The sequence below is a fragment of the Streptomyces sp. NPDC050743 genome (assembly GCF_044456925.1).
In the GTDB taxonomy this organism is placed as follows: Bacteria; Actinomycetota; Actinomycetes; order Streptomycetales; family Streptomycetaceae; genus Streptomyces.
This window is the reverse complement of sequence record NZ_JBITGJ010000058.1, coordinates 1-57,671: the sequence shown is the minus strand read 5'-3', so window position 1 is coordinate 57,671 and position 57,671 is coordinate 1. Positions and strand designations below refer to the sequence as shown.

Annotated in this window: 50 protein-coding genes and 5 pseudogenes; 37 read left to right on the top strand and 18 right to left on the bottom strand. The window is 68.9% G+C overall.

Going from position 1 to position 57,671, the window contains the following annotated elements:
• Positions 1-504 precede the first annotated feature (504 nt).
• Genes ACIBJF_RS36540 through ACIBJF_RS36510 form a run of 7 tightly spaced genes read left to right on the top strand, consistent with a single transcriptional unit; the run spans position 505 to position 9,317 of the window.
• Positions 505-1,437 (top strand): conjugal transfer protein, encoded by a 933-nt coding sequence (locus ACIBJF_RS36540; RefSeq protein WP_399180393.1) that lies wholly within the window; start codon positions 505-507, stop codon positions 1,435-1,437.
• A complete protein-coding gene (locus ACIBJF_RS36535; RefSeq protein ID WP_399180391.1) occupies positions 1,434-1,775 on the top strand; it encodes a hypothetical protein in 342 nt (113 codons plus the stop codon). The genes ACIBJF_RS36540 and ACIBJF_RS36535 overlap by 4 nt, the downstream gene beginning before the upstream one ends.
• The gene (locus ACIBJF_RS36530) at positions 1,772-2,356 is read left to right on the top strand and encodes a hypothetical protein (protein ID WP_399180389.1); all 585 of its coding nucleotides are present in this window, start codon (positions 1,772-1,774) and stop codon (positions 2,354-2,356) included. Before ACIBJF_RS36535 ends, ACIBJF_RS36530 begins: the two co-directional genes overlap by 4 nt.
• Positions 2,353-5,040 (top strand): ATP-binding protein, encoded by a 2,688-nt coding sequence (locus ACIBJF_RS36525; RefSeq protein WP_399180387.1) that lies wholly within the window; start codon positions 2,353-2,355, stop codon positions 5,038-5,040. The genes ACIBJF_RS36530 and ACIBJF_RS36525 overlap by 4 nt, the downstream gene beginning before the upstream one ends.
• Positions 5,037-5,393: a hypothetical protein gene (locus ACIBJF_RS36520; protein WP_399180385.1), complete on the top strand. Its 357-nt coding sequence runs from the start codon at positions 5,037-5,039 to the stop codon at positions 5,391-5,393. Before ACIBJF_RS36525 ends, ACIBJF_RS36520 begins: the two co-directional genes overlap by 4 nt.
• 1 nt (position 5,394) lies before the next feature.
• Positions 5,395-8,166 carry a hypothetical protein gene (locus ACIBJF_RS36515; protein ID WP_399180384.1) on the top strand — a complete coding sequence of 924 codons (2,772 nt, stop codon included), beginning with the start codon at positions 5,395-5,397 and terminating at the stop codon, positions 8,164-8,166.
• Positions 8,163-9,317: a C40 family peptidase gene (locus ACIBJF_RS36510; protein WP_399180382.1), complete on the top strand. Its 1,155-nt coding sequence runs from the start codon at positions 8,163-8,165 to the stop codon at positions 9,315-9,317. Before ACIBJF_RS36515 ends, ACIBJF_RS36510 begins: the two co-directional genes overlap by 4 nt.
• Positions 9,318-9,424: 107 nt before the next feature.
• Here the strand turns inward: ACIBJF_RS36510 and ACIBJF_RS36505 are convergent, their stop codons facing one another.
• The 3 genes from ACIBJF_RS36505 to ACIBJF_RS36495 all read right to left on the bottom strand — a co-directional run bounded on the left by ACIBJF_RS36505 (position 9,425) and on the right by ACIBJF_RS36495 (position 12,011).
• Positions 9,425-9,937, bottom strand: coding sequence for an NUDIX hydrolase (locus ACIBJF_RS36505; RefSeq protein ID WP_399180380.1), 513 nt, complete (start codon positions 9,935-9,937; stop codon positions 9,425-9,427).
• Between the two features lie 9 nt (positions 9,938-9,946).
• Positions 9,947-10,492, bottom strand: a complete 546-nt coding sequence (locus ACIBJF_RS36500) for an AAA family ATPase (RefSeq protein WP_399180378.1) — start codon at positions 10,490-10,492, stop codon at positions 9,947-9,949.
• 709 nt (positions 10,493-11,201) lie between these two features.
• Positions 11,202-12,011 (bottom strand): class I SAM-dependent methyltransferase, encoded by an 810-nt coding sequence (locus ACIBJF_RS36495; protein WP_399180376.1) that lies wholly within the window; start codon positions 12,009-12,011, stop codon positions 11,202-11,204.
• A 510-nt stretch (positions 12,012-12,521) separates the two neighbouring features.
• Between ACIBJF_RS36495 and ACIBJF_RS36490 the strand changes: the two genes are divergently transcribed.
• The 3 genes and pseudogenes from ACIBJF_RS36490 (at position 12,522) to ACIBJF_RS36480 (ending at position 16,391) form a co-directional block, all read left to right on the top strand.
• Complete coding sequence (locus ACIBJF_RS36490) at positions 12,522-12,881, top strand: hypothetical protein (RefSeq protein WP_399180374.1); 360 nt, start codon at positions 12,522-12,524, stop codon at positions 12,879-12,881.
• The gene (locus ACIBJF_RS36485) at positions 12,857-15,487 is read left to right on the top strand and encodes an ATP/GTP-binding protein (protein ID WP_399180372.1); all 2,631 of its coding nucleotides are present in this window, start codon (positions 12,857-12,859) and stop codon (positions 15,485-15,487) included. The genes ACIBJF_RS36490 and ACIBJF_RS36485 overlap by 25 nt, the downstream gene beginning before the upstream one ends.
• Positions 15,478-16,391: pseudogene (locus tag ACIBJF_RS36480) on the top strand (replication-relaxation family protein). The gene ACIBJF_RS36485 and the pseudogene ACIBJF_RS36480 overlap by 10 nt, the downstream one beginning before the upstream one ends.
• Before the next feature lie 548 nt (positions 16,392-16,939).
• On the opposite strand, the gene ACIBJF_RS36475 reads toward ACIBJF_RS36480, so the two are convergent.
• On the bottom strand, positions 16,940-17,485 hold the full coding sequence (locus tag ACIBJF_RS36475) for a hypothetical protein (RefSeq protein WP_399180370.1): 546 nt from the start codon (positions 17,483-17,485) through the stop codon (positions 16,940-16,942).
• Between the two features lie 566 nt (positions 17,486-18,051).
• A pseudogene (locus ACIBJF_RS36470) lies at positions 18,052-18,733 on the bottom strand (IS3 family transposase); the annotation flags it as partial.
• 106 nt (positions 18,734-18,839) lie between these two features.
• Here ACIBJF_RS36470 and ACIBJF_RS36465 point away from each other — a divergent pair.
• From ACIBJF_RS36465 to ACIBJF_RS36450, 4 genes and pseudogenes are all read left to right on the top strand, one after another.
• Positions 18,840-19,199 (top strand): annotated as a pseudogene (locus ACIBJF_RS36465) (nuclear transport factor 2 family protein); the annotation flags it as partial.
• A 305-nt stretch (positions 19,200-19,504) separates the two neighbouring features.
• Positions 19,505-20,266, top strand: coding sequence for a pirin family protein (locus tag ACIBJF_RS36460; protein WP_399180369.1), 762 nt, complete (start codon positions 19,505-19,507; stop codon positions 20,264-20,266).
• A gap of 63 nt (positions 20,267-20,329) precedes the next feature.
• Entirely contained in the window at positions 20,330-20,740 is a 411-nt protein-coding gene (locus ACIBJF_RS36455) for a nuclear transport factor 2 family protein (protein ID WP_399180367.1), read from the top strand.
• 356 nt (positions 20,741-21,096) lie between these two features.
• Positions 21,097-21,543 carry a nuclear transport factor 2 family protein gene (locus ACIBJF_RS36450; RefSeq protein ID WP_399180365.1) on the top strand — a complete coding sequence of 149 codons (447 nt, stop codon included), beginning with the start codon at positions 21,097-21,099 and terminating at the stop codon, positions 21,541-21,543.
• A 521-nt stretch (positions 21,544-22,064) separates the two neighbouring features.
• Here the strand turns inward: ACIBJF_RS36450 and ACIBJF_RS36445 are convergent.
• The gene (locus ACIBJF_RS36445; protein ID WP_399180363.1) at positions 22,065-22,727 is read right to left on the bottom strand and encodes a TetR family transcriptional regulator; all 663 of its coding nucleotides are present in this window, start codon (positions 22,725-22,727) and stop codon (positions 22,065-22,067) included.
• A 174-nt stretch (positions 22,728-22,901) separates the two neighbouring features.
• Here ACIBJF_RS36445 and ACIBJF_RS36440 point away from each other — a divergent pair, with 174 nt between their 5' ends.
• Positions 22,902-24,362 carry an FAD-dependent monooxygenase gene (locus ACIBJF_RS36440; protein ID WP_399180362.1) on the top strand — a complete coding sequence of 487 codons (1,461 nt, stop codon included), beginning with the start codon at positions 22,902-22,904 and terminating at the stop codon, positions 24,360-24,362.
• Positions 24,363-24,792: 430 nt separating this feature from the next.
• Here the strand turns inward: ACIBJF_RS36440 and ACIBJF_RS36435 are convergent, their stop codons facing one another.
• Entirely contained in the window at positions 24,793-25,413 is a 621-nt protein-coding gene (locus tag ACIBJF_RS36435; RefSeq protein WP_399180360.1) for a TetR/AcrR family transcriptional regulator, read from the bottom strand.
• A 72-nt stretch (positions 25,414-25,485) separates the two neighbouring features.
• Between ACIBJF_RS36435 and ACIBJF_RS36430 the strand changes: the two genes are divergently transcribed.
• Together ACIBJF_RS36430 and ACIBJF_RS36425 are read left to right on the top strand one after the other, a co-directional pair.
• On the top strand, positions 25,486-26,133 hold the full coding sequence (locus ACIBJF_RS36430; protein WP_399180358.1) for a hemerythrin domain-containing protein: 648 nt from the start codon (positions 25,486-25,488) through the stop codon (positions 26,131-26,133).
• Positions 26,130-27,098, top strand: coding sequence for a hypothetical protein (locus ACIBJF_RS36425; protein WP_399180356.1), 969 nt, complete (start codon positions 26,130-26,132; stop codon positions 27,096-27,098). The genes ACIBJF_RS36430 and ACIBJF_RS36425 overlap by 4 nt, the downstream gene beginning before the upstream one ends.
• A 116-nt stretch (positions 27,099-27,214) precedes the next feature.
• Here the strand turns inward: ACIBJF_RS36425 and ACIBJF_RS36420 are convergent.
• Together ACIBJF_RS36420 and ACIBJF_RS36415 are read right to left on the bottom strand one after the other, a co-directional pair.
• A pseudogene (locus ACIBJF_RS36420) lies at positions 27,215-27,367 on the bottom strand (IS5/IS1182 family transposase); the annotation flags it as partial.
• A gap of 194 nt (positions 27,368-27,561) precedes the next feature.
• The gene (locus tag ACIBJF_RS36415; protein WP_399180355.1) at positions 27,562-28,176 is read right to left on the bottom strand and encodes a TetR/AcrR family transcriptional regulator; all 615 of its coding nucleotides are present in this window, start codon (positions 28,174-28,176) and stop codon (positions 27,562-27,564) included.
• 259 nt (positions 28,177-28,435) lie between these two features.
• On the opposite strand from ACIBJF_RS36415, the pseudogene ACIBJF_RS36410 reads away from it, so the two are divergent.
• From ACIBJF_RS36410 to ACIBJF_RS36360, 11 genes and pseudogenes are all read left to right on the top strand, one after another.
• Positions 28,436-28,708 (top strand): annotated as a pseudogene (locus ACIBJF_RS36410) (transposase); the annotation flags it as partial.
• Between the two features lie 706 nt (positions 28,709-29,414).
• Positions 29,415-30,014, top strand: a complete 600-nt coding sequence (locus tag ACIBJF_RS36405) for a hypothetical protein (RefSeq protein WP_399180353.1) — start codon at positions 29,415-29,417, stop codon at positions 30,012-30,014.
• On the top strand, positions 29,960-30,859 hold the full coding sequence (locus ACIBJF_RS36400; RefSeq protein ID WP_399180351.1) for an ATP/GTP-binding protein: 900 nt from the start codon (positions 29,960-29,962) through the stop codon (positions 30,857-30,859). Before ACIBJF_RS36405 ends, ACIBJF_RS36400 begins: the two co-directional genes overlap by 55 nt.
• Positions 30,860-30,880: 21 nt before the next feature.
• Entirely contained in the window at positions 30,881-31,585 is a 705-nt protein-coding gene (locus ACIBJF_RS36395; protein WP_399180349.1) for an SAF domain-containing protein, read from the top strand.
• Positions 31,585-32,412 (top strand): hypothetical protein, encoded by an 828-nt coding sequence (locus tag ACIBJF_RS36390; protein ID WP_399180347.1) that lies wholly within the window; start codon positions 31,585-31,587, stop codon positions 32,410-32,412. Before ACIBJF_RS36395 ends, ACIBJF_RS36390 begins: the two co-directional genes overlap by 1 nt.
• Positions 32,402-33,889 carry a CpaF family protein gene (locus tag ACIBJF_RS36385; RefSeq protein ID WP_399180345.1) on the top strand — a complete coding sequence of 496 codons (1,488 nt, stop codon included), beginning with the start codon at positions 32,402-32,404 and terminating at the stop codon, positions 33,887-33,889. The genes ACIBJF_RS36390 and ACIBJF_RS36385 overlap by 11 nt, the downstream gene beginning before the upstream one ends.
• A complete protein-coding gene (locus ACIBJF_RS36380; RefSeq protein ID WP_399180343.1) occupies positions 33,886-34,836 on the top strand; it encodes a type II secretion system F family protein in 951 nt (316 codons plus the stop codon). The genes ACIBJF_RS36385 and ACIBJF_RS36380 overlap by 4 nt, the downstream gene beginning before the upstream one ends.
• Positions 34,833-35,717, top strand: coding sequence for a type II secretion system F family protein (locus ACIBJF_RS36375; protein ID WP_399180341.1), 885 nt, complete (start codon positions 34,833-34,835; stop codon positions 35,715-35,717). The genes ACIBJF_RS36380 and ACIBJF_RS36375 overlap by 4 nt, the downstream gene beginning before the upstream one ends.
• 60 nt (positions 35,718-35,777) lie before the next feature.
• Entirely contained in the window at positions 35,778-35,993 is a 216-nt protein-coding gene (locus ACIBJF_RS36370; protein ID WP_399180339.1) for a hypothetical protein, read from the top strand.
• A complete protein-coding gene (locus ACIBJF_RS36365; RefSeq protein WP_399180337.1) occupies positions 35,993-36,418 on the top strand; it encodes a TadE/TadG family type IV pilus assembly protein in 426 nt (141 codons plus the stop codon). Before ACIBJF_RS36370 ends, ACIBJF_RS36365 begins: the two co-directional genes overlap by 1 nt.
• A gap of 6 nt (positions 36,419-36,424) precedes the next feature.
• The gene (locus ACIBJF_RS36360) at positions 36,425-36,934 is read left to right on the top strand and encodes a TadE family protein (RefSeq protein WP_399180335.1); all 510 of its coding nucleotides are present in this window, start codon (positions 36,425-36,427) and stop codon (positions 36,932-36,934) included.
• Positions 36,935-36,954: 20 nt separating this feature from the next.
• Here the strand turns inward: ACIBJF_RS36360 and ACIBJF_RS36355 are convergent, their stop codons facing one another.
• Entirely contained in the window at positions 36,955-37,290 is a 336-nt protein-coding gene (locus ACIBJF_RS36355) for a hypothetical protein (protein ID WP_399180333.1), read from the bottom strand.
• Positions 37,291-37,326: 36 nt separating this feature from the next.
• Complete coding sequence (locus ACIBJF_RS36350; RefSeq protein ID WP_399180331.1) at positions 37,327-37,860, bottom strand: DUF4262 domain-containing protein; 534 nt, start codon at positions 37,858-37,860, stop codon at positions 37,327-37,329.
• Between the two features lie 145 nt (positions 37,861-38,005).
• Between ACIBJF_RS36350 and ACIBJF_RS36345 the strand changes: the two genes are divergently transcribed.
• Together ACIBJF_RS36345 and ACIBJF_RS36340 are read left to right on the top strand one after the other, a co-directional pair.
• The gene (locus tag ACIBJF_RS36345) at positions 38,006-38,461 is read left to right on the top strand and encodes a TadE/TadG family type IV pilus assembly protein (protein ID WP_399180329.1); all 456 of its coding nucleotides are present in this window, start codon (positions 38,006-38,008) and stop codon (positions 38,459-38,461) included.
• On the top strand, positions 38,461-41,928 hold the full coding sequence (locus tag ACIBJF_RS36340) for a hypothetical protein (protein WP_399180327.1): 3,468 nt from the start codon (positions 38,461-38,463) through the stop codon (positions 41,926-41,928). Before ACIBJF_RS36345 ends, ACIBJF_RS36340 begins: the two co-directional genes overlap by 1 nt.
• A gap of 180 nt (positions 41,929-42,108) precedes the next feature.
• Here ACIBJF_RS36340 and ACIBJF_RS36335 read toward each other — a convergent pair whose 3' ends face one another.
• Both ACIBJF_RS36335 and ACIBJF_RS36330 read right to left on the bottom strand, forming a co-directional pair.
• A complete protein-coding gene (locus tag ACIBJF_RS36335; RefSeq protein WP_399180325.1) occupies positions 42,109-42,783 on the bottom strand; it encodes a nucleotidyl transferase AbiEii/AbiGii toxin family protein in 675 nt (224 codons plus the stop codon).
• Complete coding sequence (locus ACIBJF_RS36330) at positions 42,780-43,229, bottom strand: hypothetical protein (protein ID WP_399180323.1); 450 nt, start codon at positions 43,227-43,229, stop codon at positions 42,780-42,782. Before ACIBJF_RS36330 ends, ACIBJF_RS36335 begins: the two co-directional genes overlap by 4 nt.
• A gap of 246 nt (positions 43,230-43,475) precedes the next feature.
• On the opposite strand from ACIBJF_RS36330, the gene ACIBJF_RS36325 reads away from it, so the two are divergent.
• Positions 43,476-43,736, top strand: coding sequence for a hypothetical protein (locus ACIBJF_RS36325; protein ID WP_399180322.1), 261 nt, complete (start codon positions 43,476-43,478; stop codon positions 43,734-43,736).
• 192 nt (positions 43,737-43,928) lie between these two features.
• Entirely contained in the window at positions 43,929-44,165 is a 237-nt protein-coding gene (locus ACIBJF_RS36320) for a hypothetical protein (protein WP_399180320.1), read from the top strand.
• 353 nt (positions 44,166-44,518) lie between these two features.
• Here ACIBJF_RS36320 and ACIBJF_RS36315 read toward each other — a convergent pair whose 3' ends face one another.
• Complete coding sequence (locus tag ACIBJF_RS36315; protein WP_399180318.1) at positions 44,519-44,842, bottom strand: hypothetical protein; 324 nt, start codon at positions 44,840-44,842, stop codon at positions 44,519-44,521.
• Between the two features lie 388 nt (positions 44,843-45,230).
• Here ACIBJF_RS36315 and ACIBJF_RS36310 point away from each other — a divergent pair, with 388 nt between their 5' ends.
• Positions 45,231-46,886, top strand: a complete 1,656-nt coding sequence (locus tag ACIBJF_RS36310) for a TOTE conflict system archaeo-eukaryotic primase domain-containing protein (RefSeq protein WP_399180316.1) — start codon at positions 45,231-45,233, stop codon at positions 46,884-46,886.
• Here the strand turns inward: ACIBJF_RS36310 and ACIBJF_RS36305 are convergent.
• Positions 46,783-47,130 (bottom strand): YidH family protein, encoded by a 348-nt coding sequence (locus ACIBJF_RS36305; protein WP_399180314.1) that lies wholly within the window; start codon positions 47,128-47,130, stop codon positions 46,783-46,785. The two genes, ACIBJF_RS36310 and ACIBJF_RS36305, sit on opposite strands and share 104 nt — an antisense overlap.
• A 107-nt stretch (positions 47,131-47,237) precedes the next feature.
• Between ACIBJF_RS36305 and ACIBJF_RS36300 the strand changes: the two genes are divergently transcribed.
• Positions 47,238-48,323 carry a sulfite oxidase gene (locus ACIBJF_RS36300; protein ID WP_399180312.1) on the top strand — a complete coding sequence of 362 codons (1,086 nt, stop codon included), beginning with the start codon at positions 47,238-47,240 and terminating at the stop codon, positions 48,321-48,323.
• 316 nt (positions 48,324-48,639) lie between these two features.
• Here the strand turns inward: ACIBJF_RS36300 and ACIBJF_RS36295 are convergent, their stop codons facing one another.
• From ACIBJF_RS36295 to ACIBJF_RS36285, 3 genes are all read right to left on the bottom strand, one after another.
• Positions 48,640-49,608, bottom strand: a complete 969-nt coding sequence (locus ACIBJF_RS36295) for a cytochrome D1 domain-containing protein (RefSeq protein ID WP_399180310.1) — start codon at positions 49,606-49,608, stop codon at positions 48,640-48,642.
• A gap of 110 nt (positions 49,609-49,718) precedes the next feature.
• Positions 49,719-50,378 carry a Dyp-type peroxidase gene (locus ACIBJF_RS36290; protein ID WP_399180395.1) on the bottom strand — a complete coding sequence of 220 codons (660 nt, stop codon included), beginning with the start codon at positions 50,376-50,378 and terminating at the stop codon, positions 49,719-49,721.
• 6 nt (positions 50,379-50,384) lie between these two features.
• Positions 50,385-51,577 (bottom strand): IS3 family transposase gene (locus ACIBJF_RS36285; RefSeq protein WP_399180308.1). Its coding sequence is split into 2 segments (ribosomal slippage): positions 50,385-51,313 and positions 51,313-51,577, totalling 1,194 coding nucleotides; the frame shifts between segments, so codons are not numbered across the junction.
• 591 nt (positions 51,578-52,168) lie between these two features.
• Between ACIBJF_RS36285 and ACIBJF_RS36280 the strand changes: the two genes are divergently transcribed.
• The 3 genes from ACIBJF_RS36280 to ACIBJF_RS36270 are packed head-to-tail and all read left to right on the top strand — an operon-like array spanning position 52,169 to position 57,283.
• Positions 52,169-52,534, top strand: coding sequence for a hypothetical protein (locus tag ACIBJF_RS36280; protein WP_361291998.1), 366 nt, complete (start codon positions 52,169-52,171; stop codon positions 52,532-52,534).
• Complete coding sequence (locus ACIBJF_RS36275) at positions 52,524-56,819, top strand: DUF6531 domain-containing protein (RefSeq protein WP_399180306.1); 4,296 nt, start codon at positions 52,524-52,526, stop codon at positions 56,817-56,819. The genes ACIBJF_RS36280 and ACIBJF_RS36275 overlap by 11 nt, the downstream gene beginning before the upstream one ends.
• The gene (locus tag ACIBJF_RS36270; protein ID WP_399180304.1) at positions 56,816-57,283 is read left to right on the top strand and encodes a hypothetical protein; all 468 of its coding nucleotides are present in this window, start codon (positions 56,816-56,818) and stop codon (positions 57,281-57,283) included. The genes ACIBJF_RS36275 and ACIBJF_RS36270 overlap by 4 nt, the downstream gene beginning before the upstream one ends.
• Positions 57,284-57,671: the final 388 nt, after the last annotated feature.

Genomic DNA, 57,671 nt, shown 5'->3' with positions numbered 1-57,671 from the left:
CGACCACACCCTCCTTCACCCTCCGGTGCGCACGTTGCGCAACCCGACTGCGCAACCGGCACGCAGCGCTGGACGGGCGATGCGCAATCAGGCTGCGTAACCGGCCAAGGATCCTGCGCAGTCGTGCTGCGCACCGCGGCTGCGCAGTCTGACCCGAAGGGGTCCTGGCTCTTGTGCTGCGCAGGCCCGGGTGGCGCACCGCGCAGGCATCCGGCGAGCCCGGCCGGCACCCGTCGGTGAACAGGGGGTGCGGGTTCAGCGGCCGCGCGACACATGCTCACGTAACGACCGTCGGCCCAGGGGCCGTGTGCCGGACGCACGTGTCTTGTCTTCGATTCGCCGCCGGTCCGTGGTCGGGGTCGTGGTGGGGCCGACCATGACCCCGACCACGGGCTTCGTGTCTGCATCGTGACCGTGGTCGGGGTCTGGTGGTTGGTGGTCGGGTCGGGGGCGGCGGGTTTTCTCAAGGTCAGCAATCACACGTTCTGACCTGGGGGTTTGACCATGTCTCCTGGCAAGCCGGCCTCACCGAGCGAGGCCGCTGCTCCGATGGCGGCCGGCGCCCGGCTGGAGGCGATGCGGCGCCGCGTCCGCCTCTCGCGCCTGGCGGTCTGGACGGTCATCGCGGCCGGCCCCGTCGCCCTGGCCGTCGCCGTCGCCTCCACCCCGACCACGGTCCAGGCGGCTGCTCCGGGTAAGTCCACCGCCGTGCGCACCGCGGCGGCGGTCGCTGACCCGGCCGGCTATGCGCAGCTGTTCGTCAGCGCGTGGCTGCGCAGCCGCGCCGACGACGCGACGACTGCGCAGGCGCGGCTTGCGCAGTCGATGGCCCCGGACGTCGACCTGCCCGATCCGGCAACGGGTGCGCCGTCGAAGCCGGAGTCCGTGACCGCGGTGCGCACTGCGCAACGTGCGGACGGCGCGTGGTCGGTGACGGTGGCTGCGCAGTACGCCGACGGACGGTTGCGCTACTACGCCGTGCCGGTGGTCGCCGCCCGCGATGGCGCCTCGTTCACGGTGACCGGTGCGCCCGCCGTGGTGGCCGGCCCGGCCCGGGCCGTGGCGGCGAAGTCGCCGTACCGGGTGAGCGTCCCGGGCGGTGATCTGTCCTTGGCCGTCGGGGAGTTCCTCGCCGCCTACCTGACCGGTGCCGGAGAGGTGAGCCGCTACCTCGCGCCCGGCGTGAGGCTGGCGCCGGTCTCCCCCGCCCCGTACACGGCGGTCTTGGTGCAGCAGGTGTCGGCCGCCGATCAGACCGCGGCCGCCGAACACGTCCCTGCCGACGGCACGCGGGTGCGTGTCCTGGCCCGGGTTAAGGCCCGGGATGCCGGCGGCCGGTGGCCGCTGGCGTACGAGCTCGTACTCAAGGCCCGCTCCAGCCGGTGGGAAGTCGCAGGCCTTCAGTCCGGCACGGTCCAGGACGGGGGCGTGCGGTGAACACGGTGCACAGCCTGGTGCTCGCCGGGCAGTTGGACGACCTCGGCAACAGCTGGATCACCATGTTCAAAAACTGGGCGACCAAGGGCCTCCAAGCCGGACTCCTCGTCCTCGTCGTCACCATCATGATCCAGAAGTTCAGCCTCAAGGCGGGCATCGGCGCCCTGCTGCTGATGGTGATCGCGCTCGGCCTGTACAACTCCCGCGACAGCCTGGCGAACATGTTCGAGGACGAGGTGAAGAACCCGTCCAAGGGCGCACCCGCCTCCCCCGGCATCGTCCACTCCGAACTCCCGGCCTCCCGTGACCACGCGCCGGGCGCAGGAGGGTGGTTGTGACCGCGGCCGCGGCGCGGGTCGGCCGCTTCTACACCGCCGCCCGCCGCCACCCGTGGGTGCTGGGCAAGGTCGCCGACTGGAAGATCCCCCTCGGCCCCTACACCCCCGCGCAGATCGCCCTCGCGGTCGGCGGCGGCTTCCTCCTGGTCAAGACCGTCAGCTGGTGGTCGTGGACGGGGCCGGTCCCCATCGTCGCGTGGGTGCTGGCGATCTGGGCGGTGCGCCGGCCGAAGATCGCCGGCCGTGCGCCGATGCAGGCCGCGTGGGGCTGGGTGCTGCTCGGCTGGCAGCCGAGGGGAGGGCGGATCGGCGGGCGGGCCGCCCGTGACCGCGCTGCCCGATGGCTGCTGGGCGGCTTCACCATCGAGGGCTTGCCCGCGCCGGGCGGCCCTGCTGCGAAGGCCACCCCGTCCTGTGCGGCTGGGCAGGGTGCCCCTCGGGCGCCGCTTGCGCGGCCGGCCGCCGGCCGCTCGTCCGTACCCCGCCGCCCACGGCCGGCTGCACCCGCGGCGGTGGCGCTGGGTCCGTTGTCGGGTGTGCAGCAGCTGCTCGCGCTCGCCAAGCAGGGGGGTGCGCGATGAGGGTTGCGATCCGTCACATCGCCGGGCACCTGGTGTGGTCGACGCACGGCAGCGTGTGGGCCGTCTACCGCCTGCACCCCGGCCCCAACGCGCACGGACAGCGTGAGGAGAGTGTCCAGGGCACCTACGTGCCCGCCCAGGTCCGCGACGAACAGCTCGCCAAGACCACACACTTGGTGCGCTCGATGTCCGGGGCACCCAGGTTGTTCGGCCTGTGCGCCCAGGTCGACCCGGGTGAGATCGCCCTGAAGATGATCGAGGGCATCGAGCCCGGCGAGCAGGCCCCGGGAGCGGGCCGGCATCCGTGGGTGGAGAACGTCGAGGCCACCCTGGAGCTGCTGGACGGCCAGGAGATGCACCGCCGCACCCTGTGGCTGGTCGTGCCCCTGCAGACCGAGACAGGCGGCTTGCAGGTCTCCGCGCAACTCGGCGCAGTGTGGGCCGAGATCACGCCGCTGCTGGGCATGCGCCCGGCGCCCGTGGCGTGGCGCGAGGTGGCCGCCTACCGCGAGCAGGCCCTGCGGGTTCAGGCCGTGCTCGCCGGCGGTATCGCCTTCCGCCCTGCCCGCCCGGCGGAGATCGTGTGGATGATCCAGCACGCCCTCCACCGCGGCCTGACGGAACCGTTGCTGGCCGAGGCCGAGACCAGCGAGATGTACGGCGGGCAGATCTGTGGCGGTGTGCTGCGCTCCCCCAGCTACGCCGATCTCGGCCAGGTCCGCCTGCAGGAAGGCGGTATCGACCCCGGCCTCGACGACACGGGCGAGTTCAGCAGCGCCGGCCGGTTCACGCGGTCGGGTCGCACGGCCTGGTGGCGGCTGAGCACCGGCTCGCCGCTCGGGCGGCGCTGGCTGCAGGTCGAAACCGATGCCGGGGTCGGGTATCAGGCGCAGTTGGCGCTGGCCGAGTGCCCGCCTGCCGTCGGCCAGGACGCCGCGGATCTGTTCGCCCAGCTGGAGACGCTGGATTTCCCTGTCGACTACACCGTCGACCTCACGCTCGTGCCCGCGGAGAAGGCGCGGGATCAGGTGCGGCGCAAGAAGAACGAACTCATCGATCAGGCCGACCAGTACGACGCCCGCCCCACCGGCATGCCCGCCTCCCTGGTCGAGGCCGCCCGCGACCTGGGCGAGCTGGACGCGCGTCTGTCCCGCACCTCCGTGGAGGTCGAGGTGCAGTCGGTGACGGTGCTGACGGTGTGGGGGCCGACCGCCGCCGTCTGCGACGCTAGGGCCCGCGCCCTGGCCGCGCTGCTCGCCGGCGCCGACTACCGCGCGGTGCGCCCGGCTGGCCTGCAACAGGCCCTGTTCACCCTGGGCCTGCCCGGCACGGTGCGGCCCGGCGTGGTGCGGGAGTTCACCCAGCACCAGATCAGCGAGGACTGGGCGCTTTGCGGGGCCTTCACTTCTGCCGAGGTCGGCGACCCGAACGGCATGTTCCTCGGCATCGACCTCGACTGCGGCACCACCCGCCCCGTGATGATCAACGTGGCGGACGCGCCCAAGCAGGACGCCTCGGCGTCGATGGGGATCGTCGGGGATCTCGGCGCGGGCAAGAGCGTGCTGCAGAAGCTGATCGCGGAGGCGGTGTGGGCGCGCGGCGGCTGCGCGATCTGCATCGACCGCACCCCGGTCCGCGAGTGGGCCACGTTCGCCCGGACCGCGGCCACGGGCCGCGTCCAGATCATCGACGCCGCCCAGGCCGAGGTGTCCATCGACCCGCTGCGGATGTTCGGCGGGCCCGAGGGCCGCCACTACGCCCTGTCCTACCTCACCCTGCAGCTCGGCATCGGCCCGATGAGCACCAGCGGCGAAGTCCTCCACCACGCCGTCGAGCAGGCCGCCGCCGGCCCGGCTCCATCCATGCACCGCGTCCTTGAGGTCCTCCAGGAGATGGCCGCAAGCGAGGCGGGCACGCGCAAGGACGCGGCCGCCACCCTCGCCGGCCTGATCCGCGTCGTCGCCACCAACCCGCTGGCGGCGATGGTGTTCGACCCGGCGCTGCCGCCGGTCAGGCTGGACGCCTCCAGTACCTCCGACATGATCGTGATCACCACAACCGGGCTGAAGCTGCCGCCGAAGGCCGCGTTCGACAAGCCCGAGGTACTGCACCAGCAGCCGCTGGAAGCGCTGATCGGGCGTGCGGTGCTCTACCTGATCGCCGCGATCGCCCGGCAGACCGCGTTCGAGGACCCCGAGCGGTTCACCGCCGTGGTCCTGGACGAGCTGTACTGGCTGACCTCCTCCGCCGAGGGCACCGCCCTGGTCCACGAGATCCTCCACGACGGCCGCAAACACGGCGCCGGGCTCCTGGCCGGCAGCCACGACGCCGAAGAACTCGGCCCCGACCGCGGGCTGATGGCCTACCGGGCGCTCGCCCGCACTGCCGACCGCGAACGTGCCCGCCGCGGCCTGGAGTTCATCGGCCTCGACTCCACTGATGAAGAGCTGGTGAGACTGGTGACGACCGGTCTGTCCCCGGTCGGGCACAAGGGCCGCGAGGGTGAGTTCCTGCTCACCTGCCCCCGGCAGAACACCGGCCGCATCAAAGCCGTCATCCCTCGCATTGCGCGTATCGCCGCCTCCATCACCACCACGCCAGGGCGCCGCCCGAACGCTGCCCCGCCCTCGATGCCTGTTCCCGGTGAGGCCGTTAAGGCCCGTGCGAAGGAGCACACTGGATGACCACCCCTTCCCCCGTCCGCTCCCGGCGCATCGCTGCGGCCGCGACCATCCTCACGGTGATCGCCGTCGCCGTCGGCGCGCTTCTCCTGGCCCTGTCGATGAGCGTGCCGGATGCCTGGTGGCCGCACACCGGGCGGGCCTTCGCCACCGACGCCCACGCGGCACACCACGACCCGTGTGGCGTGATCGTGGGACGGGCCAAGGTGTATTGCGAGCGCGGCGCCACGCACTGCGCCTCCACCGGGCACCGCAGTGCCGCCGCAGCGGCGTTCAGGCTCGTGTCGGTCGGCGCGGGCCTGGCCGCCCTCGTGGTCTGGCGACGGCGCAAGAGCGCCGGGCAAAGGCGGCATTGAGATGGTGCGTCCAGATCGCGGCACGCTCCGCTCGGCCGGCTTCGTCGTCCTGCTCACTGGTGTCTTCGTGGTGGTGAACACCCAGGTCGTGTACGCGGCGGACAGCACCAGCGAGAGCGGCGACCTGCTCGCTCCGCTGAACATCACCTCCTTGGAGGGGGTGCCGATCAACTCCTACGAACTGGACGCCTCAGGCGGCTCCATCGTCGCTTTCAAGTCCCAGGCATTGGCGTTCGCCATGTCCGGGCTGTTCACGCTGATCCGGCTGCTGGTCGGGCTGGCCGGCTGGTCCATCGAGATGGCCCTGCGGTTTCCGCTGCTGAAGATCCTGACCCGTCCGGCCGAGCAGATCGCCGACACCTACGACCAAGTGGTCGTCGACACGCTGGGGCTGAAGGGCCTGCTGCTGGCCTGGGCGTTCGTGTTCGCCGGTTTCATGATCGTGCGGGGTCGTGTCGGCCGCGGCCTGGGGGAGATCTTCCTGACGCTGCTCATCGCGGCGTTCGCCGCGTCGGCGTTCGTCCGTCCCGACTACCTGCTCGCGGCAGACGGTCCGCTCGGTCAGGGCCAGCAGGTGGCCGCCGCCGTCGCCCGGCAGAGCGTCAACTCCTACCACTGGGGCGGCAAGATCGCAGCCAAGGATCCCTGCGAAGGGATGAGCGGGAACGCCGAACTCAAGTGCCTGCAAGAGGAAGACGAGGCACCGGTCACCGCCGAGGAGGTGGCCCGCCCGCTGCAGGACTCGATCACCAACGCGCTGATCGTCAAGCCGTACATGCTGCTGGAGTACGGGCGCATCCTCGACCCCTCCAAGCCGTCCGACGCCAAGGCCTACGCCGTCCACCTGAAATGGATCACCGGCTGGTACCAGGCCGACGCCGGCACGAGCAACTGCGACACGCTCGCGCCGCCCATGCGAGACACCTGCGAGCAGAGGAAGGACGCCAAGGACACCTGCAGTCTGATCCACGGGGCCGCCAAGAAGTACTGCGAACGCGACCAAGGCCTGCCCGACACGGACACCCTGCCGTCCCTGACCTCGGGCGACGACCTGCTGAACGCCTCCAACGCGCTCGTCACCGACGAGGACCGGCAGTTCGCGGCCTTCCTCACCGACATGAAGAGAGCCGGGCCGGTCGGAAAATCCTGCGCCGCCTACGCGGAGAAACCGACCTGGTGGCGCCTCGGCGGCGCCGCCCTACTGCTCATCGCGGCACTGTTCATCTGCGGCATGCTCCTCTCCAGCGCCATCGTGCTGCTCGGCACCCAGGGCGTCTGCGTGGCGGCCGCGGCCGCCGGCGGCGTCACCTTCGTCGCCGGCATGCTGCCCGGCCCCGCACGCCAGAGCGTGTGGAAGTGGCTGTCCCTGTGGGGCATCGCGATACTGGCCGTAGTCGCCATCTGCGCGTTCATCCCGTTCTTCGGGATCGCCATCGACGCCACCATCACCGACGGGCCCGACCTGATGGTGGAGCGGATCCTGCTCATCGACGTCCTCGCCATCGCCGGCGCAGCCGGGCACCGCAGGCTCCTTGCATCCCTCACCTCCTTCGGCCGGCGCATGGCCATGCGGATGCGCTACGCCAAGGTCGGCGGCACCCACATGCCCGGCGACACCTCCGAGCTCGGCGCCGCGCTCGCCATGAACTCCCCCGCCGTACCGGGCGGATACCGCACAGGGCTGCGCGCCCTCACCGGCACGGGTGGTGGCAGGTTCGGGATGCTCGGCACCCGGCAGCGGCTGATGGGCGCGCTCATCTCCCTCTTCGACGGCGCGGGCATGCCGGTCGACACCGGCCGTGTCCTCGCCGATGCCACCGCCGAGGCCGGGCGCGGTCTGGCCCCGCTGACCGCGGCCGCGGCCGTGGGCGGGCTGGGGGCCCGGGTCGGCGCCAAGGGCGCGCACGGGCTGCTGATCGGACGGCGGCCGGACAAGGAGCAGTTGGCCAAATGGCAAAAGCCCACCGCCGACGGCGGCCCGGGCGCGGGCGGCCCGCCGGGCGGCGGGAACGGGGGTGCAGGCGGCGCAGGGCCGCGCCGGCCCTCAGGCCCGCCCGACCGGTACCGCGACGAGCAGGGGCAGGTCGTCGACCGCACCACCGGCCAGGTGCTGCACGACCAGAACAGCGACCGCACGCTGCTGTCCACCCGGGCCCACAACCGGCTCGTCCGCTTCCGCGGGTACCGCATCCTTAACCGCGGCGGCCGGGCCGCATACGGAGCGACCGTCGGTCTACCGGCAGGCGTCCGCCGGGCCAGGGCGGGGGGCTCGCGCTACTCCCAGGACGCCCGCCAGCAGGTGCGGGTATGGGGCAACACCATCCGCGAAGACGGCCGGGCCTGGACCGACACGGGACGTCACACGGCCCGGGTCCTGCGCGAGCACACCGACGACAGCGGCGGACCCGGCCCGTTCGCCGGCCGCCGCCTGCCCACCACAGCCACATCGGCCACCACCCCCCGCCCCGCAACGCCTCCACCGTCCGCACCTTCGGGCCGTCCTGACCCTGCACCCGCGGGGCGTACGGCGTCGGCGGGTGGTCCCGCGGGCACTCCGCCCCAGGCACCGCTGCCTCGCCAGGGCGGCCCCGTGCCACGGCCTCAGCCCGATCGCGGCCGACCCGTTCTTCCCGGGGGCGGCAGCGCGCGTAGCCAGGCGCGTGAGGAGGCGCGGGCCCGGATGCAGGAGCTGATGCGGCGCACCGCTCCCGACGCCGAACGTCGACGCCGGGAGCGGGTCCGGCGGCGGGACGAGGACGGTGAGCAGGAGTGAGACCGCCCGGACGCCGCATCCGGCGGTGGGGCTGCGCGGTGGCGCTGCTGATGTTCGCCGCCGTGTGCTGCGCCGCACCAGTGGGGAACGCGATCAGCGCCTACGTCGCGTTGAAGACGGGTGCGCAGGAAGACGACGGCGGGATCGCTGAGGGCGGCAGCGCCGCGGACATCCCTGCCCGCATGCTGAGCGCCTACAACAAGGCCGTCCAGCAGGTCGGGAAGTACGTGCCGACGTGCCAGGGCATGCGCTGGCCGATCCTCGCCGGAATCGCCAAGGTCGAGTCCAACCACGCCATCGGCCACACCATCGCAGCCAACGGCGACATACGCCCAAAGATCTACGGAGTGCTCCTGGGCGGCTCCGGCCAGGGTGGCAACACCACCGCGGTCCCGGACAGCGACGGCGGCAGGTGGGACGGCACCGCCACCGGTGAGCGAGCAGTCGGCCCCTTCCAGTTCCTGCCCTCCACATGGGAAAGCGTCGCCAAGGACGGCAACGACGATCATGTCGCCGACCCGCACAACGCCGACGACGCCGCACTCAGCGCTGCCGTCTACCTGTGCGAAGGCGGCCGTGACCTGACGCAACGCTCGCAGCTGAAGACGGCGATCCTGCAGTACAACCACTCCAACGAATACGTCGCCGAAGTGACCGGCTGGATCGACCAGTACACGGCGGCCGCCAAAGACCCAGGCCTGAAAAATGTCTCGGGGAAGGCCCGCACCGTGATCGAGGCGGCGCTCTCCCAGCGGGGCGTGCCCTACTCGTGGGGCGGCGGCACCGCGAGCGGCCCGTCGTACGGGGTCTGCTGCTCACCCAGCGGCAAGAGCGGCGCGAGCATCAAGGGCTTCGACTGCTCGGGCCTGACCGCCTTCGCGTACGAGAGGGCCGGCATCCGGCTGCCGCGTGTCGCGGCCGCCCAGGCCAGTGTCGGAAAGCGGATCCCGGCCAACCTCGGCACGAGCGCTCTCAAGCCTGGTGACCTCGTCTTCTACGCCTACGCCCCGGACCGTGACTCCACGATCTACCACGTCGGGATCTACGTCGGCAGCGGACAGATGGTCAACGCCCCCCGACCGGGCACCGTCGTGCGCCTGGACTCGATGAATGCCATGTCCGGCTATGCGGGGGGAGCACGGCTGCTGTGACCACCACCCCTGTAGGTTCCGAAAGGAGATGACGGTGTCCAGGTGATCTGTCGTCAATGTGTCGGTCGGCACTCTCCTTTCGACCCGGCTCTCGTGCTGCGCCACCGTCACGTCCAGATGGCTCCCGGCCGCACCGGCAGGGCCCGATATCGGTCGAACGCCTCACGAGCATCCGGAACGAACTCCCGATGCCGAACCAGGTCAGTCAGTTCGGACTCAGTCAGCCAGTCATGCCAAGCGACCTCCGAGGGGTCGGGCCGGACCGGTTCCGTGACGATGACCTGATGCAGACCGAGCCAATACGGACTGATCACGCCCTCGCACAAGAACTTCAACAGGAAACGAGGACGGGCATGAACACCAAGTTCTTCCACCAACTCCCGCGCAGCAGCATCTTCATACGACTCGGCCACGTCCACCGCGCCTCCGAGCATCCAGTTGATCTGTCCCGGGAAAAGAGCGACATCGTCTGGACGACGGTGGACAAGGAACTGCCCAGCACTGTTGCGGCACACGATCGTCGCTATGCGATGCAGCCACCGGTGACGGATCGCCTCCCCCCTCTCCACAACAGCCAGAACCTCGTCACGCTCGTCAACGCGCTCAACAAGTTCACCCACGAACCAGTCCTACCGGCTCGCAGCCGCGCCGACACGAGCCAGCACCACGTCGGCCAACTCCTGCGGGGTCAGCTCGCCGTCCAGAATCACGGTGTCGCTGGGCAGGGTGTCGGCCGCGGCCATGCACGGCGCGATCTTGTCCTTGCACCAGCGCCGAACCTTCTCGTCCTGCTCAGGGTTGTCCGGGGTGAAGCTCCGGCCGTCGATCCTCTGCTCCAAAATCTTTCGGGAGACCTTGAGGAAGAAGTGGTGGACGTCGATGCCCGCATCCGTCAACGCGCCGAAGATCTCACCGACATAGCCGGGGTTGACCAAGGTCATGGGGACCAGAACCGGACGGCGGTACTCCTCAACCAGCCCTACCGCCAGGTCGGCGACCTGCCGCCGCCACAGTCGAAGGTCCTGGAAGTCGCCGGTCGGCACCTCCACGATCTCCCGCAGCACATAGCCGACCATCTCCGGGTCATAGATCAGGGCCTCGGGCCATCGCGGACGCAGCTCGTCCACCAGCGTGCTCTTCCCGCTGCCGAACGCACCGTTCACCCAGATGATCAACGCGATCCTCCCCGCCCCGGTTGCCAGGCCCGCGCATCGAGCCCGGCGCGTTGGATCAGCATGCCGCGCGAATTAGATGAGGGCGAACGCCATTGCAGATCATGCCCGAAATATCGCCATGGGGCCGGATCCCGCTGCCGAACTGGGCCACCTCACGTTATCGAAGCCACCCCGCGAGCCCTGCGTCCTCGGGCAGATCCGCCCGAGCCCCGCATCCAGCCCGAAGAAGCCGACAGCCCGGCTGGACAAACCATCGACAGATCATCGAGACAACCACGCAAGGTCGCAGGTCATCGCAGCGGTGGCCGACAAACCAGATCGGAACCTACACCCATGTAGGCCCGCATTTGAGTTGACCTTTTCTCATCGTTCTGTCCGCGGCTTGTCCGATTGGACAGGGCGATGACAAGGCCGCTCTCGCGGGTGGTGTTGGATTCTGTACCCGCTCTTCGCCTCTTGTTGTCGCAGGCCGGGGCTGTGATCAAGGCCCCTCTGGCTTCGTACACCGGGCGGTGGTCATGGCGGCTGCAGACTCGAAGCCGAAGAGTCCTGGTTCGCGCGAGCCCCAGTCGGCTGCGGTCCCGGTCGCCGCCGCACCTACTACACCCTCACACCGGGTGGACTCCGCGCAGCGGCCCACGAAGTCCAACGCCACAGACCACGCAGGAAGGACCTGACACCTGATGAGAAAGATCCACGGCCCCTTGGATCAGCGACGCGCACGCGCGAGCAAGGCCGCATGCGGCAACGTCAGTAGACCGTCCTCGTCAGCAAACTCCGAGCTGAATAGATCGAAGTGGCGCTTGATCTCGGCGCGGATCCGGGCAGTCTGGCTCTGCACCAGCTGCCCGCCGAACGCCACTCCACTCGCAGGACCGCTCCACCACTCGTCGGCGCTCGCGCGGTGATCCCAACGCAAGGTCTCGCACACCGACTCGCGCAGCCCTGTCGCATCCATCAGCCCAGTCAGGCCGCTCTCGTCACGGGGAAACTCATCCTCAGGAGCCAGCCCTGCGGGCAGATGCGGTGGACGCACCGCACCTGCGGCTTGGATCGCGCGGCCGATCAAAGTTTGCCCAGAGGCCGGCGGCACCGCCCATATCGTCAACGCAATCCAGCCGCCGGGCCTCACGACACGACGCAGCTCAGCCAGGGCCACTTTGGGCTGGCCCACATGGTTCAGCACGAAGTTGGCCACGACGGCGTCAAACTCTCCGTCGGTGAAGGGAAGCTCTGGAAGAGCGGCCACGCGCACGTCAGCCGCAGGTGCGGCCTGCATAGCCAACTCAACCATGGTTGGCTCCGCATCCACGGCCGTCACCGTCGCACCCCGGGCACACGCGGCAGCAGCGACCGTCCCTGGCCCAGTCCCCACATCCAGCAACCGCGCGCCTGGTCCTACCTCGGCGGCATCGAGCAATTGCGGCACCGGATAGGCGCACAGCTTGGCGAAGCTTCCGGCATAAGCGGCACCCTGGCCCGCCCAGATCAGCCGCTCACTCTTGTCGAACGCCGTCATTGTCACCGGCATCTCCCCGACCTCAGCCAAGATCAACGTGTTGTCGCGACCCTAACCCACGCTCTGATCAGCCCGGACGGCTTAGAACACGGATGCGCAGCGACATCACTCCATGTCGGTTCTCAGCCGAGAACCGGACATGGAGGTGAGAAGACCCTGCGGACAGATCGATGAGAAGGAGCTCGAATGCCAAGCTCACGAAGGCCCGGCCGGACAGAAATGTTGAGAACCTACACCCCACGCTCACCGCGTCTGCTGTTATTGAGCACCGTCATCCTCGCCGTCGCCGGCATCGCCCTGCTGGGCGTGCCGCATGGTCAGCAGCCACCGGCCCCGGCGGCGTCCCCTGCCTCGCGCGATACTGCAGGTTCGTCTCCCTCGCCATCTGCGGCCGCTGCATCTGCCCAGCCGCCCCTTGGCGCGGGTGCATCCGCGACGCCTGCCGCATCGGCGCCGTCGGCCCTTGAGTCCGCTCTGGCGCCGCATGGCGAGGGCGCGGCCGGTGATGAGGTGATCCAGCGGTCGCTGGAGGCGGCCTGGCCCGCCGACCTTCCCGCCACCGATGAACGAAAGGTGCTCGCCGACGGCCGCGCGCTGCTGCGCGCGGACGCCACCGGAGTCGGCCGCGCAAAGTGGCCGGGCCTCTTCCCCGACTCACGCCAGGTGGCGCCGGCGTTCCCCACCGCGCGCTTTCGCATCCAGGCCGCGATCGCCCGCCGCGACGGCAGCCCCAATAGGGCGGTGGTCCACCTGGTGTGGGCGGGCACGGACCGCGGCGGCACCTTCACCGACCTGCGCATCACCAACTGGCACTTCACCCGCACGATCAAGAAGGGAACAGCGACGTGGATGCCGCAGCCCCGTACCTGACCGACCGAGCCGGTCCGGCGGCGGCCGGTCGGGCACTCGGCCCTGTCACCGGCCTGGTCGATGCTGCCGGCTGGCTCTACGGCCACTGGTATCTGCTCGCTGCGGCCATCGCCGTGTGCTGGGGCGGGGGCGAGCTGGTCGTACGCCGGCTCGCGGCCAAGGCCTCGGCCCAGCGGATGGCCCTGGAGCTCGTCTCCACCCGGCACTTCGACCCGAGTCTGGAGGAGATCTTCCGCCGCGGTGTCCAGCTCGCCCGCGCCTCCACGGCCATGCCCTGGTGGGCGCCCCGCCGGTCAAAGGCCGTGCAGATCCGGCTGCGCGCGGACGGCAGCACGCCGCTGCGCTACCGCATCGAGGGCCCGGCGGGCGGGGAACGGCTTTTGTCCATCACCCCGTTCGGGCCGGACGTCACCGTCGAGCGGGCCCGGCCGATCCTCGACAAGCCCCGCGACCACGTGGTGCGGGCGGAGTTCCTCCTGCGCGGCAAACCCACCGCGCCCTTGCGTGAGGTGCCGCTCACCCCCGACCCGCTCCAGCCGCTCGTCGACGCCGTGGCCGACCTGCGCGCCGAACTCGGCGACCTCGCCGAAATCCGGCTCGACATCCAGCGCGCCCCGAAGTGGGCCCTGCGGGCCCGCCGTCTGCAACTGATGGGCGCCGCGCGCCGCGCTGAACGCCGCGAGGCCCAGCGCTCCGCACGCTGGCTGCGCCAGGACGCCGGCGGCATCGAAGACTCTTGGGGCTGGCAGCTGCAGCAGCTCCTCAGCGATCAACCCAGCCCGGGATCCGGCCGTCGGTTGGTGATGCCGCCCGTTCCCCGGCGCGTCGAGCCGGCCGAAGCACTGGGCAAGCTGGCCGAGGACGACCACCTCATCCGCGTCCAGCTGCTGGTGATGTGCGCCTCGAACACCGCCGGCCGCGCCCAGGCGCGTCTGGCCCAACTCCAGGCCGCCTTCGATGTCTTCGGCGGCCGCTCACGGTGGGCCATGCGCGGCTGGCGGCTGGGGCCGTGGCGGATCGGTGCCGACCACTGGCCCACCCGGCGCGGCTTCGAACGCCGCTGGAACCTCGGCCACTGCCGGCCGCCCCGCCCGAACTGGGTGAGGCTGGAGGAACTGACCGGCCTGCTCAAGCCGCCCACCACACACTGCCGTCTGCCGGTACTCGCCAGTGACCTGCCGACCTTCTCCCTCGGCGAGCCCGAGCTGCTGCTGCAAGGCATCTACCGAAGCCCGGACGGCCGACAGCGGCTGGTCGCCACCTACGCCGAGGAAACCCTGTTCGAAGTCGGGGTCGGCAAGGCAGGCGGCGGCAAGACGGAGAGGGCCCTGGCCCAGGCGATCGGCTGGGCACACGCCGGCGGCGGGCTCGTCTTCGTCGACCCGCACCGCGACTCCTGGCCGCGCGCGTTGCCGTTCCTGGCCCACGAGACGCTCATGCCGCGGATCGCGCTGATCGACCTCGGCGGCCTCGGCCCCCACCCGCAAGTGAGCTCGTGGAATCCGCTCGGCATGCACCACGGACAGGCGGCACACGAGGTCGTCGAGGCCATCGCCGACGCCTACGCCTCCGCACTGGCCTGGGACGACGCAACCGCCCCGCGCGCGCTGACCATCCTCACCGCCGCGCTCACCGTCCTGATCGCCATCAACGAGGCCGCCTGCCAGGCCGGCCGGCCCCAGGACCAGGCCACGCTCTTCCACATACGGGCACTGCTCACCGACACCGCCTTCCGCACAGCAGCGCTCACCGCGGTAGCGGACCGGCTGGATGAGGAGACCCGCGCATGGTGGCAGGTGGTGTTCCCGACCCTGCCGCACGATGCGTTCGCCGTCGTCCTCAACCCGATCACCCGTCTCGCCGCCAACCCCATCACCCGCGCCTTCCTCGGCCAGCCCGCCGGCGTGTACAACATCCGCGCCGCGATGGACTCCCGCATGGTCGTGTGGGTGTGCCCAGGCGGCAACGGGCCCACCGACCGCCTCCTGACCGCCCTGCTCGCCCGGGACCTGCTGCGCGCCGCCCGCTCCAGGCGCGACACCCCGCAGGAAAAACGGGTCCCGTTCCGCCCGTACTTCGACGAGCTGATCACGCTGACCGGCGCGGCCCCGGAGACCATCGCCGCGATGTTCGAGGACTTACGCAAGTACAAGTGCCACATCCACGGCATGACCCAGCTGCTGTCCCGCCTCCCCTCGCCGGTGCGGCTGTCCCTGCTGCAAAACGCCTCCACCCTGGCCACCACCGCCGGGTCGAAGTCCGCGGTCGCGCCGATCGCCGCCGAGTGGGGCGATGACCCCAGCCCCGACCGCATCGCCACCATGGAACGGTTCGAGCACTACATCTCTATGAACGTGCACGGCCGCCGCATCGGGCCCATCCAGCTGCGCGGGCCCCATCTCGACGACGTCTTTGCCACCCTGGCCCGCCCGCAGCACGCCGGTGCACTGCACAGAGCCGCCCTCGCGAACGCCCAGGCGCTCCCGCTGGAGCCCCTCGCCGAACGCGCCGCCGGACAGCTCGGCCGCGTCGCCGCCTTCCTCACCAAACACTCCCCCACCGACGCCGCTGTCCACCTATCGAAGGAGAAAAACGAATGGACCTGACCACCGCCCAGCCCAAAGAACATACGGCGGCGGGCTTCACGCCCCGCCCCATCGAATCCCTCGCGCATCAGCTCCTGACCGCACTCGCCCAGCACCGCCTGGCCTCCACCCATCAACTGCGCCTCCTGCTGCGGCCAGGCCGCTCCCGCCAGTCGGTCTCCCAGCGCCTGAACCATCTGCTCGGCGAGCACCTGGTCAAACTTCGTCGTGCTGCCCCAGCCCCATCGCACCCGCATCTGGTACCTCACGCCGAAGGGCGCTCGACCCACCAGGGACTGGCCCGCGCTCCGCGGCCGCCCCCCGTATCCGATCACCTCGGCGACGGCCGCCTCACTGAAGACCCCACACGCCCTCAGCGTCCTGCGCACCCACCTGGCGTTCGTCGCCGACGCCCGCAGGCGCGGCGACGAGCGCGGTCACCTGGACTGGACTCCCGAGGTGTTCCACGCGATCGGCGAGGGAGAGAGAGTCGTGGCCGACGCGGTCATGCACTACACCCTCGAGGGCGAACAGCGGCGCAAGCTACGGGCGTTCGTCGAGACCGGTCGCGCCACCATGAGCAGCGAGCAGCTGGCCGCGAAGCTGATCGAGTACGCAAGGCTGTGGACGTACGAGCCGCAGCCCACCGGCCGGCGCCAGCAGACAGGCCATCCCGGTTGGCTGCGCTGGTACCCCGGTGTTCCCCCGGGTCCTGTTCGTACTGACCGGCGCCTCACGTCAGACGATGGACAACCGCATCAGCGACCTCAAGGCCATGGTCACCCATCATCCACTCGTGGCCGGCCTGGCCCGCGAGATACCGCTGGGAGCAGCCGTCCTGGACGACCTGGAAAACCACGGCCCCACCTGCGACATCTGGGCACCTCTGGCAGGCGGCCAGCCGCGGCCGTGGACCGAGCTGTGACACCACGCCCCTCTGGCCCAATGTCGCAGCCTTGCACCTCCACCCGAAACCCTTGAAATTTGCTCACGCAAACACATAGCTTACCTCTACACGACGGGATCCTGCCTTGAAACGTCACTGCTGTACACCACAGTTAGGGGACGACGCATGCCGCCAGCACCTGACGCAATTCGCACTCCTCAAGCAGCCCACCGCAGCAAATGGCCCACTCGGATACAGGCCGTCTCCCGCGCCGGGAACACCTGCGCGGCCCACAGAAGCGGCTACTTCGGCACCACCGACCCGAGCACGACGCACTCCCCCATCCCCAACCGGCACGTCACTCACGACGCCGCGCGCCCTGGCTCTGCAGCCGAGGTGGGACGAGGAAGCCATCCCTGCCCCCAGTCAGTTCACATCGCTTGGGCACCGGCCACCGCCACACCTTTGCCACCCCAGGCCCCGTCTGCCAGCGGCCAGTCAGATCTCCCCGCTCGCTGCCACTTCAGCTCCCCACCGCGGCCGCTTCGATTCCCCGCTGGCGGCCACTTCGTGTACGCAGAGTGGGGTCATGCTCGGCGGCGCTCGCCCCACCACGGCAGGATCGGAGGCAGGTCGCCGAGCCCTCGGCTTGGCCGCTTCGGCATCGGCGACTCCCCGTCGTCCCCGTCCCAGCGGCGTGCGTATTGATCTGGGAGGCTGCCCCAGCCCCAGTAGGGAACCGGACGGTCGGGTGTCACGCCGAGTTCATCGTGGGGATCGATGCGCTTTTCCGCCACCGTGCACAGGTGGGCCCAGTCGTCACCCATGTCAAAGACGTAGGCGAACTGTTCGCCGACCTGGAGCCTGCTCAGCTTGGTGGCATGGCCGTCCACGGTACCGTCCGGGGCCTCGTCGTCCCACCAGTCCAGAGGGCTGACCCGGGTGCCGTCGGACAACGTGAACATATGCAGGTGGGCCAGGTCCCAGCGGCCGAAAGCGAGATCGATGGCCGTGGCGAACTGGGCGAAGGAATGCGAGCGCGCAGCGGCGAAGAGCCGGCCAGGGCGAGGCCACAGGTCTGCCCCGTGCCCAGAGACCAACTCCACCCGGATGGACAGCCAGGTACGTGCCACGATCACAACCCTTCATGCGTCATGTTCCCGAATTGGCAACCGAGGCTACTGAGTGTGACTGCCAGTTGGAGAATCGAGCTGGCCGTACGTGGAGACTTTCCACCGGCCGCCGACACCGCCCCTGCGGCGTGCCGTTGCCATCCAGGGAGCGCCAGCCGAGGCCCCCCGAGCGACACGTCGATTGCCTGCCACCCGCGCGAGTTCGGCGAAAAACCGATGGATGGAGATTGCATTCTCGCTCCGCCCAACGCCGCGACCACCTGCCGAGACATGCGAACCGACCGTGGCCACGGTGCGGCCGTCCGGGCCGAAGTCGAGCCCCTCGACGTCCGCCGAAGGATCCCGCAGAGTGCCCAAGCGCCTCCTTCGCGCTGGATCCGAGACGTCCCACAGCGTCACGGTGTCCCCAAATAACCCTGCGACGGTGGCCAGGGTATGGCGGTCACGGCTGAACGCCGCCATCCACTCGGTGCCCGGTTGAACACCCGACCCCTGCGAACCGCCAGCGAAACGCGTCTGCATCAGGGTGAGCTGTCCCGGATTTCGTGGAGTCCGCGATCGTGTGATCAAGCGATCTGCGGGGCTTCCTCCAGTTGCGCCCAGTACGCCTGTTCGTACTCGTCGGGCGGCACATAGCCGAGGGCGGAGTGGAGCCGTTGTACCACGCGACCCACTGGAACACGGCCCGCTCGACCTCGTCAAAGTCACGCCACGGACCCTGATGCTCGATCAGTTCGGCCTTGAACGTGCCGTTCAGGGCCTCGGCCATTGCGTTGTCATAGCTGTCCGCGACGGAGCCGACCGACGCGGAGGCCCCGACCTCAGCCAATCGCTCTGTGTAGCGAATGGACACGTATTGCGCCCCCGGTCGCTGTGGTGAATGAGATCGGCGTCCTTCTTGATCCTCTGCCGCCACAGGGCCATCTCCAGCGCGTCCAGCGGCAGGTCCGTGCGCATGTGATTGGCAACCTGCCAGCCCACGATCCGACGGGAGTACGCGTCCAGGACGAACGCAACGTAGACCCAGCCCGACCAGGTGCGGACGTAGGTCAGGTCGGCCAGCCACAGCTGGTTCGGTCGCTGGGCGCTGAACCGTCGGTTGACCAGGTCCGGCGGACGCGGGGCGGCCGGCTCGGGGATCGTGGTGCGTCGGCGCTGTCCCCGGATGACGCCCTCGATGCCGAGCTCACGCATCAGCCGCTCGATGGTGCAGCGGGCGACGCGGTGTCCTGCGCGGATGAGGGCGCGATCATGTAGCCGACGCCGAGTAGCTCGAGCAGGCGGCCGATGGCGCATCCCCAGCGCTCGAGGGATTTCTTGACCGCTCGGTCCGAATCTGTTCTACTCGATAGCGATGCTGCGAAGCCCTGGGCGTCGCACCCGTGTGGTTCTCCGCCTTCCGCCGTGCAGAGGCGGTCGGCGTCACGACTGGCGCTGCGCGCCGCCTGCTCTCTTCAAAAACCCCGCCATGAGAGGTGCCCTGACCATGACTACACGTGAGGTCGTCGAGAAGTTCCTCGGGCTGCTTGGTGCCGGAGATCCTGACGCCGTCGCCGAGCTGTTCGCAGAGGAGATCGACTGGTACGTGCCCGGGTCCCCGCAACTGCCCTGGACCGGCCGCCGCACGACGCCCGCCGAGGTCGCCGACTATCTCCGCGTGCTGGGCGAGAACATCGTCCCGGAGAAGAACGTCGATAATGTCGAGGCGCTCGTCGTCGATGGTGACCACGCCGTCCTCCTCGGAGAGTTCTCGCGCGTGGCGAGGAGTACGGCCGCTCCTACCAGATGCCCATCGCCATGCACTTCCAGGTCACCGACGGCGAGATCACCAAGCTGTACCTTTACGAAGACACCCTTAAGGTTGCGCAGGCATACGCGCAGTGAGGGTCTGACCTTTCACGTCTCCTCCGCCGAGGCCGCAGCAGGGGCCGTTGTGCCGCATGCGCTGTGGCCGGCGGCCGACTCAGCGCCTGTCCGCCGCGCCGAGGCCCCGACCCCACACCTTTCAAGGGAACCGCCATGCCTGCTGCGATCGACATACGCCGTGCCTCTTCCCGCAGCCTCGCCCGTACTCCCTGGCTACGGTCCTGGAACTCCTTCTCTTTCGGAGCCCAGGCCGATCCGGGCAACACTCACTTCGGGCTGCTTCTCGTGTCCAACGAGGACACCGTCGAACCGGGTACGGGGTTCGACACTCATCCCCACCAGGACATGGAGATCGTCACATGGGTCCTGGAGGGCGCGCTGGTCCACCAGGACTCAACCGGCCACAACGGAATCATCTATCCGGGCCTGGCCCAGCGGATGACCGCCGGCGCCGGGATTCTTCACAGCGAGAAGAACGACTCGTGGACGCTGTCCGGCGACCCAGTACACAGCGACCCCGTGCACTTCATCCAGATGTGGGTGCTGCCCGACACAGCCGGGGTCGCTCCGGGGTACGAGCAGTTGGACATCAACACCCAGCTCGGGCAAGGCGGGTGGGCGATCCTGGCATCTGGCATGCCCAAGCACTCCGGCACACGCGCCCTCAGTATCCGCCAGAAGCACGCCGCCCTGCACGTGGCGCGGCTTCGCCCAGCCGAGACTGTGCACATCGCGACCGCGCCGTTCGTCCATCTCTTCGTCGCCAAGGGCGCGCTCGCCTTGGAAGGCTCCGGTGCGCTGACTGAAGGAGATGCGGCGCGCATCACGGCTGCCGAGGGTCAGCGCATCACCGCAGCCGCTGAGGGTGCGGAGGTACTCATGTGGGAGATGGACGCGACGGTGGTTCTCCGGTGAGCCCTCAGTGTCCTTGCAGTCGCAGTCCTGTGTAGCTACATTTAGATGAAATGAGCAATTCACGTGAATGCCCGCAGGCTACTCCTTGCCTACACCGCCAATATCTCGGACCCCAATTTCATTTCGTCCCTCTTCGCCGAGGACGGCGCCATTGAACTGCCATATCTCGAATCCATCGGCCTTCCAACTCGAACAGTCGGTCCGGAAGCAATCCGCGAGTTCATCATCGGACTGCTACAAGTCATCCCTGACCTCGGTTTCGATACGGTGGACATCATGATCGAGACTGAGGATCAGGTCTTCGGAGAGTGGTCGGTGGAGAGAACCACGGCCGCTGGCCGCCTCTTCAGCCAGACATACGCCGGACGCCTCGTGGCGGAGAACGGGAAGATCAAGCTCCTCCGCGAGTCCTTGGATCTGGTCCGAGCCGCACGCGCGATGCTGCCCAACGGAGTGGCGGACATCCCTGCATGACTCGCCCTTGCGGTTCGCGGCAAGCCGCGACGGCGACCAGGGCGCACAGCGTTCGCTCCGGGAGGGACCATGCCCTCGAACCCTCCCGCACCTCCCTTCTTCGTCGAGGAGGTTCAGGGTCGCCGAGGACGCCGGTGGCGCAGTCGCGTCGAGTGCATCCGGGGCGCGAGGACGCGCCGGCCTTCGGATCGCCGGGGATTACGTCCGTCGGCTCGCGTCCCCGCCGCCTGGTGTGTCATTTCCGCCGGCGTGAGCCGTGGCGCTCGCCGCCGCAGTCGCCATGACTCGTGCGGTGCCCGAGCACCCATACGTCGCGCGACGGAAAGTGCTGCGCGAGCGACACGCCAGGAGGAGAAATGAACGGCAGTAGCGATCTCAAGAAAACGCGAGAAGAGGTGGCTATCCACTACTTCCGGTTGGTGGACGCCACCGATCCCGCAGTTTTGGATCTATTCACCGATGATGCTCGGATGTTCTTCCCGAAGTTCGGATTCGCCGCCGGTAAGGATCAGATTGGGACATTTGCGCAGGGGCCGGGTAGGGGGATCTCGAAGATCGAGCACGACATCCCCGGTTTCACAGTGCTGTCGTCCGGAAATCACGTGGCAGTTGAGGCGGTGAAGGGGACGACAGCATCGGGTGTGGATTTCCCTGACCGTGTCTCCTCCTTCGGACTCTTCTGCAACGTTTTGAAGTTCGAAGGTGAACGCATCAGAAGAGTCCACATCTACGAGGACCCGGATTTCGCAAGTACGCACACCCGCGGAGTGGCCTGGGGCGAATCGGTGCGCGACGGCATGTAGTCGGCACAAAGATCGCTCGACGGCCCGTTGGTCGCTGCCGCGGGCCGTTGTGCAGTCTGGGGTGAGGCGCCCTGCCGGCGACCGCCTCGCCGGAGCCTGTCGGGCGTGGTCGAGAGCCTCATCAGCGGATGACGCCCGACGGCCTTCTTCCCGGTCGCGCAGCGCGCTTGTGCGAGAGCCACGGCAGAGCTTCGCAATCGCGATCAGCAATGGGCCGTGCGTGGTGCGCTCCTCCGCTTCTCGAGGACTTGTGGTGGACCAGGGCGAAGGTGCCCTGATCGAAATTGTCGTGGCCACACGGGAGTCGGTGTTCATGCACCCCCCCCCGCGACAGCGGACCGAATTGCCTGTCCTGCCTGCAGCGCGGCGTCGCCCCGGGAACGCGGACGCAGCCTCGCTGACAGCGCGGTCAGCGGACGCGCCGTGCCGATCGACTGGTGGTGGGCAGACGGTGGGGTCGGTTTCTGACGCGATCGGGTAAAGGCGGCCCTTGGTCGGCCGGTCGAGCCGAAGAGACGTGTTCAGCGCGAAGGCTGTGCAGATGAGTCTGCTGCGTCCGACATCCGGCGAGATGCGTTGGAATCGTGTCCGTGGACAGGGTCGCCCGTACTCAGCAGCGCGTCCAGGGACTGGGCGAGATGCTCCGTGAAGGATTCCCTGCTCATCTCGGCGAGTGCACCGGCTTTCACGACGTAGCGGCTGAACGTCACTCCGATGAGCAGCCCTGCGACGAACGGGAGGCGGTGCTCAACGGCGTCGGCGTTCAGAAGTCGGCCATAAGTGGTGGACGTGAGGTCTTCCATGGCCCGGTATAGCGATCCTGCGGCGCGGTCGTCGATGGCCGCGCTGCGGATCAGTGCGATGAAGGGGTCGGTGCCCGCGGAGTCTTCCAGTCGGCGCACGTAGCTCTGCGCGATACGCGTGGACAGTGACTGACCGGATTCGTCGGCCAGTTGCACGACCTCCCGCGTACCAGGGACGGCAGCCAGGAAGAGAGCCTCCTTGCTGCCGAAGTGGCGCAGGACCAGGCCGTGGGTCACTCCGGCCCGGCGGGCGATCTCTCGCACGGTGGCCCGGTCATAACCCCTTTCCGCGAACGCTTGGGCGGCCGCTTCGAGGATCGCCTCACGGTGGCGAACAGGATCCCGGACTCGACGGGGCGCTGCCGGCTTGGGAGTGGGCATGGAGTGGGTCACACCTCCTCGTAGTCCCTACTGACCGTTTGGATATTAGCGCCTGGCGACCTACGCTTCTAATGACCATCTGGTCATTAGCGGCCTACCGGTGCTCCGAAGAAATGGAATCGGATGTCTTCTCCCGCTCGTTCCCGCCCCCTCGCCGATCCCCAGGTGGTCATCGTGGGAGCCGGTCCTGTCGGACTGTGGCTCGCCCACGAGCTGGGCCTCGCCGGGGTCTCCGTCCTGGTGCTGGAACGCGACACGCAGCGCAGCCCGCACTCGAAAGCCCTCGGCATCCATCCGCGCACCGTCGAAGTGCTTGCCATGCGCGGGCGGCATCGTGACATCAAGGCCGCCGGACGCCCCCTTCCCAGTTGGCACTTCGGGATGCTCGAGTCGCGTGTTGACCTGGGCGGACTGGATACGCCCTTCCCTTACCTGCTGGCCTACCCCCAGGCGGCCACGGAGGCACTGCTCGAGCAGTACGCCACGGACGTCGGAGCCGTCGTCCGCCGCGGGCACACGGTGACGAACGCAGTGCCCGGCCCCTTCGCCGTCACACTCGAAGTGTCCGGGCCCGACGGTGACCATGTCCTGCGACCCGACTACGTCGTGGGGTGCGACGGGGCGGGAAGCACTGTGCGGCGCGCCGCCGGCATCCCGTTCCCCGGAACGGACGCAACGGCCTACGGTTTCCTGGGCGAGGTCGTTCTCGATACCCCGCCCGCCCCGGGGTTTGCCGCCCACACGGCCGGTGGACACCTCATCGTCGTGCCTTTGGGGGGCGACATGTACCGCGTCACGGGCTACGACCCCCTCAACCAGGACGCTCACCAAGGGCCCCTGACGATGGAGGAACTGCGGGAGACGACCCAGCGTCTCGCCGGAACCGACTTCGGCATGCACCACCCGGTCTGGCTGTCGCGGTTCGGCAATGCCACGAGGGTCGCGTCCGCCTACCGACACGGCCGGATCCTCCTCGCCGGCGACGCGGCCCACATGCACTTCCCCGCGGGCGGCGTCGGCCTCAACGTGGGAATCCAGGACGCCATGAACCTCGGATGGAAGCTCGCCGCAGTCGTCCAGAAGCGGGCGCATCCAGATCTGCTCGACAGCTATCACGGCGAACGGCACCCGGTCGGCCTCGATCTGGCGGAAAACGCTCTCGCGCAGACCGCCCTCATCACCGGTCTGGGTCCCGAGGTCCGCGCACTGCGCCGCTTCCTCAGCAAGGCGGTGGACGCTGCGCCCGACTTCTCCCGCCTCATCGCGCGAACGCTCTCCGCCCTCGACGTGGCCTACCGGCCTGCCTCCCCTGATGCGCATGCTCTCGTCGGAACCCGTGCCCACGACGCGGAAGGGGAGGGCATCCTGCCCCTGCTGCACGACGGCCGGCCCGTCCTTCTGACCGACGCCGAGGGAACTTTGGCGCCGGAGGTCAGGGCGCAGGCCGCGCAGAGGGGAATCGCGGTCCATGCGAGCAGGCTGCCCCTGACCGGGGGAGCACAGTGGTCCGGGGTCACTGCCGCCGTGCTTCGCCCGGACGGACACGTGTGGTGGGCGACTGAACAGCGCCCGGAGGGCGCGGGCTTTGGCGGCATGGTGTGCACTGCGCTCCAGAGGCTTCCGGCTACCTTCTGAGGGCGGAGCGGCCGCCACGCCCTCGACGCGTTGGCCAACGGTCAGTGTTGGGGGCCGGAAGAGGGGATGGCCGCCCGGCCCCCGGGAGCCGGCGGATCGAAGACCCGGGCTCGGTCACGTGTGGCGGCGGACTCCGCGTTTGCTGTGAGGCGGCCTGTTGTCGGAGTGCCGGAGAGTTGCCTCGTTGCGTGGCCGCGGCCCGGCGATCGGGGACGTGAGGTGCTCATGTCTTTCACGGAGGTCTCTCGTCGCGAGTGCCTGACCCCGTCTCCGCGCACGCTCCAGCAGCCGAACGGTCGCACCGTGGACGACGGACGTCGATGCGTGTTCGCACACCCACCAGGCAGCAGTCTCATGCTCGCGTAGTGACCGGATCGTGCCTTCCGTACCCGGGCTGCCGGGGACCCCCGTGTGCCGAACGCCGGTCCCTTCAGTTCCTCAGCAACGCGCGGCAGGCGGCGCGGGCGATCCAGGTCTGGGTGTGGTCGAAAGACCACTTGCGTTCACCGACCAGCGTCATCCAGGCGTGCGGGCCGAGGTGGAAGAACAGCAGGTCGATGGCGTCGGAGCGGCTGACCTCGTCGCCGAGGGCGTCGAGGTCGACCAGACGATCGACTACCTGGGTCAGGGCTTGGATGTAGTCGTCGGCGCCTCTGTCCAGGACCGCCTTGACGGCGGGCTCGCCGGGCGGGTTCCGGTAGAAGAGCCCGTACACGAGGTCCCAGTGCCGTTCATGGGTGATCCGCGTGCCCTCGGCTGTCAGTGCGATCACGGTGCGGGGGTCGTCGCACGCCGCGACCGCAGCCAGGGTGTCGGCGACTGCCGGATCGGTGAGAGCCGGCTCCAGCAGGGCGGCAAGGATGGTCGGCTTGTTCCCCACGCTGGAGTACACGGTCGGCACGGCGACCTTCGCCGCCTCAGCGATCTCGCCGATGGTGACGCCAACATACCCGCGGCTCAGGAAGAGGGCGTGAGCGCTGGTCAGGATGGCTTCCCGGGTGGCGGCCGCAGCGTCGGCGCGCCGGGGTGAGGTGTATTTCCGAACGGTCACGGAAGCAGTCTACGCCCTCACGATAAGTCAATATTTTGACTATAGGCTCCTATAATGAATAGGATGCAGTACATGACGACAGATCTGAATGACTCAGCAGCCGTTCTCGAGACCCGCCTGGCCCACGACGTGCACCGGGTGGCCACGACCCTGCTGGCCGAGGCGGCCGACCGTCCCGCGGTCCCGCTTCGAGCGCTCGCGCAGCTGCGCGACTTCCTGGTCGTGAACCTGCGCCACCACCACGAGACCGAAGACCACGACCTGTGGCCGCAGATCCTCTCCGCGGCTCCGGACGCTGCCCAGGGGCTCGACGCGCTCACCGACGAACACCATGAACTGGACGAGGCGCTTGACCGCCTCGCCGCCGTCGCCGTCACCGACGGTCCCGGGTCGGACGAGGCGATCCGGTCCGAGTTGCACGCCGCGGCCGACGCCGTGCGGGACGTGGTACACAGGCACCTGGATCACGAAGAGCCGATCCTCTTCCCAGCCCTGCGCGCCCACATCAGCCCTGCGGCCTGGACGGACTTCGCCCAGCGAGTCATCGCCACCACACCTCCTGTGGCCGGCCACCTGATGATCGGATTCCTTGATGAGGTCGGTACCTCGGCAGAGGTCCAACTGGTCCTCAAGGGTCTGCCTGAACCGGTGCACCCGTTGCTTCCCGCCATGCGCAGCCAGGCGGTCGAGGACCTTCGTGTCCTTCGGGACGGGTCATGACGCTCGCCCCGCTCAGATGGCCGGACGCGGCGGATGCCGCCATCAGGGGCGACCTCACCGTTGCTGCCGCGTACGTCACACCGGCCGGCGGCACCGTGGTCACCAGCGTCTCGCCCGTCGGCCTGGGTGACCGGGAGGCCGGCATCGTAGGCTTCACCACCTCGCTCGGTTTCCCCAAGAAGCTGGAACGCATCCTGCGCGACCCACACGTGGCACTCGCCTACCACACACGCAAGCACGGCTTCGCAGCAGACAACGCCTACGTGCTCGCTCAAGGAAGGGCCTCGGTCGAACTGAGCCCCTCCCCGCAGCGGTTGGCAGAGCTGATGCGGGCCTCCGAGCCGTTTCTGGGCGCGACGAAACGCGGACCCCTGTGGGACTGGCTGCTGCGTGAGTACCACCAGGAGCGTGTCTTCGTCGACGTCCCGCTCGAGCGGGTCACCGTCTGGGAGGACCTGGCCGCCCGCGAAGGCCACGACGTCACCGGGGCCGCCTGGCCACCGATGCCGGACGCGCAAAAACCTCCGAGGAACGGAACGGGGCCGCGCGTGGATGTGGCGGCCCTGGCACGACAGATCGACAAGCTGCCCCACCGGCTGTTGGCCTATCAGGGCAAGGACGCCTTTCCGGTCATCGTCCCGGTGCGCATCACCAGACATGACGAGACGGGCCTGCACCTCGACGTCCCCGACGGCCTGCTGCCACCCGGGGGACGCAGAGCCGGTTTCCTCGCCCACACCTTCGAGCCGCAGTGTGTCGGGCTGGGCATGCGAACGGTGACCGGCTGGCTCAACGTCACCGACGACGGCACCGCTGTTTACGCCCCCCATACATCCAAGGGTCTGTCGGCTCCTCCGTACCGCACTCTCCTGACGGTCTCCAACGGCCTGCTGGCCAAGTACGGGGTGTGGCGTGCGCGGCGGGATGGCACAGCGGACCGCCTGCAGGCTCTCGCAGACCGCTGATCTGCCCCTCGGCGGTGCGCTCGGGGCCGCAAAGAGGGCGGCTTCGGACTGACCCGATCGCGCCCCAACAGGCCAGGCTTCTGCGCCGAGCCGCGGCAGGGTGAGGAAGGCCTTGTTTCGGCCCTGCGCTCGTAGCGCCGGTGCGGACGGCGGCATCCTGCAAGCCAGGTCACCGTCCACTCCACGGTCTAACGACGTCGGCCCAGCCGCCGGGAGGACTCAATGCCCTTGCGCGTGGTGCACGGAGTGATGTTCCGCGAGCGCAGCCACCAGAAACGGCGTTTCAACGTTGCCAGCCCGACGACCGCCTCGAGGAACCGTCGCGGCGGCCGCTCAGGCAGTGTCGTACCGAGAGCGCGTGTTGGCTGCGACGAGAGTGTCGGCGCCTCACGCAGTGCTGAGCGAACGACATCTCACGCCCTCGATCCGATGGCCATCGGATCGAGGGCGTGGCGCGCCGGTCTCAGGGCTGGGGGTGGGTGCTGTCGGGTCGGGGTCGAGGCAGGTGGGAGAGCGCGGCGCGGCCGATCTGCAGCAGGGCCGAGCCGTCCATGTTCGTCTTGGCGAGGAACTCGATGCCCTGCAGGACGGCGAGGAGCAGGCGTCCCAGCTCCTGGGGGTCGGCGTCCGGATCCAGGCCTCCTTGCCGCTGCGCGTCCTTCACGCAGGCGATCAGGAGGTCTTCCACCCCCTGATATGTCGCTCGAGCCCGGGAGACCACCTCCGGATCCTGGCTGTGCAGCTCCGACGTACTGTTGACCATAAGGCAGCCGCGCCGCTGCGCGTCTTCCGCGAAGCCGTTGGCCGCGCCTTCCAAAAGGAGCGTCAGACGCTGCATGGCCGGTCCCGGTCCAGTGAGGACCTGCCGGACACCCGTCAGCTGCTCCTCGCGATAACTGTCCAGTACTTGCAGGAACAGTTGGCGCTTGTCGCCGAACGCCCCGTACAGGCTTCCCTTGCCCAGGCCGGTGGCGCCCATCAAGTCCTGCAGCGACGTCGCGGCATAACCTCTGTTCCAGAACTGCTCGCGCACGGACTCGAGAACCTGGTTCTCGTCGAAGTTTCTGGGACGGCCCATAGGTGTCACGTTACCCCTTCTGGACCACCTGGTCCACATGGGTGGGCGAGGCCAGGCCACACGTGCGCGCGGCGGCCCCGTGATCACCGGGTCGCCGCAGGCCGCATCCCGTCGGTCTGGTCCCACGCCTACCTGCCGCTGCCCGATTCCTCGTGCACGCGGCCGTCGACCTGGTGCTCGTGGTGGCGCTGCTGCCTCGCCTGAGCGTACGGCGGTGTGCAACTGAGCTTGACCCAGCGTTTTGCCCGGTAGGCAGCGGCTGCGCAACCTGCCCCTGCACACGACAGCCCAGAACAAGGTCTGGCTCGAGATCGTCCAGATCCCCCTCGATCTGCAGGCCTGGATGCCCATGCTCGCCCTCACCGGCAAGGCCCGCCTCTGGGAACCCCGGCGCCTGCGATTCCGCCTGTTCTCCGCGGCCGACCAGCTCGTCGCCACCGGCCGACGCAGGATTCTCCGCCTCAGCCGGAAATGGCCCTGGACCGGCGAGATCACCACCGCCCTCGAACGACTCTCGCTCCTGGCCGCCCCGGCTGAGCAGCACCTTCCACCGTCCCGACGACACCATCACCCGCCCCGGGCAAGCGCGAGGCTAATGCAATTCGCACTCCTCAAGCAGCCTACCGCTGCGAACAGCCCACCCAGTTGGAGGCCGTCTCAGGTGCCGGAAACGCCTGCGCGGCCCACGGGAGCGGCAACTTCGACATCGCCCACCCGAGCACGGCGCGCTCCCCTATCCCCGACCGGCACGTCACCCTCCACACCGGCGCGCCCTGGCTCTGCAGCCGACAGGAGACCTCAGCCACCGCCGCCCCCTTGCCACCTCAGGCCCCCACCCCAACGGCGCGCCGCCGCCATCCAGGGCGCGCCAGCCGAGGCACCGAGCGACACGTCGATTGCCTGCCACCCGCGCGAGTTCGGCGAGAAACAGACGTGCGGAGACTCCATTCCCGCTCCCGTCAACTCGGCTCAACCCCGCGAGTACCTCCCAAGACACGCGGGTGCAACGAGCGAACACACAGGACTGCAAATCAACATCCGGTTCCGAAAGTGACCGGATACACCTCTTGTTGGGTGAGTGAACCCCAGTATCAAGCTGGGAAAGTTGACGGTCATATGCGTAATCTTGCGGTCACTCAAGCGCATTGCCGCAGCTGGACCAGGCCGCGGCTCTGGGCTGCCGCATGTCGCAGACCTGGAGCGGCGCTCAACCGCACCGCGTCGTACGGGGAGACAACGTGACAGCTACACAACGACGCTCATCGGGGACCAATATCGCCGCTGTTCGCACCCGGAAGCACGCAACGGCACTGTTCCTCGCTGGCAGTCTGCTGGTGCTGGCCGGATGTAGCGAAGGCGGCTCGGGCACGTCGTCGAAGCCCAGCCCTACTCAGACAGCTGGCTCGCCGTCCCCCAATTCGACCGTCGACGCCGAGGACGCCGCCATCGTCGCGGCATACACCAGCTCCTGGGACGCGCAGACCGAGGCCTACAGCAAGGCCTCCTCAGCGGGCACCGACCTGAAGAAGAACACCACCTTGAGGGCGCTGTTCGATATCGAGCACGACCTCTCGGTCATGCAGAAGGCCGGACAGGTGACCACCGGCAAGCCGGTGATCCACCCGAAGGTAGTGAAGGTAACCGACGCCAAGATCCCCACAGCCACGGTCACCGACTGCGTCGATACGACGCACTGGACGCTGATCGACAAGGCCTCGAGGAAGAAGGTCCCGCTGCCAACGACGCGGCTCATCAAATACGCCAGCATCGCAACGCTTGAAAAATGGGGGACGAAGTGGATGGTCACGAAGTTGACCGCTCGAGAGGAAGCCTGTTAGCCCGGCGCCTCGCCGTACTCACCGGCGCCCTGGCCCTGGCCCCGGCGGGCGTCGCGCATGCCGGCGGGGATCCCGACGTCGGTGCCGGTAAGTGCCAGGTCATCAAGTTCTGCGTCGATGTCGGCGTCGGTGACGAAGACGGCGGCAGCGGCGGGCAGGCGGGCGGCTCACAAGGCGGTAATGACAGCGGCGACAGCAAGATGGAGTGCAAGTACACCAAGGTCGCCCCAAAGCCTCCGGGCGCATTCCCGGCCTGGAAGGGCGCCGACCCCAAGAAGAACGACCTGTACTTCTACGGATGCACGAACGGCGACCCCAAGAACCCGGACGGCTTTGTCGTCGTACCGATGGGGCAGCCACCAGTGCCGCAGGTCGACCCCCAGGAACTGGCGCAGCGCGCGGTCGACTCCATGACGCTACTCGGCCCGGACATCGCCAGCCCCCGCGCAGCCGGGAAGTACACCGTCGGTGTCCCGATGTGGTTGTGGGTCAACCAGAGCGCCACAACTTACGGCCCGAACACCGCGTCGGCCTCGGCGGGCGGGATAACCGTCACCGCGACAGCGAAGGTGTCGAAGATCGTGTGGCAGATGGGTGACGGTGCCTCCGTGACTTGCAACGGCCCGGGCAAGCCCTACCAGGCGTCCGACAGCCTGGCCCAGTCGCCGACCTGCGGACATGTGTACTCCAAGACTTCAGCTAGTGCCCAAAACGGCAAGTGTCAGGTGACCGCGACCTCGACGTGGGCGATCAACTGGCAAGGCGGCGGACAAGCTGGCCAGCTCACCGAGGTCCGGCAGACCAATGTGCGGGTGGCGGTCGGCGAGGTGCAGGTCGTCAGGTAACGCCACCGGGAGGACAGAACTGTGAGCAAGACCCACGAACGTTTAGACATAACCCCGACCGGAGTCTCTCAGCAGGGGCGCGTAGCGGGACCAGTGACTCCGCCACGGGTCGCGGCGCGCAGGCGCCGTCCGGGTGTCATTGCCTTATCGCTGGCGTTGATCGCTGCTGGAGGTGCGGGGGTTGCTGTTCTGCTGTTGCAGGTCGGTCACCGCATCGAGGTGGTGACCGTGGTCCGCGACGTACAGGTCGGCCAGGTACTCACCGAGAGCGACCTGGGTAAGGCCTCCATTTCCCTGGACCCGGCCGTCAAGACGGTACGCGCAGCAGACCTGGACTCGGTGGTGGGCAAGCGGGCGGCGGTGGAGCTCAAGCCCGGCTCGCTGCTGGCGCCGTCCCAGGTGACGAAGGACTCGTTGGTGAAGGCCGGTGAGCAGTTGGTGCCGATCGGGCTGAAGCCGGAACAGGTACCGGCCACCGCTCTGGTGCCGGGTCAGAAGGTGGAGCTGGTGCACGTACCGGCCCAGGGCCAGGAGGACACCGGCAAGGCTTCTGACATCGCGCCGCAGACCATCCAGGGCCGGGTCGTGAAGGCCTCCGGGGCCGCCCCCGGCACGGGGATCGTGGTCGTCGATGTCGCCACCTTGGCCGCGGACGGGCCCACGGCGGCCGCCTGGGAGTCGGCGGGCACGCTGCGCCTGGTCCTTACCGCTGGGGACGGTAGCTGATGGCTTTGATCGCGCTCGCCGGCTGCAGCGGCGCGCCGGGTGTGACCACGAGTGCTCTGGCCCTTCTTTTGTCGTGGCCGCTGGAAGCGGGCCGGCGGATGATCCTGGCCGAGTGCGACCCGGACGGCGGCGCCGTGCTGCACGGGCTGCTGCAGGGCACGCTCGGCGACCGGTACGGGCTGCGCAACCTCTCCGTCGCCGCCCGCAAAGGCGAGTTCAGCGAAGCCTTCTGGCGCCAGCTGATCGACCTGAGCAGCGAGGACGGCAAGCAGGACTCCCCGCGCGACCGGCTGCTGCTGCCCGGCATCACCGATCCCTCGCAGTCGGCGAGCCTCGGCCAGGTGTGGAAGATCCTCGCGCAGATGTTCCGTGGCATCGAGGCCAAGAGCGGCCACGACGTCCTGATCGACCTCGGACGGCGGGGGGCGTATGGGCCCTCGGGGGTTCTGGCCGAGCAGGCCGACGCCACGTTCGTGGTGGTCCGCAATACCCTGCGCTGCCTGCAGGCAGCAGAGGGCCGGGTGCGCGCGCTGGAGGAGCGTGTAGGCGACGTCGGCGTGCTGGTGGTCAATGAGGGCCCGTATCCCGCGGGTGAAGTACAGCGCGTGCTGCAGGTGCCGGTGATCGCCACCCTGCCGTATGCGCCGAAGGACGCCCGCGTGCTGTCCGACGGCGCCGAACAGCCGCGCCACTTCACCAGGTCGCCGCTGATGAAGGCCGCCCGCACCAGCAGCACGCTGCTGGTGCAGCGGGCCGCCCTGCGCCGGGCCCGTCTCGATCCACGGGCCGCGCGCACGGCAGGCGGGGAGGTCGCCCATGCACGCTAGGCCCCTGCACCCTGACCCCACGGTGGCACCCCCGCCCCAGCAGCGGGCGCACCACAGCAGCGGCGTACCGGCTGCTGCCGGGGCTGCCTCGAGTGCGCAGGTGCTCGGCACGGCGGTTCCTCAGATCACCGTCGACCACCGGGTGGCCCGGGAGGTTGCTTCCCAGGTCGCCAAGCAGCGCGAGGAACTGCTGAAGACCAAGCCCGCTATGGACCGGGCGAGCGAGGAGCAGCGCTGCCTGAACTGGATCGCCGAGGCCGTCGCGGTGTGGTCCGACGCCCGGGCGATGACGCCGCAGGAAGACGAGGCGCTGCGGCGCGCCGTGTATGACCTGCTCTTTCGGGCCGGCCGGTTACAGCCGTATCTGGATGACGGGCGGGTGGAGGACATCATCATCCAGGGCCCGCACGAGGTGTGGCTCGACTACGGCGACGGCGAACGCCGCCGGGTGGGCCCGGTTGCGGATTCCGAGGAGGAACTGCTGGAGTTGCTGAGGGAGTTGGCCCGGGGCTCGGGTCACAGCGAGCGGACCATCTCCACCGCCAGCCCCACGCTCGCCTTGTCCCTGCAGGACGGCTCGCGCCTGCAGGCCGTCACCGGGCTCGGGCCGATGACGTATGCGGTCATCCGCCGGCACCGCGTCTCCCAGGCCACTCTCGACGACCTCGTGCGGCTGGGCACCATCGATACGGTGCTGCGCGAGTTCCTCGGTGCCGCCGTACGCGCCGAGAAGAACATCATGATCGCGGGGAAGCAGAAGGCGGGGAAGACCACGCTGATGCGGGCGATGCTCAAGGAGTTCGACCCGGAGTGCCGCTTCGCGACCATCCAGAGCGAGGATGAGTTGTTCTGCCATGCCGACGGCTACCACAAGCAGGTCGTCTCCCTGGTGGGGCGTGAGTCGAACGGGGAGAAGGACCCGGCCGGGCGTGGCGCCGGTGAGGTCACGCTGCTGGACCTGATGCATCCCGCTTTGCGGATGTCTTTGGAGCGGATCGTGGTGGGCGAGGTCCGCGGACCGGAAGTCGTCGCCATGATGCAGGCGTTGACCAACGGCTCCGGCGGCAACTTGTGCACCATCCACGCGCGTCGCCCGGACATCGTCTTCGACCGGATCGCCGAGCTGTATGCGCTCGCTCAGCAGAACCTCTCCGAGCAGCTGGCCTACCGGCAGATGGCCAACGGGTTGGACTTCATCGTGTACGTCGACATGACGGACGAGACGCAGATCGGCGGCCGCCGCCACCGCTACGTCTCCCACGTCCTGGAACTGACCGGGATCGGCGAGATGGGCCGGCCCGCCACCAACGAGATCTTCTCCCCCGGAGCTGAATGGGGGGAGCTGCGGGCGGTGCCGAGGATGGACCCGGCCTGCATCGACGACCTGCGCCGCGTCGGCTTTGACTCAGGCCTGCTGCAGGAGTCGTACGGGGCCTGGACGGCGCCGCTGCCGCTGAAGGTGGGGGTGAGCCGGTGATCTGGCTGTTCGGGCTGCTCAGCGGCATGGCCGTCGTCGGCGGGGTGATCGGCGCGATAGCGGGTGTCATGGGCACGCCAGTGCCGGGGCGGGCTCCGCTGCTCAGGCGCTGGCAGGCCCTGCGCGGCGCCACGCATCGAAGCCAGGATGCTCGGCTGCGCCGGCGCACCCTCGCGGCCGCGGCCGTCGTGGTCTTCGTGGCCGCGTGGCTGATCAGCAAAAACTTCGTCGCCAGCATCATGCTGGGCGCTGCTGTCATCGGGGTGCCCTGGCTGATCACGCCGGTGCAGATGGCGCAGCAGCGCATCGGCCAGCTGGAGGGCTTGAGCGAGTGGACGCAGCGGCTGGCCGGCCTGCTGAGGCTGGGCATGGGCCTGGAACAGGCGATGATCACCAGCCGTCAGGGCGCGCCGGACGAACTCGCGCCGCAGATCATCAATCTCTCCGACCGGCTGCGCCTGGGGTGGCGGCCGGAGAGGGCGCTGCGCGCGTTCGCCGATGAACTGGGCGATGTCACTGCGGACAAGGTGGGCGCGGCGCTCATCCTGTCGGCGGGCGACCGCGGCCCGGGCCTGGCTCAGGCCTTGGAGGATCTGTCGGGCACCGTCCGCGAGGAGGTCGCCAAGAGGCGCGCCATCGAGGCGGACCGGGCCAAGCCCCGCACCACCGTGCGGTGGATGACCCTCATCACCGTGGGCGTCGTCGTCGCCGGCTTCTTCGTGCCCGCCTACACAAGGCCGTACGCCACGCTGCTGGGCCAGCTCGTGCTCGCCTTGCTGACGGCCGCCTTCGTCGGCGTGCTCGCCCTGATGCGGCAGCTGGGCTCCTTCAGCCGCATCCCCCGCTTCCTCATTCCCGACCCGGCCAGCACCGTCCGGCTGCCTGCCCCCGCACCGAAGCCGGATATGCCCCTGGCCACTCTCGAGCCGGAAGGAGCCGCCTGGTGAACCTGCTCCCCGTCGTTGTGAGCGGCGGCACCGTCGGCGCCGGCATCGCCCTGCTGATCAGGGAACTGCTGCAGCCCCAGCCGGCGTTGGGGCCGGCGCTGCAGCGCAGTGCCCCGGCCGCGTTGACGATGCCCGAGCCGGAGCTGGACCGCGAGGAGGTGTGGGGCCGGTGGCTGCTGGCCCGCCTGAACCGGCTGCCGGGCGTGAAGGTCCCCACCACGAACCTGGCCCTGCTGGGGCAAGGCCCGGGCCAGTTCATGCTCAAGAAGACCGCGCTCGCCGCGCTGGGACTGCTCTGCCCGGTGATCGCCACGATTCCGTGGATCATCGCGGGCGTCGGTGTGCCGTTCTACATGCCCGCCGGCGCAGGACTCCTCATCGCAGGCCTGCTGTTCATCACCCCGGATCTCGCCGTGCGGGACCAGGCCAAGCGGGCACGGGAGGAGTTCGCGCACGCCCTGTCCGCTTACCTCGAGTTGGTCGCGCTCAAGCGGGCCGCCGACGCCGGCCCCGCCCAGGCGTTGGAGAAGGCCGCCGAGGTCGGCGAGGGCTGGCCCTTTGTGTATGTGCAGGGCGCACTGCGCCGGGCCCGGCTGGAGAAGATCCCGCCCTATCAAGCACTCGCGGAACTCGCCCGCGCCTACGACCTGCCCCACCTGGACGACGTCGCCGACATCATGCGCGGCTCAGCCACCGACGGTGCCGCCGTCTACAAGACACTGCGGGCCCGCACCGCCGCCCTCAACGCCGAACTGCTGGCCGATCAGGCCGCCGAGGCGAACGCGGCCAGCGAAAAGATGACCGCTCCCGGGGCGCTGCTCGCCGTGCTGGTGATGCTGCTGATGGCGTTCCCCGCGGTCATCCGCATGCTCACCGTCTAACGCCCTGCCCGCCCCACTCCACCCAACCTTCCATCTTCATTTCTTGGAGGAGCGCAGATCATGAAGCACACCGCAGCCCGTACCTGGTGCTTGGCGCACTGGCTGACCACGCGCCTGAACGAGAGCCTTGAGGACGCCAGACGGCAGCCGGACCGCGGCGACATCAGCATCACCACCGTCATCATCTGGGTGGCAGCCGTCACCGGCGCCCTGCTGATCGCCGGAAGCATCGCGGTCGTGATCGGCAAGTACAACGGCAAACTCTCCGGACTGTGATGTCGCATCCGCAGTGGCTGAAGGACTGGTGGCACGGCCGGACTTGGCACGATGACCGCGGGGAGGCGTCCATCCAGATGGCGATCGTCTTCCCCGTCGTGCTGCTCGCCACGGTCGCCGTCATCCAGGCATCCATGTGGTACTACGCACGCCAGATCGCGCTGACCGCGGCCAGGGAAGGCGCCTGCGCGGCCCGCGCCTACCAGGCGAGCCCCGCCGACGGCGCGGTGCGGGCACGCAGTGTGCTCGCCCGCACCGCAGGCGACAGCCTGCGCGGCTACAGCGTCACGGCAACCAGCAACGGCCAACGCGTCAGCGTCCACGTCACGGGCACGGCCATCTCGATGATCCCCGGCCTGCCGGGCCTTCACATCAGCCAGTCGGCATCCGGCGCCGTCGAACGCTGGACCCTCCCGGAAAGGTGATACAGGTTGCGTGGTGTCACCCAGTGGGCTCGCGGCCTGCGCGGCGATGAGGGCAGCGCCGCGATCGAGGCCGCCATCGTCCTGCCGTGTCTGATCATGTTCGTCTGCCTGGCCATCGCCGGCGGACGCATCGTCACCTCCGGCTCGAAAATCGATGCCGCGGCACAGGACGCGGCCCGGGAGGCCTCCATTCACCGCACGGCGGCTTCCGCCCAGAATGCCGCGCAAGCTGCGGCCGCCGAGTCCCTGAACGATCAGGGCATCCGTTGCGCGTCGACATCCGTCCGCGTCAACACGGGCGGTCTCAGCGTGCCCATCGGGCAGGTCGGCGCGGTCACCGTGACCGTGACCTGCACGGTCAATCTGTCCGACCTCCTGCTTCCAGGCGTCCCAGGAGCGAAAACGCTCACCGCATCGGCGACCTCGGTGGTGGACCAGTACCGGATGAGAGCTCTTGGGTTCGCGAATTCTGACGTGTCATGGGTGCCGAACCGAAGTGTGGGTGCTGAGCAGTGAGCGCGCGGGAATGCTTGGGTTCACGTTCCGTGCGGCGAGCGCGCTCGAGCTCTTGCTTGGCAGGCTGCTCGTGCTGTGAGCCAGACGGCCTCAAATTCTCCGGCGGCGAGGTCTTGTGGCTCGTGTGCGTCCCACTCGTGGACCGGAATCTCCGCAGTGAAGCCGAACGTCGCTTCGTAGTCTCGAAGGGTTCCGGCCTGCTGGGCGGCTTCCCCTTCGGCCAACGACGCTGCGGCGACGGGCTTCTCGAGCGGTCCTTCGAGTTCAACCTGGCGAGTGACCCAACCGTCGGCGTCGACCTCGAAGTAGAACCAGGTGTCTTCCTCGGCCCAGTAGCTGCGGAACCAGCGTGTCATGGCGTCATTGTCCGTGATGGCGTCGCCCTCGCCTATTCACAGATCTTGCGTCCAGACCCCGACGGGGTGTTCGTCGGGGTTCAGCGACAGCCGGGGTTGGCGGCCCAAGAGATCTTCTCCACCGGGCTCCCAGGGAAAGGCTCCGTCGCGGTTGGGCCAGACGACCTGGAGGAACGGGAACGGTGGCTTGCGGTAGTAGCCGATCGCAGTGCCGAAGAACGCCTTGTACCAGCGGTAGTCGACCGATTTAAGTACGACCGGGACGCTTGCGACGTCGTGCCGCTCCGTGTCTGCCTCCAGAGCTTGTCCTTCGACGGCTCGCTGGCCGAGATCGTTGAGGACTGTCTGCATCAGGCCGATGTCCAGGCCGAACATCGCAAGCTCGGGTATCCGGTGCTGGTGCCACAGACCGATGGTGTAGGCCCAGCCCGGTCCCTGGTCGTCGGCGGGGATCATCATGACCTGCCAGCCGTGCTGATGGATTGTGTCGACGGTCGATTTGGTGCGTGGGTCCAGTTCGTTGACGTCCTGGCAGACGACGCAGTGGCAGGCGGTGTGACCGGTGGGCATAGCCGTGAGGTTACGGCACCGGATGGAATAGAGATGCTTCAGAAACTCCACTCCACCAACGCAAGCCTCCTGGCCAGCACCAGAGCACGACCTGCAGGGATGGCCACTGCCAACCCTACGGCTTTTCCGACACAGGGGGGGATGGATGATCTTCCGGCAGATCTGTCTGCGCCGGACGCGGCCGGAGGACCGGGGAGGCGTCACCGTGTTCGTCGCCGTGTGCGTCATCGCGCTGATCGGGATCATCGGCGTCGCCGTCGACGGCGGAGCCAAGATGCGTGCCACGCAACGCGCGGACTACATCGCCGGCGAAGCCGCACGGGCCGGCGGGCAGGCCATCGACCCTGCCGACGCGATCAGCGGAACAGCGATCGTCGTGGACCCGCAGGCCGCGTCCGCCGCCGCCCGCGCCTACCTCAACTCCGCCGGTGCCACCGGCACCGTCAGCGTCTCCGGCGACGGCAAGACCCTCACCGTCACGGTCACCGGCAGCTTCGACACGACATTCCTGTCGGCGGTCGGGATCGGCTCGCTGCCAGTGACCGGCCACGGCACGGCCACCCTCCTGCACGGCGTCACCGCACCCGACGAAGGACACTGATGCGCACGCCCACCACCCCCTCCCCCGCCACGGCAGCCGGCCGCAGCCTGGCGCGGGTCCTCAAGGCCGGCATCAGTGTGCTGGTCCTGGCCGGCGCGGTCGCCGGGCTGCCGCTGCTTTTGGCGTGGGCCACCCCCGTCATCTGGGCTGCCACCCACGACGACGCCCGGCACCTGCTGGATGGGCAGGACACCGGCAGCCTCTTCCTGCTGCTGCTCGTAGCCGTGGGCTGGACCGGGTGGGCGCAGTTCACGTTCTGCGCCCTACGCGAACTCATCGCGCAGGTGCGGGGCCTCACCTGGCATGCCCCGCGCGGGATGGGCGCCGCGCAGCGCGCCGCGGCCCTGTTGATCGGCAGCATCCTCGTGCTCCTGCCGACGGGTTCGGCGCTGGCCTCCGATGCCCAGGCCTCCCCCGCCACCGCCAAGGCGCGCGTGCCCGGGCAGGCCCAGCCGCCGCAGGCCACCCAGGCGCAGCAGGGTAAAACGCCAGCGACATCCGGCACGACGTACACGGTGCGCCAGATGCGCCCCGCGGAGAGCTTGTGGGGCATCGCCGAGCGAGAGTTGGGCGACGGCGAGCGGTGGCGGGAGATCGCCGATCTGAACGAGGGCCGCACCATGACCGACGGCACGGTCTTCTACGCGAACAGCTTCCTGCAGCCCGGCTGGCAGCTGCAGATGCCCCAAACGGCCGCGGCCGTGGGAGGCGTCCGTACACAGCTGGGTGCCAGCACGCCGGCGGCCGAGGACAAGGGTGGGCACGTCGTCACCGTCCACTCCGGCGACTACCTGTCGAAAATCGCAGAAAGAGAGCTCGGCGACGGCGACGACTGGCCGCAGCTGTTTAAGGCCAGCCGGGGCAAGCCGCAGCCGCACGGCCTGCCCACCATCACCGACCCGGACGTGATTTTCGCGGGGCAGCAGGTCACGGTGCCCGCGGCCCGCCCCGGCCAACCGGCCGAAGACCGCCACGAGGGCGGGGAGTCGGGCGGCCAGGAGACCCCTCCCGCCATCCCCCAGACTCCCCACGGCAAGCAGAAACCGGGCGGCAACGCGGGCGATGCACCAACGTCCGCGCCCAGCCACACCACAGCGCCGGCACCCACGTCGTCAGCGCCCACACCGCCCAGTCGCCCCGCCGAGCAGCCGGGGCAGCAACAGTCCTCACCGGCGCAAACGCCGTCCGCGAAGCCCGAACCCAGCACCAGCACCTCGGCTTCTGCCACCTCCCCGTCAGCATCAAAATCGTCCGGCTCCGCTACCCCCTCCCCCGCCCCTCCCCCGCCCGCGACCCCGGCGACAGCCCCGGCAAGCAGCAGCCCACTGAATCTGCGCATCGTGCTCGGCGCCGGCGCACTGCTGGCGGCCGCCGTCACCGGCGCCCTGGCCCTGCGCCGGACGCTGCAGCGCCGCCGCCGCAAACCCGGAGAGAAAATCGCCCTCACCCCGGAAACCTCCCCTGCCGAGGCCCAGCTGGCGGCGGCCGCCGAACCGGCCGGTGCGGCCCGCCTGGATGTGGCGTTGCGGACCCTGGCCCACCACCTGGCCCAGCAAGAGGGGACCGACGCGGTCCTGCCACCGCTGCGGGCCGCCCGCATCGGAACCCGCGCACTTCGAGTGCTGCCCGAGGACCACGCCAAGGACCCCCTGGCTCCCTTCACCACCGCACAGGGCGGCTGGTGGATCCTGCCCGCCGACGCCGTCCTCCTGGACGAGAAGGCCGCCCGCGACGTACCGGCACCGTATCCGGGGCTGGTCACGATCGGCACCACCGAGGCCGGCGACCTGCTGCTGCTCAACCTCGCGCAGCTGCCCGCACTGCTGCTGGACGGCAACCCGGTCCACATCACCGAAGTGTGCACCTCGCTCGCCCTGGAACTCGCGATGAGCCCGTGGGCGGCCCAGGTCGAGGTCGTCATCGTGGGGTTCGGCGAGGACCTGCCGCAGCTGCTGCCCACCGCGCGGATCGCCCACATGCGCCAGCCCGTGCACGCGCTACGCGACCTGAGCGAACGGCTACTGGAAGCACACCAGATACCCGAAACCCGGCAGCAGCCCTATCTGCTGCTGTGCGCCTCCACACTCGCCGAGGACACCGCCTGGCAGCTCGCCGACCTGATCGACAAGGCGGGCGCTGTGCCCGTCACGCTGATCGCCCCGGCCGGCACGGCAGCCGCACACTTCCCCGAAGCGGAAATCCTCAACGCCTCCCTCAACGCCCCGCAGCACCTCGACCACGCCGGCACCGACATCACCGTGCAGCGCCTGGAACACACCGCCTACCAGCAGATCACCACCGCACTGAAAGTCTCCGGACAGCCGCCCCACCCCGCCGAAGGCCCCTGGGAAGACGTCCCGGACGAGCTCGACAGCGTGCAACAGCCCAAACCGGCATCGCCGGCGGAGTCCCCGCCCGCAACCACTGCCGCCCAGATCCCGTCACCGCCGGCGGCAACCGAGGTGAGCAGCGAGGCCTTCCCGGCGCTGCTCGCCGCCAGCACCGATCCGTCCGCACTCCGCCTCCTTGCCCCCACCGCATCGTCGACCCAGTCCAACGACGACACCGGACCGGGCACCGAAGCAGCGGTATCCCCGGCCCCAGCATCCCCGGCCGCTGCCAACTCCACCGACGCGGCGAAAGCTGCAGAGGCTGACGCCCCAGGGACCGCCCTCGAGGAGCCCGCGGCGCCGGAGGAGGAAGAGTGCGAGGCGCAGGACCCGCACGCCCCGGAGATCCGGGTACTGGGGCCGGTCGAGGTGACGGGCGTGGACAACACCGGCCACGGCCCCAAAATGGCCCAGCTCGCCGCCCTGCTGTACTTCCGCCCTGGACGCAGCGGCCACGTCCTGTGCGCCGACATGGACCCCGTCCACCCCTGGTCGACCACCACCCTCAACGCACGCATGCAGGGCCTGCGCAGCTGCCTGGGCAGCGACACAGCCGGCAACCCCTACGTCCCGCGACGCAAGACCGGCGACGACCCCTACCGGCTCGCCCCCGGCGTGCGATGCGACTGGACCCGCTTCCTCCACCTCGCCGAACACGCCCTGCCGCGCGGACCAGCAGGCCTGCCCGACCTGGAAAAGGCGCTGTCCCTGGTGCGGGGCAAACCCTTCGGCGGCCGGCCCCTACCCTGGGCCGAACCCCACGCCCAGGAAATGACCACCCGGATCATCGACGTCGCCCACACCGTGGCCACCCACCGCACCCCGCCAGGCCCCCACCACGACCTCCACGCCGCCCGCCGAGCCGTCGCCACCGGCCTCGACGTCGACGAGACAGCAGAACTGCTGTACCGGGACTGGATGCGCCTAGAAGCCGCACGCGGCAACCGGCAAGGACTACACACCGCCATCACCCGCCTGCAACAGGTCAACCAGACACTGGACTGCTCACTGGAGACGGAAACCACGCAGCTCATCAACGAGCTCCTGGGCAGCTCCGGCACGACAGTGCGCATGTAAATTCCGCAAAAGGGTGAGCAATTCCGGGTGACCATGCGCATTGCCTGAGCATTTCCAGGCGATCATGAGCACACCTACACCGACACCCCAGGGGGTCTGCAGGGATGTCGGCGAGTATCTTGAGCCGGGTCTACCCACACCTCGGGCTACGTCTCGCACTGGTCCAACCGGTCCCCGGTCCTACTCGCCCATATGCTCCTCGCGCAGCAGACGGCGGCCGAGATCGTCCGCCCACTCCTGGGCCCAGGACAGCAGGTCATCGATCAGTTCCGGGCTCGCGCCATACGCCTCGAATTCGGCGTCGTCGACCCAGGCGAGTCCGGTCAGACGGGACTGCAGGGACTCGAGATCGAAGCGGTCGCGGGCGTGGCGACGCCCGAAGTCCTCGAGGTCGGTGATGGTCCAGCGGCGCGAGGCGGCGAAGGCGTCCAAGGCGTCGCGAGCCAGGCCTCGCTCGGCGAGTGCGCGGACCTTCGTGCCTACGACATCCTCCTCCGCGAGCACCGGCCCGTAGGCACTCGCGGCGACCGGCCTGGAGAAGACCTCCTTAAGAATGTCCACCTCACACGTGTCCCCGCTCTCAGGGCGGAGGTCCGTGGCGTTGAGCCGGGCGGAGAGCGGGGCGATCTCGATCACCTGGATGTGCCAGCCGCGTGCAGTCAGCCCCTCGGTGAGGGTACGGACGATTTCATCCATCGGTGCGGGGTTGTCGGTGGCGACATCGAGGTCCTGACTCGGGCGTGAAAGGAGTTCATGGGCCTGGACGGCGTAGCCGCCGGTGATCACCAAGGGGTAAGGGGAACCGATGGCCAGGACGTCCGCCAGCAGGCGGGCGTGCAGAGCGGGGAGTTTCACGCGGCCGCCGAACCCCGGTGTGCGCGCCGTCGGGCAGGCGGGTGGGCAGCCGGAACGTCGGCCAAAGCCCGCAGCTCCGGGAACGCCTCTTCCCACACACCGCGGACCGTGGTCGACACCAGGCTGCGCAGTGTGGGCCACAGCTGCAGGAGGGTGTCGCGGTCCAGCAGGCTGCATAGGTCCTCGCGCATGCCTTCGGCGAGGACGGTGCGGTACAGACTCATGCGCTGGCGTTCGTTACCAAGGTCGAAGGCGCGCAGTCCAGACCAGACAACCGTACCTGGCGGCTTAACGACTCCGCGGGCGGGACCTCGCAGTTCCGCGAGGGAGTCGGGCAGCCGGCGCCGGAACTTGTCCCGGTACAGCTCCACGTCCGCGCCACCGGGGCCCGCGGTGGCGCGGGCGGAGGCCTGCGCGGGAGCGGGGTACTGCGGCGTGGCTGACATGCCCCCATTATGACGGCTGCCGCGCAAGGCCGAAGGAAGAGGGAAGGAATCCCACGGATCGGTCGGGGAGAGTAAGCGCAAAGAGCGACATCCGTCCCAGCCCTCGGGCGGTCTCTGCATTCGACCGCGCCTGCCCGGGGACAGATCGCTCGTCGACGATCCAGTGACCTCGGTTGCGCAGACGAGGTCAGGGCCAGCCGTGACAGCGTCGAGCGACGCATCTACCGCCGGCACGACCTGACCCTATTGGCCTCGGCCCTTGCCCAGCTCGCCTATGCCCTGGACACCTACGGCGCTCCCATCGACTACGCACGGCGCCGGGCCACCTTCACCTACGCCTCCCTCGCCTTCGATCACCACGCCTTCAAACGGCTCTGCGCCCAGCACGGCTGGAGAACCGGACAACAGCACCGCATTTCCCTGCTTCGCTGGTACCTGCTGATGCTGCTGACCGGCGAGATCCGCCCTCCGCCCAGCAACGCCAACACCCGCTTCGCCTGGAACTGAACCCAGTTCCGTTTCCGCGCGCCTCAAGCGCTTCGCTCGTTCCTCCGTCAGCAGGCCGAGGACAGCCTCGCCCGCCACGGCATCGACGAACCCTTGACCTGGGAACCCCCAGAGTCCTGGGTGACGGGGGTGACATGGCCCGGCATCAGCCCAACAAGCCTTGCTCCAAACGATGTCCGCGCCCTCCTGAGCGTGGTCACCTCTGTCCAGGAAGCCGGCGACGCACTCGGCCTGACCACCGAGCACATCCGCCTCTACTGCGACCTCGCGGGCATCAGTACGGCCACCCCCAGTGCCGCAATCGGCAACCTGTCGAACCAGCTCCCGCCCGAGGCTGTCGAGGTCCGCAAGGGCCTTCTTGCCCCCAGAGGAACTCCGTCCTGCGTTCCGCGCAATTCGGAGCTCATAGAGCCAGGGCATGCCAAGTGACCTGCAGTTTCGCCTCTTCGGCGCTGCAGACCGTTTTTCTAGGGCCTGATGTTTTCGCAGGTCAGGACAACTTCTGGCCCGGACCGCCAGGGGTGGGGTCGGCAGGCGACGCCTCGTGGATCAAGCCGGGTGCCACGATAGAGGGGCGGAGCCCTGCTCGACGCAGGAGTCAACGATTTGCCCCGGAATATTCGGTTTTGCTCGGTCGCGAGTTGCCGCATTTCTGGAACCTCGGCACACATCGACATCGCTCTGACCTTGGCGTTTCTCTATGCCTAGAGAAACGCCCCACCAGGCCCCTCGGGAGCGTCTCCGCAGGTCAGGGGGCCTATCGTTGCTCTAGGCGCGTCGAATTACGCGGAACGCAGCTCCGCGACCCCTACGAAAACCAACAACGGGAACTCGCGCACATCGCCCGGCTGGCGTCCTGCAACCCCGACACCGTCCGCGCACTGCCGGTCCACGACGAAGTCCCGCTGCGCCCGCAGGCCAACCGACTGCCACCACGTCCCGACATCACCCGCGAATGGCTCCACCACGAGTACGTCGAAAAGCGGCGCACCATGGCCGAACTCGCCCGCGAACGCGGCGTCAGCCACTACCACCTGACCACCCTGGCCAGAAAATGGGACCTTGCGATCCGCAGCACCGAACGCCGCTACAACGCCATCGGCCACCTCGACCTGACCTGGACCCCGTCCCCAGCCATGCAGGCCGTGACCGCATCCCCCACCGCACTCGACCGGCTACGAACCCTGATCCAAATCCCCGGCCACCCCACCGTCGCCGCTGCCGCCCGAGCCATCTACGACGGACGCAACGGCGCCCTCAGACAACGCATCACAAAGATCGAAAAGGCTGCCGGATTCCAAATCATCGACCGCTCCGCCACCCCCTCGCCCCCACCCCACGCGGACACGACTTCCTCCGCGAGGCCGTCGAGATCCTCCGCATCGCCGACAAGGCCCGTCCGAAATCCCAGTAAGCCCCGGAACAGGGGCGCCGGGAGGGGGAAACCTGGCTGCTTTCGCTGCGTGACGCACGCGCAGTCTGGATCATGGGAACGTGGAGGATTGGTCCGACTGCTTCGATCCCGACGAGTTGCGCATCCGTCTCGACGTGGCGCTGGACGAGAACGCAGAGCTACACGAGGAGATCGCCCGGCTGAGAGCTGACAACGCCCGGCTGTGCAGCCTCCTCGACCGAGACATCCAGACCGTACCTGCCGGCACGCCGCCCGTTCCCGAGCCCGTGCCGGCACCGGCCCCAGCCAGGGCCGGTGGGCTGCCGTATGCGGATGCCTCCTCCAGCACCGAGGCGAAGATCACCCTGTTCAGGGCCCTGTTCGCAGGCCGCGAAGACGTCTACGCAAAGCGGTGGGTCAGCGCCAAGTCCGGCCGGACCGGCTGGAGCCCGGCCGAGGACAACCCGTTCCACAAGAACAAGGCCGACGAGGACCGGGTCTTCTGGCCGCTGACCGACGAGACCATCTACCGCCACCTCGACCCGACCCGGCAGGGGCGCAGCGAGCTGCACATCGGCCTGTATCCGCTGCTGGCCGACGACACCTGCCGCCTGCTGGCGTGCGACTTCGACGGCAAGAACGGCAGCGACTGGCGCGCCGACGCGAGCGCGTACGTCACAGCCTGCCACGAGGCAGGCATCCCCGCCGTCCTGGAGATCTCCCGGTCCGGGAAGGGCGCGCATGTGTGGACGTTCTTCACCGACCCGGTCGCCGCAGCCACCGCCCGCGCCCTGGGGATGGCACTGCTGCGCCAGGCGATCGACGCCCGCGGGCAGATGACGCTGTCCAGCTACGACCGGCTCTTCCCCGCCCAGGACTTCCTGCCGACCCAGGCCAAGGGCAGCTTCCGGTTCGGCAACCTGATCGCGCTACCACTGCACGGAGTCTCCCGCGCCAAGGGCACCACCGTCTTCGTGGACCCCGGCACCTGGGAGCCGTACCCAGACCAGTTCGCCCACCTGTCGCTAACCGAGCGGCTGGCCCCGGCCGATGTGGAGGCGTTCGCAGGCAAGCTCGGCCCGGTCAAAGCCGGTCCGTCCACGACCACCCCTCAGCTGGGTGCCCGGCCTCGTCGCAAGGCCCTCGGCAAGGCACCCGCGCGCGTTGAGGCCCGGCTCTCGGCGATGCTGGAGATCTCCACGACCGGGCTACCGCCGCAGCTGCTGGCCGCACTCAAGCACGCCGCGTCGTTCCACAACCCGGAGTTCTACCGCAAGCAGAACCAGCGCTTCTCCACCTGGGGCACCCCGCGCCTCATCTGCTGCTTCGACGCCTCCGATCCCGACTGGCTCAAGCTGCCCCGCGGCCTGGCAGACGAGGCCGCCCAGCTCATCGCCGACGCCCGGGGCGCTCTGACCATCACCAGCGACCTGCCCGAACCCGCCCCGATCACTGCCCAGTTCACCGGCGTGCTCACCCCCACCCAGCACCAGGCCGTGGATGCGATGGCCAAGCACCCGGCGGGCACCCTGGTCGCGCCGCCCGGCTCCGGCAAGACCGTCATGGCCTGCGCCCTGATCGCCCGCCACCGCACCCCGACCGCGGTGATTTTGAAGGCTCCCCTGCCTGAAGGGAGGGGAGCCTTCAATGACGTCACCAGAGCAGCAATAGGGCGGCAGCGAGTGCGACGGTCAGTACGGCGCCTGCAGTCAGTGGTCCTCCGGTTCGGCTGGCGGCGAGAAGTCGTTCGTGCCTGATATCGGCTGCGGCGTTCCGGTAGCGCACTGCGGAGTAAGCCAGCTCAGCCGCTCCGACAGCCATTAGTAGAGCGCCTGCGGCCAGTGAACGGGTACGGCTGTCGTCGACGAACTTGGCCACGGCCAGCCCTAGCGCCATCACGTTTGCCGATGTGCGCAGCCATGGGAGGTAGGTGCGGTCGTTCGCCAGATGATCTCGGGCGTGGGATGGATCTGTGTCGTCCCCGGGGCGTTCCTTACCCATGGCTCGCTCTCCTGCTGGAGGCCGCGGCGATGCGCATTTTGTAGCGGTCGCCGAAACCGAGCGGGATCGAAGGTGCCGCTTGGAAGAACTTCGAGCATAGTGGCGATATGGGCATATGGGGCAAACGGGACGACATGATCGTGCACCAGACCGAGCCCTACAACGCTGAACCACCTCCCGGCGCGCTCGTGGACCTGGTCACCCCTCTGGACACCTTCTATGGCCGCAACCATGCCCCGATCCCCCGCGTGGACGGGGCGAGCTGGCGGCTACGGGTGGACGGCACGGTCGACCGCCCGCTGGAATTGTCGCTGGACGAACTGCGGCGTCGCTTCCCTGAACGGAAAGTGCTTGCCACTTTGCAGTGCGCGGGCAACCGTCGCGCCGACCTCATGGAGTTCCGCGACATACCCGGCCAGGTCTCCTGGGGCCCGGGAGCCATCTCCACGGCATGGTGGACCGGTGTGAGCTTGGCCGATGTACTGACCGAGGCAGGGCTGCAGGCGGAAGCGGCCCACATCGCCTTCACCGGTGCTGACATGTCACAGGAGACCGACCCACCACAGCCCTTTGGCGCCTCCATACCGGCGGTCAAGGCCACCTCCAGCGAGGTGCTCCTGGCCTGGGCGATGAACGAGAAGGCTCTTCCTGTCGCGCACGGCGCTCCGCTGCGCGCCGTCGTCCCGGGCTACATCGGCGCCCGCAGCGTCAAATGGCTCCAGCGCATCACCGCACAGACCGAGCCGTCCGACAACCACTTCCAGTGGGAATACAGCCTGCTGCCTCCCGAGGCAGACCCCCGCAAGGCAGGACCAGGCGACGGCATCACGCTCGGGCCGGTCGTCATTCACATCGCCATCCTGCGGCCCGGCAAGGGCGCCCAGCTGCCGTCCGGAGCTACCGAGGTCGCCGGCGTGGCCTTCGCCGGCGACGACCGCACCGTGACACGCGTGGACGTGTCCGCCGACGGCGGCACCACGTGGGTCCACGCCGATCTGAACGCACCGGACAACCCGTGGACGTGGCAGCACTGGCGCGCCACGCTCATGCTCCCGGCGGGGGAGACGGAAGTCCTCGCCCGCGCCTGGGACTCCGCCGCAGCCGTACAGCCCGAGTCCCCAGCGACGGTCTGGAACCCAAAGGGCTACGCCAACAACGCCTGGGCCCGCCTCCACGTCACCTGCGACCGCTGAAAGGCGGGCGGCCAGGCCGCAGATCCCGACGACACGACGGTGAACCCGCGGACACCTCCGCACCGCTCATCTTTTAAGACCCGGCTTGACGGAGCGTGGCGCGCGAAGTCAGGTGCTCCAGCAGGGCAAGATCGACCTAGGTAAGCAGCGGAGAGAGCCGCGAGGCACTGTTCGCCTTGGAGGAGTCAGCGGAGACGTTGCGTGATCCGCCCTCCAGCGGAGCGCGGACCGGGATCTGGCGCGACTGCCGCACGCGACTCTCCGTGAGCGGTGTGATACTCCCTGAGGCGAACCCGTTCGTCGTGATCGGGCTGCCTCAGCTCACCGCCACCCCGTACGGCTGGGTGCCCACGGTGACCGTCGCGGCGACCTTGTGGGATGCGGAATCGACGACGGCGAGGGTGCCCGCTCCCTGGTTGGTCACGTAGATCGCGTCGTCGGCGACCGCCAGGTTGAACGGGTCGGTGCCGGGCGGGCCGAGGGCGATGGTCGCCGAGACGTGTGTGGTGCCGGTGTCGATCACGGAGACGTTGCCGGGTCCGAGGTTCGCGGAGTAGGCGTAGCGGCCGTCAGGGCTGATGGCGACGTCGAAGGGACCTGTGCCGACGTTGACGGTGGTCGCCTTGCCGCTGTCGGTGGCGATGGCGAGGACGTGCGTCCCGACCTCGTCGGCGACGTAGGCCGCCTTGCCGTCCTTGGTGACGGCGACGGCCACCGGGGAGCGACCCGCTGGGAGCTGCCGGGTGACCTGGTGGGTGCGCGTGTCGATCACCGACAGGGTGCCCGATCCGGCGTTCGCGACGTACGCCTGGGTGCCGTCGCGGCTGAGGGCCACGTTCACCGGGGACCTGCCGACGGGAATGGTGGCTGAGGCCCGCTGGGTATGGGTGTCGATCATGGAGACGGTATTCGAGGTGCCGTTGGTGACGTAGAGGGACCCGCCGTCCGGGCTCAAGGTGACTCCGGTGGGGCTCTTGCCGACGGGCACCGTGGCGACGGTCTTGTAGGTGTGGGTGTCGAGGACCGAGACTCGGGCCGAGCCGCTGTCGGCGACGTACAGGCGTCTGCCGTCCTTGGCGACCGTCACGCCCTCGGGCGCCCTGCCGGCCTGCACGGTCGCGACCACCTTGTGGGTGTGGCCGTCGATCACCGAGACGGTGTCGTCCTGCTGGTTGGTGACGTAGACGCGGCTGTCCGCGCGGGCAGCCGCAAACGGCAGGTCCGCGGCCACCGTGTGCACGGAGGCGGTCGGCACACAGAGGACCACCAGCGCGGCAACGCCCACCGCGAGGACCGGCCGTGGTGTCCTGCCGCGGCCTCGGCGGCTCGCTGTTGGGGTCCGCGCGGCAGACAACATCTCGCCTCCTGTGCGCAGTGCCGTGGTCCGGGCCGGTATCACGTAAGCAGCCCGCGGGCGTAGTAGTCACTTTTGTCCCGGACGCCTGGGAGCGCGAAGAAGTAGCCTCCGCCCCGAGGGCTGATGAAGGGCACCAGGGCTTCGCCCTGCAGCCGGGTCTGCATGGTGATGTAGGTGTTGAGTTCCTGCTGGAAGCAGTTGAACGCGTGTCCCATGTCGAGCTCGGGAAGGTTGGGACTGCGGTCGTAGTCGAAGCTCCGGCGCAGGATGGTGCTGGTCGCCGCGGTCTCCGGGGTCTGTGGGTTGGCAAGCCGGATATGACAGTTGAGCGGGGCGATGAGTCCCTGGGGGTCGTTCGTGTAGATGGGGTCGAACTTGTCGTTGTCGTTCTCGCCCAGCGCGTACAAAGGGGCGCCGCTCGCCTTGCGACGGCCGAAGATGCGCTCCTGCTGGGCGACGGGCACCTTCTGCCACGCCTCGATGAAGAAGTGCACGATACGCACCACGTGATAGGTGCCGCCCGCGGTCCAGGCCGGTTCGGCGCTCTTCGGCTGGACCCAGACCGCCTGGTCCGTCTGGGAGGCACTGGTGGTGTCGACGTTGGAGATGCCGTCCTTGAAACCGAACCAGTCGCGCCGGACACCGACGGGGCGGTGCGGATTGCGTGAGCTGCCCCGGGTGTCGTGGAGTCCGGTGATCTTGTTTCAGGCGGCCTGCGGGGTGCGTTCCTGGCTTCGCCAGAAGTCGCGTTCGTACTCGGCGGGCGGTACGTAGTCGAGCGCGGAGTGCAGGCGCTCTTCGTTGTACCAGGTGACCCATTGGAAGATCGCTCGCTCGACTTGGTCGAAGCCGGTCCAGGGGCCCTGCATCTCGATCAGTTCGGCCTTGAAGGTGCCGTTCAGTGCCTCGGCCATCGCGTTGTCATACGAGTCCGCGACGGAGCCGACCGATGCGGAAGCGCCGATGTCGGCGAGCCGGTCGGTATAGCGAATCGACACATATTGCGAGCCCCTGTCGCTGTGGTGAATGAGGCCGGAGTCTGTCTTGATCCTGCGTCTCCACAGGGCCATCTCCAGGGCATCCAGCGGGAGTTCGGTGCGCATGTGGTTCGCGACCTGCCAGCCGACGATCATCCGTGAGTACACGTCCAGGACGAACGCCACATACACCCAGCCCGACCAGGTGCGGACATATGTCATGTCCGCCACCCAGAGCTGGTTGGGCCGCGAGGCGGTGAAGTTACGGTCGACCAGGTCCGGCGGGCGGGGCGCCGACGGCTCGGGCACCGTGGTGCGGCGCCGCTGGCCGCGGATGACGCCCTCGATGCCCAGCTCGCGCATCAGTCGCTCGACCGTGCAGCGGGCCGCGTCCATGCCCTTGCGCCGCAGGGCGCGGGTGATCCGGCGGGCCCCATAGGTGGCCCCGGACTCGGCGTGGATCTCCTCGATCAGCGGCATGAGCTGTTCGTCGCGGAGCCGGCGGGAGGGCTTCGGACGCTTCTTGCGGGCGAAGTACGTCGACGGCGACAACTGGAGCACCCGGCAGACGGGATCGACCCCGAGGCCGCGTTCGCGCAGGTGGTCGATCACTTGCTCGGCCTCGTCCGGGGACGGTCGATCTCCTGGGCAAAAAACACGCTGGCCGCTTTGAGGATCTCGTTCGCCCGCTTCAACTCCGCGTTTTCTTTGCGGAGTTGCTTGAGCTCGTCGCGTTCGGCGGTAGTCAGCCGGTCGTCCCGCTCGCCGCTGTCGGCCTCGGCCTGGCGGACCCAGCCGCGCAGGGCTTCGGGATGGATGCCGAGATCCCGCGCGACATGTGCGACGGGCCGGCCGGTGGCCCGGACCTCACGGATTGCGCGCTCGCGGAGCTCGTCGGGGTATTTACGAGGTGCTGCCATGGTGCTGGTGGATCTCCTTCGCCAGGATCATAGCCCTGGCATCAGGGACTCCACGAAACAGGGGTCACTCCAGCTGGTTCAGTGGACGGTTGGGTGGGCGAGGTGCGCTGGATCGCCCAGAGCGTTGATCTTCTCGACCAGGCTCAGGAAGACGGGGCAATGGAGCCAGGCGGCAGGGGCGAGTAACTGGCTGCGGAATGACGAGTGTCGAGGGTCGCCGTCCCGATGAGTTGGACGACGATGCATCGTTGGGCGGGAGCAACTGCCGCATGTCCCTGAGCACGCTGATCGGGTTCGTCAGGCTCTCGGGTGCTTTCGGTTCCCGGACGGCAGTGGCTGGATCCTTGCTGACCTCCCTGGGGGGACCGACGCGCTGGCCTCGGTGAAGTGGTTCCAGAGGTTCACCGGCCGTCGATTGGTTAGAAGTCGGTGCCCGGCAGAACGGTGGTCCGTTCGGCGCGATCCGTTTGGCGTGAAGGCACCGCTTCAAGCCATAGCCAGCGAACATCGCTTTTGCATTACCTTGACATGGGGCCAGCTTGACCTGTTCATCCTAGGGTCAGAAGGCGCGACTGAAACGGGGGTTCATAGATGGGTGACGGCAAGGTCCCTGGCAAGGTGCTGGACATCAAGACCGCCGACATCAAGGCGGCGGCACCGGCCTTCCAGAAGGGCGCCACCGATCTGAGCAAGGCCCTGACCACTCTCATCAAGACCCTGGACGGCCTCGGCGAGCCCTGGGGCCACGATGATCAGGGCAACCAGTTCGGCGGTGTCTACAAGCCGCACCAGAAGTCGATCGAGAGCGCGGCGGGCATCCTGGTGCTCGGGCTGACGAGCATTCACGAGGCCATGGTGGACATGTCGGACGGGCACGTGGACAACGACAAGCTCGTCGCCGGCATGTTCAAGGAAGTGAAGACCGACAAGCAGAGCGACGGTGCCGGTGAGCGTTGAGGACAAGGCCCGGCACATCCTTCTCAAGATGGGCCTGTGGTGGCCGGAGGCTGACCCCGACAAGCTGCGGGACGCGGCGAAGGCGTGGCGTGCGTTCGCCGATTCGGTGGACGACGTCCGCGCCCCTGTGAACCGCAGTGCGTCGGGGATCATCCACAACAACACGGGTGAGTCGATCGAGGCGTTCCACAAGTTCTGGGACCGCTATGCCAAGGGCAAGGACGGCGGCTGGCTGAGCGACCTCGCGAAGTCCTCGCGGGACATGGCCAACGCCTTGGACAAGTTCGCCGGCGCCATCGACGACGCGATCAACAAGCTGTGGACGCGGATAGCCATCGACGCGGTCGTGATCGCGGGCGGCATCACGCTGGCCATCATGACCGCGGGCATCGCCTCGGGGGCGGCGGCAGCTGCAGCGGACGCGGTCATCGAGTTCGGCGCCACGATAGGCGTCGGCGTCTCCGCCGTGGTGGCCGACATCATCGGAGGTGCCTTCGCCGGCGTCGCGTTCGGTGGGGTCGAGTCGGTCACCATCGACGCTGCCGTGGCCCAGCCGCTGCAGATGGTGGCCGGTCTGCAGCACGGCTTCAGCCTGGACGAGGTCAACCAGGCCGCCAAGGACGGCGTGATCTTCGGCGGCGCGCTCGGAGCGGGCGGCGGCCTGTTGAAGGCGAGCATGGAAGGCGGCCTCGTCGACACTCCGACGCTGCTGCGCCCGCCGTCGCTCCGCCCGGACCTGGTTGATCTGGGCCCGGCGGCCCGTAACGCCGACGGCACGCCGTGCGTGGGTGAGCCGATCGACGTGGCGACCGGCGCGATGCTGATGACGCAGACGGACCTGTCCCTGCCGGCCGCTCTGCCCTTCGAGTTCACGCGCACCCACCTCTCCTCGTACCGGGGTGGCGTCTGCTTCGGCCCCACTTGGGTCTCCACCCTGGACGAGTGCCTTCAGATCGACGGCGAGGGTGTCGTCTTCGCCGCGGCTGACGGCATGCGCCTGGTGTACCCGGTGCCGGAACCGGGCGTACCCACCATGCCGGTCAAGGGCGCCCGCTGGCCGCTGGAGTGGGACGGCAAGCCGGACGGCGCGATGACGGTCACCGACCCGTCGACGGGCGTGACCCGCACCTTCGCCGCCCCCGTCCCCTCCCCGACCTTCGGTGTCTTCCACCTGGCGTTGGACTCCTGGAGCGACCGCAACGGCAACCACATCGACGTCGAACGCGACGACGAAGGCATCCCGTACGGTATCCGCCACTCGGGCGGCTACTACGTCGCCGTCGACACCCAGGGCCCCCGCATCACAGCCCTATGCCTGCTGGACGAGCCGCCATCCCGGTACCGCCCGGGCACCGCGACCGACGAGGGCACGGTCGTCATGCGCTACGCCTACGACCCCACCGGCAACCTCACCGAGGTCATCAACTCCAGCGGCGAGCCCCTGCGGTTCACCTACGACGCCGAGGGCCGCGTCACCCGCTGGACCGACCGCAACGGCACCTGGTTCGGCTACGTCTACGACGACCGCGGCCGGGTCGTCCGCACCGAGGGCGTCGAGGGCATCCTCTCCGGCACCCTGACCTACGGCGACACCACCCGCACCACCACCTACACCGACTCCCAGGGCCACGCCTCGGTCCACCGGTACAACGCCGAGGGCAAGGTGGTGGAGGAGACGGACCCGCTGGGGCATGTCACCTGCACGGAGTGGGACGAGTACGGCTTCCAGCCCGTCGCGGTCACGGATCCCCTCGGCCACACCACCCGGTACACGTACGACGACGCCGGCAACATCACCGAAGTCGCCCTGCCCGACGGCTCGGTGGCCCGGGCCGCCTACAACGCCTTCGGCCTGCCGATCGAGGTGGTCGAGCCGGGCGGCGCGGTCTGGTGGCACACCTACGACGACCGGGGCAACCTGCTCACGACCGTCAACCCCCTGGGCGCCGAGACCCGGTACACGCTCGACGACGCGGGCCGGCCGACCACGATCACCGACGTCCTCGGCCACACCCGCACCGTGACCTACGACCCGGCAGGCCTGCCCCTCACCCTCACGGACGAACTGGGCCACACGACGACGGTCCGCCGCGACACCTTCGGTCGCGTCGTCGAGACGACCGACCCGCTCGGCCACACCACCCGCCTGCGCTGGACGACCGAGGGCAACCCGTCCTGGCGCCAACTGCCCGACGGCACCGAGGAGTCCTGGACCTGGGACGCCCAGGGCAACCTGCTCACCCACACCGACCCCACCGGCCGCACCACATACCACACGGTGGGCCACTTCAGCGTGCCAGCCACCCGCACCGACCCGGACGGCGCCCGGTACGCGTTCACCTACGACACCGAGCTGCGCCTGACGACGGTCACGAACCCGCAGGGACTGACCTGGTCCTACACCTACGACGAAGCGGGCCGGCTCACCGCGGAGACGGACTTCAACGGCCGCACCCTCACCTACACGCACGACGGCAACGGGCGGCTCACCGGCCGCGCCAACGCCGCCGGGGAGACCCTGCGCCTCACCAGGGACCCGCTCGGGCGGGTCGTGGAGCAGCGCTCGCAGGCGGGCGAGGTGACGACGTTCGGCTACGGCCCCGACGGCGTGCTGTGCCGCGCGGCGAACGCCGACGCCGAGGTGGCGTGGGAACGGGACGGCCTCGGCCGGGTGCTGGCGGAGACGGTGAACGGCCGCACGACCACGTACGCCCACGATGCGGTCGGCCGCCGCACCCGGCGGGTGACGCCGTCCGGCCTGGCCTCGGACTGGACGTACGACCCGGCGGGCCGCCCCCTCGCCCTGCGCTCGTCCGCGGGCGCGCTGGACTTCACCCACGACGCCGTCGGCCGCGAGACCGGACGCGGCCTCGGCGGCCTCGGGACGCCGGTGAGGCTGACGCAGAGCTGGAGTGCGACGGGGCTGCTGACCGCGCAGCGCCTGACCGCCGCCGCGGACCGGCTCCTCCAGCACCGGACGTACGCCCACCGTGCCGACGGCCAGGTGACCGAGATCCGGGAGCTGACCTCGGGCACCCGCCGCTTCGAGCTGGACGGCGCCGGCCGGGTCACCGGTGTCCGCGCCCACGGCTGGAGCGAGACCTACGCGTACGGCCCGGCGGGCAACCTCGTGCACGCCACCTCGCCGGACCACGAGGCGGCGGGGGAGCGCCGGTTCGACGGCACGCTCGTCCGCTCGGCTGGCCGCACCTCGTACGCCTACGACGCCGAAGGCCGCCTCGTCCGCAGGACCCGCAAGCTCCTCGACGGACGCACCCTGGTGTGGACCTTCGCGTGGAACGCCGAGGACCGCCTGACCGACGTGACCGCCCCGGACGGCAGCCACTGGCGCTACACGTACGATCCGCTCGGCCGGCGCCTGTCCAAGCACCGGGTGGCCGACGACGGCACGGTGGCCGACCGTACGGACTTCGTCTGGGACGACCTGAGCCTCGCCGAGCGGACCGCGCCGGACGGCTGGGTCACCACCTGGGACTACGCGCCCGACGGTGCCCGCCCGGTCGCGCAGACCACGCACCGCCCGACCGCGCCGTCGGCCAACACGTCCTTCCTGGCCCAGCTGGCCCGGCAGTCGGACCCCGACGACGAACCCCGCTTCCACGCCGTCGTCACCGACGCCGTGGGCACGCCCACGGAACTGGTCACCGCTACCGGAGAGCTGGTCTGGCAGCGCCGCACCAGCCTGTGGGGCGCCCGGTTCCCCGGCCCGGAGGACGCCGCGGACGCGCCGCCGGTGGACTGCCCCCTGCGTTTCCCGGGCCAGTACGCCGACCCGGAGTCCGGCCTGCACTACAACCTCCACCGCTACTACGACCCGGAAACCGCGCGGTACACCAGCGCGGACCCCCTGGGCCTCCTCCCGGCCCCGGACCACCACGCCTACGTACCCAATCCGCTGGGTTGGAGCGACCACCTCGGTCTCGCCCGGAAGCCCCTGTCACCGTCCTCGAACCCGCTGGACTTCGGGAAGGGGTACACGGGGCGGCCTGATATCTTCCCCGTGGGCAAAACCGGAGTGGACGTGGAAATCCACGTCTACGACAAGGCGGACCGTGAGGTTGGGCTGTTCAACAGCCAGGGATGGTTCAACAAACACGGCATCAAGGCCTCGGACGTCCAGGTCCCGCCCAGCGTGGAGAACGCCATCAAGGGGCGGATGATCTACGAGCTGCGGAAGATCGGCCGTATCGGCCCCAAGGGGACCGAGGACATCTCGGGAGACAAGTGGAGGCGTCCGCCTCTCAACGCGGAAGGGTGCCAATGAAGTTCGTCACGGCTGTCTGGAAGCCCGAGCAGCACGGGTTCTGGTTGGATCCGCGGCCCTACCTCGCCGAACTTCCCAAGATCAGCGAACAACTGCCGCCCGGCGCACGGGAATTCGCTTGCGACCCGGCGCATTACGACATGGGTCACGGCAACACCCACTGCGTCAAGGACCTGGAGTTCTCCGGTGTCCAGGTGGCCACCGACAAAAGCGGAGGGCTGACCCTGGAGTTCGCCCCCAATCAGTGGAAGCACGACACCGGGCTGCGTATCAGCTACTCCGGCGTGACGCACTTCTCCATCGACTACAGGCATTCCATCGACTGGATGCTGGTCGACACCGTCCTCCTCGACGAGATCCTGCCCGACGAGGACGGCGGGTGCCTGCACGAAATCGCGCTCACCGACGCGTCGATCACCGTCCGGTGCGAGGATCTGCAAGCCGTGTGGGGGGACGCGACCTGAGCCCGTGATCACTTTCCGGTTCACCGTGCGGCCCGGCCAAGGCGACCCCCACGGGTTCGATATGGGTGACATGGTCGTCACCGGGGATTTCGGCACGGATGACTCGGTCGGCCACGTCCCCGATCAGGGCATGATGATCTACCTCTCGGTCGTTCACTCAACCGCTACAACACCCGACGCCGTCACTCCCGCCTCGGACACCGCAGCCCGATCGCCTACGAGACAGCGTCCGAAACAACATCAACTACGCTGACACCAGCCGCATAACCCGTGTCCAGGATTCGGGGTCAAGGCCCAAGGCCGGGTAGTTAACGATCTCCGTGTCACTGCAAGGGAGTTGGTGACCAAGTTGTGGCGGTGTAGAGGCCGGGGCCGATCTTGTGGATGA

Coding starts and splice junctions, on each gene's coding strand:
- ACIBJF_RS36415 (WP_399180355.1), bottom strand. CDS start 28,176: ATGGGCCGTCCCAGAAACTTCGACGAGAACCAGGTTCTCGAGTCCGTG.
- ACIBJF_RS36445 (WP_399180363.1), bottom strand. CDS start 22,727: ATGCCCACTCCCAAGCCGGCAGCGCCCCGTCGAGTCCGGGATCCTGTT.
- ACIBJF_RS36450 (WP_399180365.1), top strand. CDS start 21,097: ATGAACGGCAGTAGCGATCTCAAGAAAACGCGAGAAGAGGTGGCTATC.
- ACIBJF_RS36495 (WP_399180376.1), bottom strand. CDS start 12,011: ATGACGGCGTTCGACAAGAGTGAGCGGCTGATCTGGGCGGGCCAGGGT.
- ACIBJF_RS36345 (WP_399180329.1), top strand. CDS start 38,006: ATGATCTTCCGGCAGATCTGTCTGCGCCGGACGCGGCCGGAGGACCGG.
- ACIBJF_RS36460 (WP_399180369.1), top strand. CDS start 19,505: ATGCCTGCTGCGATCGACATACGCCGTGCCTCTTCCCGCAGCCTCGCC.
- ACIBJF_RS36370 (WP_399180339.1), top strand. CDS start 35,778: ATGAAGCACACCGCAGCCCGTACCTGGTGCTTGGCGCACTGGCTGACC.
- ACIBJF_RS36355 (WP_399180333.1), bottom strand. CDS start 37,290: ATGACACGCTGGTTCCGCAGCTACTGGGCCGAGGAAGACACCTGGTTC.
- ACIBJF_RS36350 (WP_399180331.1), bottom strand. CDS start 37,860: ATGCCCACCGGTCACACCGCCTGCCACTGCGTCGTCTGCCAGGACGTC.
- ACIBJF_RS36390 (WP_399180347.1), top strand. CDS start 31,585: ATGGCTTTGATCGCGCTCGCCGGCTGCAGCGGCGCGCCGGGTGTGACC.
- ACIBJF_RS36365 (WP_399180337.1), top strand. CDS start 35,993: ATGTCGCATCCGCAGTGGCTGAAGGACTGGTGGCACGGCCGGACTTGG.
- ACIBJF_RS36525 (WP_399180387.1), top strand. CDS start 2,353: ATGAGGGTTGCGATCCGTCACATCGCCGGGCACCTGGTGTGGTCGACG.
- ACIBJF_RS36385 (WP_399180345.1), top strand. CDS start 32,402: ATGCACGCTAGGCCCCTGCACCCTGACCCCACGGTGGCACCCCCGCCC.
- ACIBJF_RS36540 (WP_399180393.1), top strand. CDS start 505: ATGTCTCCTGGCAAGCCGGCCTCACCGAGCGAGGCCGCTGCTCCGATG.
- ACIBJF_RS36305 (WP_399180314.1), bottom strand. CDS start 47,130: ATGGGTAAGGAACGCCCCGGGGACGACACAGATCCATCCCACGCCCGA.
- ACIBJF_RS36280 (WP_361291998.1), top strand. CDS start 52,169: ATGGGTGACGGCAAGGTCCCTGGCAAGGTGCTGGACATCAAGACCGCC.
- ACIBJF_RS36270 (WP_399180304.1), top strand. CDS start 56,816: ATGAAGTTCGTCACGGCTGTCTGGAAGCCCGAGCAGCACGGGTTCTGG.
- ACIBJF_RS36430 (WP_399180358.1), top strand. CDS start 25,486: ATGACGACAGATCTGAATGACTCAGCAGCCGTTCTCGAGACCCGCCTG.
- ACIBJF_RS36425 (WP_399180356.1), top strand. CDS start 26,130: ATGACGCTCGCCCCGCTCAGATGGCCGGACGCGGCGGATGCCGCCATC.
- ACIBJF_RS36300 (WP_399180312.1), top strand. CDS start 47,238: ATGGGCATATGGGGCAAACGGGACGACATGATCGTGCACCAGACCGAG.
- ACIBJF_RS36330 (WP_399180323.1), bottom strand. CDS start 43,229: ATGTCAGCCACGCCGCAGTACCCCGCTCCCGCGCAGGCCTCCGCCCGC.
- ACIBJF_RS36340 (WP_399180327.1), top strand. CDS start 38,461: ATGCGCACGCCCACCACCCCCTCCCCCGCCACGGCAGCCGGCCGCAGC.
- ACIBJF_RS36400 (WP_399180351.1), top strand. CDS start 29,960: ATGGGGGACGAAGTGGATGGTCACGAAGTTGACCGCTCGAGAGGAAGC.
- ACIBJF_RS36520 (WP_399180385.1), top strand. CDS start 5,037: ATGACCACCCCTTCCCCCGTCCGCTCCCGGCGCATCGCTGCGGCCGCG.
- ACIBJF_RS36515 (WP_399180384.1), top strand. CDS start 5,395: ATGGTGCGTCCAGATCGCGGCACGCTCCGCTCGGCCGGCTTCGTCGTC.